The sequence below is a fragment of the Streptomyces yangpuensis genome (assembly GCF_024666385.1).
GTDB lineage: Bacteria > Actinomycetota > Actinomycetes > Streptomycetales > Streptomycetaceae > Streptomyces > Streptomyces yangpuensis.
Genome location: NZ_CP102514.1, coordinates 2,949,263 through 3,006,933, shown reverse-complemented (window position 1 = coordinate 3,006,933; position 57,671 = coordinate 2,949,263). Strand labels below are relative to the sequence as shown.

The following is a 57,671-nucleotide window of genomic DNA, read 5'->3' as shown; positions in this document are numbered from 1 at the left end:
CCATCTCGTTGCGCATGTCCTGCTGGGTGGCGACCTTGATGGCCGGGTTCTTGCCGAGGGCGTCGACGACCTTCTGCTGGGCGGCCTTGGAGGCCCCGCCGTCCACGTTGACGTACACCTCGGGGATGTACATCTCCTCGCTGTGCTCGCTGAGGATCTTGTCGTCGATGATGTAGGGGGAGAGCAGCCCCTCCATGTCCTTGTAGATCGCGCCGACCTTCACCGACGCTTCCCGGCCGTCGTCGTAGGTCAGCTTGAGCGCGCTGCCGACGGTGTACTTCTGCTTCGTGGCGGTCTTCTCGGCGACGGCGACGTCGCCCTTGCCGAGGCTGTCGAGCGAGCCGCTGAGGACCTCGATGTTGAGGAGCCGGCCGATGGCGGCCGGGTTGACGCCGGAGGCGGCCCGGAAGTCGCCGTCGACCAGGAAGTAGCCGGCCGACTGCGGGGAGACCGCCTTGATGCCGGGGGCCTTGGCCAGGGTCTCGGCCACGGACTTGTCGAGGCTGCCCGCGTCGGAGGACATGGAGACCCGGTAGTCGGCCTTGAGCTTCTCGGTGCTCATGCGGTCGACGACCTTGCCGACGGTGATGCCGAGCACGGACAGCGTGGTGACGAGGGTCAGGCCGATCGCGAGGGAGGCGGCCGTGACGGCGGTGCGGCGCGGGTTGCGGACGGCGTTCTGCGCGGCGAGCTTGCCGGGGACGCCGAACACCTTCTGCAGCAGCGGGCGGACCGCGCCGATGACCGGCCGGGAGAGCAGCGGCAGCAGCACGATCATGCCGATCAGCATGAAGAAGGCGCCGCCGCCCATGATCATGCGGCCGGTGTCACCGCCCTTGGACACGCCCAGGAAGACCAGGCCGATGCCACCGAGGCTGATGACCGAACCGAGGATGTTGCGCAGGAGCAGGGACTTCGAGGAGGCCGGCAGGTGGGCGCTGCCCATGGCGGCCACGGGTGCGATCCGGCCGGTGCGCCAGGCCGGCAGCAGGGCGGCGACGGTGGTGACGACGACGCCGATGACGAAAGCGGCGACGACGGTGCCCGGGGCGATCACGGGGGCGCCGCCCGGCAGCTTGGCGCCGAGGGAGCCGATGACGGAGCGGATCCCGAGGGCCAGGCCGATGCCGCCGAGCAGGCCGACGGCGGCCGACAGGAAGCCGACGACGAGAGCCTCGGTGAGGACCGAGCGCATGACCTGGCCGCGGTTGGCGCCGACGGCGCGCAGCAGGGCCAGTTCCTTCGTGCGCTGGGTGACCAGCATGGTGAAGGTGTTGTAGATCAGGAAGATGCCGACGAAGAGCGAGATGCCGGCGAAGACGAGCAGCATCGTGCTGAGGTCGCTGAGGCCCTTCTCGATCTGCTTGGCCTGCTCCGCGGCGAGCGCCGTGCCGGTCTGCGCCTTGGTCGTCCTGCTGTCGAGCAGCGGCTTGATGTCGGCGAGCAGCTTCTCGGGGGAGGTGCCGTTCTTCGCGGCGACCGACAGCTCCTGGAAGTAGCCGGGCTTGAGGTAGAGCTCCTGGGCGACCTTGGTCTCGAAGAGGACCAGGCTGCCGCCGGCCTGCACGGCGCCGTCCTCGGTCGTGAAGACGCCGGCGAGGGTGTACTCCTTGACCGGGCCGTTGGTGGCGACGCGCACCTTGTCGCCGACCTTGTACCTGCCCGTGTCGGCGGTGGCCCTGTCGAGGGCGACCTCGTCGGCCCTGGCCGGGCCGGCGCCCTGGGTGAAGGTGTAGCGCGGGTCCTTGCCGTCCTTGACGGGCGTGAAGTTGCCGCCCTTGTTGGACCAGCCGGAGCCGATCAGCTTGCCGTTCTCGTCGCCGACTCCGGCGAAGCCCGAGACGCTGCCGGAGACGGTGTCGACGCCCGGGAGTGCCTTGATCCTGTCGAGGGTCTGCTGGCCGAGGCCGGGCTCGCCCTCCTTCTGGCCCTCCTCGTTGCGGCCCTGGCCGTAGGAGGTGACCGAGACGGCGACGCCCTCGTAGCTCTTGGCGGACTGGCCGGAGAGGGACTTCTTGAGGGTGTCGGTGAAGACGAGGGTGCCGGATACGAAGGCGACGCCGAGGGTGACGGCGAGCACCGTCATCAACAGCCGGGCCTTGTGCGCGAGGACGTTGCGCAGGGCGGTACGGAACATGGGAGATCTCAGTCCTGGGGCTGGAAGTCTGGGAGAGGGCGGCCTGGGGCGGGGCCCGGGGTCAGCTGGTGCGGCCCTTGGCGTCGAAGGCCTTCATGCGGTCCAGCACGCCGTCGGCGGTGGGGCTGAGCATCTCGTCGACGATCCGGCCGTCGGCGAGGAAGATGACGCGGTCCGCGTAGGAGGCGGCGACCGGGTCGTGGGTGACCATCACGACGGTCTGGCCGAGCTCGCGGACGGAGTTGCGCAGGAAGCCGAGGACCTCGGCGCCGGAGCGGGAGTCCAGGTTTCCGGTCGGCTCGTCACCGAAGATGATCTCGGGGCGGGAGGCCAGGGCGCGGGCGACGGCCACGCGCTGCTGCTGGCCGCCGGAGAGCTGGGTGGGCCGGTGGCCCAGGCGGCCGGAGAGACCGACCATGTTCACGACGGTGTCCAGCCACTGCTGGTCGGGCTTGCGGCCGGCGATGTCCATGGGGAGCGTGATGTTCTCCAGGGCCGTCAGGGTCGGCAGCAGGTTGAACGCCTGGAAGATGAAGCCGATCTTGTCCCGGCGCAGCTGCGTGAGCTGCTTGTCCTTGAGGGAGCCCAGTTCGGTCTCGCCGATGCGGACCGAGCCGGCGGAGAAGGTGTCCAGGCCGGCGACGCAGTGCATCAGGGTGGACTTGCCGGAGCCCGAGGGGCCCATGATCGCGGTGAACTGTCCCTGCCCGAAGTCCACGGAGACGTTGTCCAGGGCGACCACCTGGGTCTCGCCCTGGCCGTACACCTTGGAGAGGCCGGTGGCGCGGGCGGCCACGGCCTGGGCGGTGCGCGGGGCGTGGTTCATGGTGGTCACAGGACTGCTCCTCGGTCTGTTGTGCGGGACTCCTTCATCCTCACCCGGCCCTTACACGCCGCGGATCAGCCGCCGTGCCTGTTCGCGGGCCCACTCGAGACTGACGGCGGGCGGGCGCGCCTCCTCCTCTGGTATGACAGGAGGCCTGCCCGGCGGGCGCCGGCCCGGGGTGGCGGGGAGGGTGGCGCGGGGGGTGGCGCGGGCCATCGAAATCCCGTCATTCCCGTACAGGTGGTGATCGCCGTCCAGAACGGGCCGACCGCGCATTCTGGGGCCTGACGGACCCTCAAGCGCCAATAAAATCAGACAACATCGGATAGACGTCCCGTCGGCGGAGAGTGTCTTCCGGATAGGCTCGGCACAGCGTTCAAGGCTTTTTTCCACGGGGGCCGCCACGCCCTGCCCGGATGGTGGAATGCAGACACGGCGAGCTTAAACCTCGCTGGCCTTCGGGCCGTGCCGGTTCAAGTCCGGCTCCGGGCACTCCGCAGCTCTGGCGAGGCTCCCCTCGTTTATCCCCTGCGCTTCGCCATGCCTTCTCCTAAGATCCTCCTCCAGCAGTAGGGTGCTTTCTTTGCGAGCGCATTACTCTTGTTGCAAGGCCGCGCTCGGTGGCCACGGAGGAGTGAGATGAGGAGCAGTAACCCGGTCTTCTCGCGACGGGGGTTCAGCCGCGACAACGGTGGCTACGCGGGCTTTGACGCGCAGCACCAGCAGGCCGGGACCAACCCGTACGCGACGAACCCTTACGCGATGGACCCGGCCACGGGTATGCCGCAGGCGCCGGCGCGCACCGACGCGATGACCATCGACGACGTCGTGAGCCGTACGGCCATGACGCTCGGCACGCTCATCGTAACGGCGACCCTCTCCTGGGTGCTGCTGCCCGTCGACCCGGCCAACCTGACCAAGTCGTACGCGATCGGCATCGGCGCCGCCCTGGTGGCCTTCGTCTTCGCGATGATCCAGTCGTTCAAGCAGAAGGCCGCCCCGGGCCTGATCCTGGCCTACGCGGCCTTCGAGGGCGTGTTCCTCGGCGTGATCAGCGCGGCCACCAGCACCTACTTCGGCGCCGGCGTGGTCATCCAGGCCGTGCTGGGCACGATGTGCGTCTTCGCCGCCGTGCTCCTCGCCTACAAGATGGGCTGGATCCGCGTCAACCGCCGCTTCGTCGGCTTCGTGATGGCCGCGGCCCTGGGCTTCATGCTGCTCATGCTCGCGAACACCCTGTTCGCGGTCTTCGGCGGCGGTGACGGCCTCGGCTTCCGCAGCGGCGGCCTCGGCCTGCTGTTCGGCGCCATCGGTGTCATCCTCGGCGCCTGCTTCCTCGCCCTCGACTTCAAGCAGGTCGAGGACGGCGTGACGTACGGCGCCCCGCGCGAGGAGGCCTGGCTGGCCGCCTTCGGCCTCACCATGACCCTGGTGTGGATCTACATCGAGATGCTGCGCATCTTCCAGATCCTCTCCGGCGACGACTAGCAGGACCGGCGGGCCGTCAGGCCCGCCCGGTCCTGCACACCGCACGGGAAGGCCCCGCGAGCGACCGCTCGCGGGGCCTTCCCGTGCGTGTAGGGGGCTACGGGGTCGAGGGAGAAGGGTCAGCCGAACCGGCGTGCGGCCCGGCGCAGGTCGTACTCGTGGATGATCGCCTTGGCCTGGCCGTACGACAGCTCGTGCGCGCCGCGCAGCCAGCTGACCTTCTCCTCGAACCGGACGAGGGAGGGGCCGTCGTCGACGGTGCGGAGCCAGTCGGAAACCTCACGACCGGTGGTCTGGGGGATTCTGTCGATCATGTTGCGGTGGGTCTGCTCGGAGAACTCTACGGACATGGGCGCCTCCGGAGGTTTTGCCGTGCTGTTCTCTTCACGCCACCGTGCCGGAGAGTTCGCCCGTTGGCAATGGTGCCCGGACGACACGTAGGGTCGGCCGGGTGCTTGATACCTCGCCCCTGAGCGCCGCCGTGGACCGTTTCGCCGACCGGCTGCGGGCCGCACCGCAGAGCCGCCTCCAGCAGGGGATGGCCGCCGTGGCGCTGGAACTGGCCCGCGAGCTCTCCGTACGGGCGCAGCAGCTGGAGGAGCCCGGACGGGCCCCCCGGGAGATGCCGGACGCCGGGATCTTCGTGGTCGGGGACCAGGTGGCCGTGGCCGGGCGGGACCTCGCCGAGGCCCTGCGCGGCGCCGCCGCCGCCCCGGACACGGCGAAGGCCCCGTCCGAGGTGCTGGACGAGGCCGTATCGCTGGTGGAGCAGGCGGAGATCAGAGCGACGCGATGACCCGGTCCGCCAGGATGTAGACGTTGCTGTCGGGGTCCTCGGAGTCACCGCAGGAGAAGGTCAGCGCGTAGGCGCCGGAGATCCCCGAGCCGCCCAGCAGGACCGGAGCGGTGCCCGAGCGCAGTGCCTCGGCGAGCCGCTCCGCGGTCTCCCGGTGCCCCGGGGTCATGCACAGCGTGGTGCCGTCGGTGAAGACGTACACGTCCAGCGTGCCCAGCGGGCCGGGACGGACGTCCGCGAGGGCCGTACGGGCCTCCGCGAGCTCCTCCAGACGGTTCACGGTGCGCTCGTGGTCGGCGCCGGGGTGCGCGGCCTGCACCGGTACGAAGTCGGGGTGCGAGGGGTGGCGCCGGCGGGCGGCGGCCAGCTCGGCCGAGTCCTCCGGGTACCCGGGGAGCTCGTCGAGCGCCTCCTCGCCCAGGACCGGCTCCAGGCCCACCAGGTCGGCCTGCCGGGGCAGGAAGACCGGGCTGTCCTCGCCGAGCCCGGGCAGGCCGCCCAGTAGCGAAGGGGCGTCGGCGGCGTCGCGGGCCTCCTGCGCGGCCCAGAAGGCGCGCGCCTCGGCCAGCTCCCGCTCGCGCTCCTCGGCCAGGGCCTCGGCCACGGCCGCTCGTATCTCCGCGGCGGGGGACTCGGCGGCGTTGCGGGCGTGCGGGACGGTCGCGGCGCGGGCGTGGACCGGCACCGCCAGCTCGTCGCGCAGGGCGGTGACCTGCTTGCGCAGACCGTGGACGGCGTGCAGAGCAGCAGCGCCCACGGCCGTGGCAGCGGCCGTGGTCAGCAGCAGGGCAAGAGACATGGCGCTCACTGACTAACTCCTGAGGTGATTCGATCCCCCGACTTCCTACATCAGAGTGTCCCGGCCTGGGAATGGCGTGCAGTGCATTACGTCACGAAATGGACAGGGCTTTCGTCACACCTTGCACCCCTGTTCCAGTGCTGACCTGCATAAACACCGATCCCCCAGGACATAGGTCACATCCTGGGGGAGATTCGGTCACAGGTAGGCCGCGACGGGATTAGAACCGGCGTCAGTACGGCCCGCGCCACCAAGGGGCGACTGGCCCCGTTCTTGATCCAGTAGCCGCAGTCCTACTTTCGGCTACGAACGGGCGGGATCTCAGCGGCTGCGAGCACGTGATCGCGCTGCGCGCAGGTGTCGCGCTCGTTCCTCGCACGACCCCTACCCTCCGCTACGGCTCAGCTCAGCCGCTCTCTTTCTTGGTCGCGCTGAGCTTCGCCACCGCTGCGGGCAGGTGCCGGCCTCGTTCCTCGGCCGACCCCTACCCTCCGCTACGGCTCAGCTCAGCCGCTCGATCACCATGGCCATGCCCTGGCCGCCGCCCACGCACATCGTCTCCAGGCCGAACTGCTTGTCGTGGAACTGCAGGCTGTTGATCAGGGTGCCGGTCAGGCGGGCGCCGGTCATCCCGAAGGGGTGACCCACGGCGATGGCCCCGCCGTTGACGTTCAGCTTGTCGAGGGGGATCTCCAGGTCCCGGTACGACGGGATGACCTGGGCCGCGAACGCCTCGTTGATCTCGAACAGGTCGATGTCGCCGACCGTCAGGCCGGCCCGCTTCAGGGCCTGCTTCGACGCCTCGACCGGGCCCAGGCCCATGATCTCCGGGGAGAGGCCGGTGACACCGGTGGAGACGATCCGGGCCAGCGGGGTCAGGCCCAGCTCGCGGGCCTTCGTGTCGCTCATGATGACCAGCGCGGCGGCGCCGTCGTTCAGCGGGCAGCAGTTGCCGGCCGTCACCATGCCGTCGGGGCGGAAGACGGGCTTCAGGCCCTGCACGCCCTCCAGCGTCACGCCGGCGCGCGGGCCGTCGTCGGTGGAGACGACCGTGCCGTCCGGGGTGGTGATCGGGGTGATCTCGCGGGCCCAGAAGCCGTTCTTGATGGCTTCCTCGGCGAGGTTCTGCGAGCGGACGCCGAACTCGTCCATGTCCTGGCGGGTCACGCCCTTCAGGCGGGCCAGGTTCTCGGCGGTCTGACCCATCGAGATGTACGCGTCGGGGACGAGGCCGTCCTCGCGCGGGTCGTGCCAGGACGAGCCCTCGCTCTCGGCGACGGCGGCCGTACGGGCCTCCGCGTCCGCGAAGAGCGGGTTGTGGGTGTCGGGCCAGGAGTCCGAGTTGCCCCTCGCGAACCGCGACACCGTCTCCACACCCGCGGAGATGAACACGTCGCCCTCGCCCGCCTTGATGGCGTGCAGGGCCATCCGGGACGTCTGCAGCGAGGAGGAGCAGTAGCGGGTGATGGTCGTGCCCGGGAGGAAGTCCATGCCCATCTGCACGGCCACGATGCGGGCCAGGTTGTTGCCCTGCTCGCCGCCCGGCAGACCGCAGCCCAGCATCAGGTCGTCGATCTCGCGCGGGTCCAGCTCGGGGATCTTGGCCAGGGCCGTCTGGATGATCGTCGCGGTCAGGTCGTCCGGGCGGACGTCCTTGAGGGATCCCTTGAAGGCGCGCCCGATGGGAGAGCGGGCGGTGGAAACGATGACTGCTTCGGGCATCGGGACTCCAAGGGTGCGTCGTTGCGGGACCGGATGCGAAGTTACCGCCCCGTACGGTCGAGGTCACCGGCCTGGGGGTGTGATGCCGGTCGCTCCCGCCGACCCGGCCGGCCGGGGGCCGCACCCCCAAGGGGCGCCTCCCCGGCCGCGGGCCGCGAAGGAGGGGTTCCCGTGCCCCTACGGGACGAACCCCGCCGCGTCCGGGGCCGCAGGGGCCGGGTCCTCGCCCGGCACCCGCCGCCGCCGGCGGTGCTTGAGCAGGACCCAGGGGCCGCGCCCCGCCGTGACCTCCGTACCCGCCTGGCCCGCGGCGGCCGACGCGGCCTTCGCCACCGGCAGCATGTCCTCGTCCCGCGACACGTCCAGCCGGTCCGACTCCGGCCACAGGCCGAGCGCCGCGCACAGCGTGGGCAGCACGGCCATGGCGGCCGTCGCGTACCCCTCCGCCGACGGGTGGTAGGAATCCGGGCCGAACATCTCGCGCGGGTTCGCGGCGAACTCCGGGCCCAGCAGGTCCCCCATCGAGACCGTACGGGCCCCCAGGGCGACCACCCCTATGGTCTGCGCGGCGGCCAGCTGCCGGGACACGCGGCGGGCCAGCCAGCGCAGCGGCTGGTACACCGGCTCGATCGTGCCGAGGTCCGGGCAGGTGCCCACCACCACCTCGGAGCCCGCCAGCCGCAGCCGGCGCACCGCCGAGGTCAGCAGCCGCACCGACTGGGTCGGGGGCATCCGGCGCGTCACGTCGTTCGCGCCGATCATGATCACGCACACGTCGGGCGGGGGCGCGTCCCGGTCCAGCAGCAGCCCGACCTGCCGGTCCAGATCGTCCGACATGGCACCCGACAGGGCCACGTTGCGCAGCTCGACCGGCCGCTCCGCGACCGCCGCGAGCCCCGAGGCCAGCAGCGCCGCCGGGGTCTGCCGGGCCCGCCGCACGCCGAGCCCGGCGGCCGTCGAATCGCCCAGCATGCCCAGCCGCAGCGGGCCCGGGCTCTGCTCCGGGCCGCCGAACTCGCTCCCGTACAGCCCGTCCGCGCGCGGCGGCTCGCCCAGCCCGGTGCCCACCGTGCGCTTGGCGAACTGCACCTCCGCCAGTACCAGCCCGACCGCGGCGGCCCCGACGAGTCCGATGCCGCCACCGCCGTACGCCGCCCCCGCCGCGATCCGGCGGGCTGTTCTCGCCCTGGACATCCTTCAGGCCACCTCCTCGCGTCTCATTGACCCCTACCTGCCCCGTACACACGGTCGGCCAATCCCTTTCGGCATACCCTGGCGGTGCCTCCCGGAGAACCCGTGGAGTCCCCTCCTTGGAGAACATGGTGCAATTCCACGACTCGATGATCAGCCTCGTCGGCAACACCCCGCTGGTGAAGCTCAACCGTGTGACCGAAGGCCTGCAGGCCACCGTCCTTGCGAAGGTCGAGTACTTCAATCCCGGCGGATCCGTGAAGGACCGGATCGCCGTACGGATGATCGAGGCCGCCGAGCAGAGCGGAGCCCTCAAGCCCGGTGGCACCATCGTGGAGCCGACCAGCGGCAACACGGGTGTAGGACTCGCCATCGTGGCCCAGCAGAAGGGCTACAAGTGCATCTTCGTCTGCCCTGACAAGGTGTCCATGGACAAGATCAACGTGATGCGCGCGTACGGCGCCGAGGTCGTGGTCTGCCCGACCGCCGTCGACCCCGAGCACCCGGACTCGTACTACAACGTGTCCGACCGCCTCGCGCGCGAGCCCGGCGCCTGGAAGCCCGACCAGTACAGCAACCCGAACAACCCCCGTTCGCACTACGAGACCACCGGTCCCGAGCTGTGGGAGCAGACGGACGGGAAGATCACCCACTTCGTCGCGGGCGTCGGCACGGGCGGCACGATCTCCGGCACCGGCAACTACCTGAAGGAGGTCAGCGGCGGGAAGGTCAAGGTCATCGGCGCCGACCCCGAGGGCTCGGTCTACTCCGGCGGATCGGGCCGCCCGTACCTCGTCGAGGGCGTCGGCGAGGACTTCTGGCCGACCGCCTACGACCCGAACGTCACGGACGAGATCATCGCGGTGTCCGACAAGGACTCCTTCCAGATGACCCGCCGCCTCGCCAAGGAGGAGGGCCTGCTCGTCGGCGGCTCCTGCGGCATGGCCGTCGTGGCCGCGCTGAAGGCCGCCGAGGGCCTCGGCCCGGACGACGTGGTCGTCGTCCTGCTGCCGGACAGCGGCCGCGGCTACCTCAGCAAGATCTTCAGCGACGAGTGGATGGCGGGCCACGGCTTCCTGGAGGAGGCCGGCCCCGCCGCGCGCATCGGTGACGTGCTGAACGACAAGGAGGGCGGCATTCCCTCCCTCGTCCACATGCACCCCGAGGAGACCGTCGGCGAGGCCATCGAGGTCCTGCGCGAGTACGGCGTCTCCCAGATGCCGATCGTCAAGCCCGGCGCCGGCCACCCCGACGTCATGGCCGCCGAGGTCATCGGCTCCGTGGTCGAGAAGGAGCTGCTCGCGGCACTGTTCGCGCAGCGCGCCTCGCTCTCCGACCCGCTGGAGAAGCACATGAGCTCGCCGCTGCCGCAGGTCGGCTCCGGCGAGCCGGTGTCCGAGCTGATGTCGGTGCTCGGCGAGGCCGACGCGGCGATCGTGCTGGTCGAGGGCAAGCCCACCGGTGTGGTGAGCCGCCAGGACCTCCTCGCCTTCCTGGCGAAGACCCCGAAGTAGCCGGCGGTCCGCCCGGGGCACGGCGCGCGGGTCCACGCCCGCCGCCCGCCCCGGGCACCGGCGTATTCCGGCCGTCGCGCAAACGGTACGGGCCGGACACGTGACAGCAGCACGTCCTTAACACGGCCCCGGCACAGTGGTGGTTGTCGGCAGGGAGCCCTGGAAACCGGACCCGGCCGGCACCACCGACGGTGTACGCAGACCTCCGGAGCGGCTCCCGGACCAGCGGACACCATGGACGCGGACGGCCCTGACCCGGCCGTGTCCTCCGCGGGGACCGCCGTCGTCCCGCCCCTCGCCCGCGAGGGTGCGGCGGTCCCCGCGCAAACTCCCCCGTCTTTCCGGCCCGGTTCGCCTCCGGGGCACTCTCCCCGGCGCGCCCCTTCGGCTCACTCGCCGGGCGGAGCCCTGAAGCGGTGCCGCACGCACCGGCGGGACAGGGCCTCAGGCCACGTCGTCCGGCCGGGCGCGCCGCAGGCGAGCCGCGTGGATGAAGCTCACCCCCGCGATCCCGGCCCAGGCCACCAGCAGCCCCTTGAAGCCCGCCTGCGTGCCGGCGATGGCCGACAGCGGGATCGCCAGGACCAGGGTGATGATGGCGAAGCCGAAGCGTTCGCCGAAGTTCCCGTCGGCCGGGACGGCGTACGGGCCCTCGCCGCGCGCCGCGGCCAGGCGTTCCTCGGCGAGCCGGCGCCGGACCTGGGTGTCGACCTTCTCGACGAACGATTCCACCAATGCGGCCTCGTACTCCGGGCCCAGCTCCCGCCGGGCCGTCAGCGTCGCGTCGAATTCCTTCTTCAGCTCTTGGGCGTGGGCGTCCATGCCCCCACCGTAGGAAGCGCCGCGAGCCCCGGCACTGGGGCTAGCCCCCGTATCCGCCCCGTCCGCCCGGTATCCGCATCGCGGGCACCGGCTTGCCCCGCTGCATAACCGCATGCAGAGTGCTCCGTGGCTGAATAAATCACCGGGACCGAGGGGGACGGCATGAACGACAGCCCGGCGGCGCGGCTCCAGGCGCTGTTCGAGGGGCACCGGCTGACCCCGACCCAGCGGCGGATCGCCCACTGCATGGTGCGCGGGGCGGCGGAGGTGCCCTTCCTGTCGAGCGTCGAGCTCGCCGAGCTGGCCGGGGTGAGCCAGCCGTCGGTGACCCGGTTCGCCGTGGCGCTCGGTTTCGACGGCTATCCCGCGCTGCGCAAGCACCTGCGCGAGGTGGCTCCGGCCGAGCGGGCCGCCGCCGTCCAGGAGGAGGCGTTCAACGAGTACCAGCAGGCCGTCCTCGGCGAGATCGAGAACCTGCGGCAGCTCGCCGAGATGCTCGCCGACCCCGCGCCGGTCGAGGAGGCGGGGCGGCTGCTCGCCGCCTCCGCCCCGCTGCCGGTGCTCGGGCTGCGGGCGGCGTCCTCGCAGGCGCGCGGCTTCGCGTACTTCGCCGCCAAGGTGCACCCGGACGTCCGGCTCCTGGACGAGGGCGGGTCGATGATGGAGGACCGCATCGACGCGGCCCTCTACGAGGGCGCCACGGCCCTGCTGTGCTTCGCCCTGCCCCGGTACCCCCGCGAGGTCGTGGAGACCCTGGAACGCGCGCGTAAGGCCGGCCTGACCGTGGTGACGGTCGCGGACTCGGCCTTCGCGCCGGTGGCCCGGCACTCGGACCTCCTGATCCCCGCCCCGGTCGGCACCGGCCTGGCCTTCGACACGGCGTGCGCGCCGATGCTGCTGGGGCGGGTCCTGCTGGAGGCGATGGCGGACGCCCTGCCGGACGCCCAGGCCCGCCTGGAGGCCTTCGACACCCGTGCGGCGAACCGCGGCCTGTTCGTGGAGTGAGCCTCAGCGGTAGTTGAGCTCCGCCAGCTCGGTGGCGAGCCGGACGCGCAGGGCCGGGACGCGCGCGAGGACGGGCAGCACGGTGTTGCGCACGGCGCGCAGGGCCCCGTTGCGGGCGGTGGCGACCCGGGTCATCCGGTGGGTCAGGGCCACCACGCGCAGGGCTACGGGACGGCGGGCGGCCTCGTAGCCGTCGAGGTCTCCGGAGGCCAGGGCGCGGCCGAGCGCGTAGCCGTCCTGGATGCCGGTGTTCATGCCCTGCCCGCCGGCCGGGCTGTGCACGTGGGCGGCGTCCCCGGCGAGGAACAGCCGGCCGGCGCGGTAGCGGTCGGCGACGCGGTGGTGGATCCGGAACCGGGAGGACCAGACGATGTCGCGGACGGCCGCCTGGCCGGGGACGCGTTCGTCGAGCAGGCCGCGGACGAAGGCCAGGTCCGGTTCGGCGGGGGCCTCGGCGACGGTGGCGACGACCCGGTAGTGCCCTCCGGGCAGCGGGGCGATCACGGTGAGCCCGGCGGCACCGAAGGCGAGCGACACCTCGCGCGGGCCCGGGGCCCAGTCCATGATCACGTCGGCGAGGACGAAGGACTCCCCGTAGGAGCCGCCCTCGAAGGCCATGCCGGCGGCCGTACGGACCGCGCTGTGCATACCGTCGGCGCCCACGACGTGTGCGGCACGCAGGGTCTCGCCGGTGGCGGTGGTGAGGGTGGCTCCTTCCGCGTCCTGGGCGACGGCGGTCACCTCGTAGGGGCGGTGGACGTCACCGCCGAGCGCCCGCAGGCGGCGCAGGAGGACGGCCTCGGTCTCGTACTGGGGGACCATCAGCGCGTACGGGTGGGCCGTGGGCAGGCGGTCGAAGTCGACGGCCGCGAGGAGCCGGGCGCCGTCGCGGATGCCGAACCGGGTGACGGGGACGCCGCGGCCGACCAGATCGGCGCTCAGCGCGCCGCTCGGGTCGAGCTCGTCGAGGACCTCCAGGGTGCGGGCGTGCACGACGGCGGCACGGGAGGTGTTGGCGCCCTCCGCCTGCCGGTCGAGCAGCACGAAGTCGATTCCGGCCTCCGCCAGGGTCACGGCGAGGGCGAGCCCGGTGGGGCCGGCGCCGACGACGGCGACCTCGGTGCGGGCGGGGAGCGGGAGAGCGGCGGTGCTGGTCATGGCGGCCTCCTCCAAATTGCCAACAGGTGTTGGCCAACGGCTGTTGACATCAGAGTGCGCCACTCCGGCCGTCATGTCAACGGTTGTTGGCACACAGATGTTGGCCTACGCTTGTTGGCGTGACTGAACGACGCTCCTCCGACCGCACCCGGGCCGCGATCCTGCGCGCCGCGCGCGAGCGGTTCGCCGCCCACGGGTACGAACGCACCACCATCCGGGCCGTCGCAGCGGACGCGGAGATCGACCCGTCGATGGTCATGCGGTACTTCGGCAGCAAGGAACAGCTCTTCGACGCCGCGCTCGCGGTGGACCTGCGCCTGCCGGACCTCCGCGCGGTGCCCGCGGCGGAGCTCCCCGCCACCCTCCTGCGCCACTTCGTGGAGCGGTGGGAGGGCGACCCGGCCGATGACGCCCTGCTCGTGCTGCTGCGCTCGGCGGTCACCAACGAGCAGGCCGCCGCCCGGATGCGGGAGGTGTTCGCGACGCAGGTCGCCCCCGCGCTCGCGGCGGCCCTCGGCCCGGAGCGGGCGGCCCGCACGGCCGGCCTGGTCTCCACCCAGCTGTTGGGCCTGGCCCTGACCCGCTACCTGTTGCGCCTGCCCGCGGTCACCGCGCCGGCCGCGGACGACCTGGTCGCGGGCCTGGCCCCGGCGCTGGCGGCCACCCTGGCCGGCTGAGCCACCCGCACCGACCGAGCCGTCCTGGCCGGCCGGGCGGGCGCGGTTCAGAGGAGTGCGTCGGCGTGTGCGGCGCCGGCTTCCGCCACGATGTCGGCGGTGGACTGCGCCGGGCGGGCGAGGCGGAAGCGGACGCGGCCGTCCGGGGTCACCGTGAAGCCGTGGACCGCCGGGCGCGGCAGGCTGTTGTAGCCGTAGTGGGCCGTGAAGAAGTACGCGCCCGTGTCCGGGACGCCGATCAGGTCGCCGGGCCCGAGCAGCGGCAGCTCGCGGGCCGCGGCGAGCAGGTCCCCCGCGAAGCAGGCGGGGCCGGCGACGTCCTGGGCCACCGCGGGGCCGGCCTTCGGGGCGCCCTTGGCGTCGTACGGCAGGATCCGCACCGGCCAGGCCGCCGGGGCGTAAGCGGTACGGGTCGCCAGCTGCACGCCGGCGTGGGTGAGGGCGATGGGCCGGGAGCCGCTGCTCTTGGTGTACTCGACCCGGGCCAGCACCAGGCCGTGCTTGGCCAGCAGGGACCGGCCGAATTCGGTGACCAGGCCGTACGTGCCGTCGAAGAGCGCCGGGACCGCAGCGCGCAGGGCGGACACGTAGCCGGCGTACGTCGGGCCCGCCTCGTCGGAGGTGAAATCGACGGGCAGCCCGCCGCCGATGTCGAGGGTGTCGACCTGGCGGCGGCCGGCCGCCGCGTTGATCTCCTCGGCCAGGGCGTGCAGCTCCCGTACGCCCTGCGCGATCAGCTCCAGCGGGACGCCCTGCGAGCCCGAGTGGATGTGCAGGCGGGTCAGCCACGGCCGGTCCAGGAAGGCCCGTACGAGCCACTCGCGCGCCCCGGGATCGCGCAGGGCGACGCCGAACTTCGAGGTGGACGTCGCCGTGGACAGCGCGTCGATGATGCCCGCACCGGTCTGCGGGTTGATCCGGACGCCGACCGGGGACGCGGTGGGGGCCGCGGCGACCAGGGCGTCCAGGCGCTCCAGCTCCTGGCGGTTGTCGGCGTTGACGGCGATCCCCAGGGCGAGCGCCTCGCGCAGCTCGGCCGTCGTCTTGACGGGGGAGTCCAGGACGGTCCGGGTCGCGGGGACCCCCGCCGCCCGGGCCAGCGCCAGTTCGCCCGGGCTCGCGACCTCGCAGCCGAGCCCGGTGGCCGCCAGCAGCCGCAGCACCGGGACGAGCGGGGCGGCCTTGACGGCGAAGGCGTGCAGGACGGGCGTGCCGGGCGCCAGGGCGGCCTCGAAGGCCGCGGTCAGAGCGGCGGCCGAGGCCCGGATCCCGTCGGTGTCCAGCAGGCAGACCAGGGGCTTCGAGGAGTCGCTCCCGCCCACCAGTGCCTGCTCGACGGCGGCCCGTACGACCAGGTTCCGGCGCTCGGCGATGTCCTCGGTGGCCATGTCCGCCATCCCATCATCCGACAGGGCCGACCGCAGCTGTTGACTGAATCTATTCAGGACGCGAGGATGTGAATGGAATTACCAACATCGGAGGAGGCACCGCCATGTCAGGACCCCGCCCCGTACGCGCCGCGCGCGGCACCGAGCTCAGCGCCCTGGGATGGCAGCAGGAGGCCGCACTGCGGATGCTCCAGAACAACCTCGACCCCGAGGTCGCCGAGCACCCCGACAAGCTCGTCGTCTACGGCGGCACCGGCAAGGCCGCCCGCGACTGGCGCTCGTACGACGCCATGGTCCGCACCCTGCGGACCCTGAAGCAGGACGAAACGATGCTCGTCCAGTCCGGCCGCCCGGTCGGCGTCATGCAGACCCACGAGTGGGCGCCGCGCGTGCTGCTCGCCAACTCCAACCTGGTCGGCGACTGGGCCAACTGGGAGGAGTTCCGCCGCCTGGAGCACCTCGGCCTGACCATGTACGGCCAGATGACCGCCGGTTCGTGGATCTACATCGGCACGCAGGGCATCCTCCAGGGCACCTACGAGACCTTCGCGGCCGTCGCGGCCAAGAAGTTCGGCGGCACCCTCGCCGGCACGATCACCCTCACCGCCGGCCTCGGCGGCATGGGCGGCGCCCAGCCGCTGGCCGTCACCATGAACGACGGCGTCGCGATCTGCATCGACGTCGACCCGCGCGCCATCGAGCGCCGCATCGAGCACCGCTACCTGGACGTCAAGGCCGACAACCCGGCCCACGCCCTCCAGCTGGCGGTCGAGGCCCGCGACGCCCGCAGGCCGCTCTCCATCGGCCTCCTCGGCAACGCCGCCGAGCTGCTCCCGCAGATGCTCGCCGAGGGCGCCCCGATCGACATCGTGACGGACCAGACCTCCGCCCACGACCCGCTCTCGTACCTGCCCGTCGGTGTCGACTTCGACGACATGGCCTCCTACGCCGCCAAGGACCCGGCCGGCTTCACCACCCGGGCCCGCGAGTCCATGGCCAAGCACGTCGAGGCCATGGTCGGCTTCATGGACGCCGGCGCCGAGGTCTTCGACTACGGCAACTCCATCCGCGGCGAGGCCCAGCTGGCCGGCTACGACCGCGCCTTCGCCTTCCCCGGCTTCGTCCCCGCCTACATCCGCCCGCTGTTCTGCGAGGGCAAGGGCCCCTTCCGCTGGGCCGCCCTGTCCGGCGAGGCCTCGGACATCCACAAGACCGACAAGGCGATGCTGGAGCTCTTCCCGGAGAACGAGTCCCTGCACCGCTGGATCAAGATGGCCGGCGAGCGCGTCCACTTCCAGGGCCTGCCCGCGCGTATCTGCTGGCTCGGTTACGGCGAGCGCGACAAGGCCGGTGAGCGCTTCAACGAGATGGTCGCCGACGGCACCCTCGCCGCGCCCCTGGCGATCGGCCGCGACCACCTCGACTGCGGCTCGGTGGCCTCCCCGTACCGCGAGACCGAGGCCATGCTCGACGGCTCCGACGCCATCGCCGACTGGCCGCTGCTCAACGCCATGGTCAACGTCGCCTCCGGCGCCTCCTGGGTCTCCATCCACCACGGCGGCGGCGTCGGCATGGGCCGCTCCATCCACGCCGGCCAGGTCACCGTCGCCGACGGCACCGCCCTGGCCGGCGAGAAGATCCGCCGCGTGCTCACCAACGACCCGGGCATGGGTGTCATCCGCCACGTCGACGCCGGCTACGACATCGCCGAGTCGGTCGCCGACGAGCGCGGCGTCCGCGTCCCGATGCGCGAGGGCGACGACGCGTGAGCGAGGCCGATTTCACGCCCGCGGCCGGACCGGCCGCGGGCTCCGCCGGGGCGCCGTCGTTCCACCGGATGTGGGCCGACCTCGCACCCGTCGGCCGCCACGCGGACACCGGCGGCTACCGCCGCTACGCCTGGAGCGGGGCCGACGCCGACTGCCGCACCTGGTTCCAGGAGCAGGCCGAGGCGCGCGGGCTCACGTACGAGACCGACCGCAACGGCAACCAGTGGGCCTGGCTCGGCGACCCCCTCGCCGGGGACGCCGTGGTCACCGGCTCGCACCTGGACTCCGTCCCCGACGGCGGGGCCTTCGACGGCCCCCTCGGCGTGGTGTCCTCCTTCGCAGCCCTCGACGAACTGCGCAGAAGGGGCGCGGAGTTCTCCCGGCCGCTGGCCATCACCAACTTCGGTGACGAGGAGGGCGCCCGCTTCGGGCTCGCCTGCGTCGGCTCCCGGCTCACCGCCGGCCAGCTGACCAAGGAGAAGGCCCACGAGCTGCGCGACGCCGACGGGGTTTCCCTGCCGCAGGCCATGGAGGCCGCCGGATACGACCCTGACGCCATCGGGGCCGACCCCGAACGCCTGGCCCGTATCGGCGCGTTCGTCGAGCTGCACGTCGAGCAGGGCCGCGCCCTGGACCTGTCCGGGGACCGGGTCGGCATCGCCTCGGCGATCTGGCCGCACGGCCGCTGGCGGTTCGACTTCCGCGGCGAGGCCAACCACGCCGGCACCACCCGCCTCGTGGACCGGCGCGACCCGATGCTGACGTACGCGGCGACCGTACTGGCCGCCCGCACCGAGGCGGCCCTCGCCGGGGCCGTCGCCACCTTCGGCAAGATCTCCGTCGAGCCCAACGGCGTCAACGCCATCCCGTCACTCGTACGCGGCTGGCTCGACTCCCGCGCCGCCGACCAGGCCACCCTCGACACGGTCGTCACCGCCATCGAGAAGGCCGCGCGCGAGCGCGCCGACCAGGACGGCATCGATCTCGGGATCGTCCGGGAGTCCTTCACCCCGGTCGTCGAGTTCGAGCACGCCCTGCGCGACGAGATGAACCGGATCCTGGGCGGGGCCGTCCCCGTCCTCGGCACCGGGGCCGGACACGACGCGGGAATCCTCTCCGCCGCCGTCCCGACCGCGATGCTGTTCGTACGGAACCCGACCGGTGTCTCCCACTCCCCGCGGGAGTTCGCCGCCGAGGACGACTGCGTGGCCGGTGTCCTCGCCCTCGCCGACGTACTGGAAGGCCTGGCATGTCGCTGACGACGTACTGGCTGGAGCACGCCTGGCTCGGCACCCACGTCGAGCCGGGCGTCGCCCTGGAGGTCACCGGAGACGGCCGGATCGGCGGCCTGCGCACCGGCGTCGACGCGCCGCCGCCGGGCGCGGAGATCCTGCGCGGCCTGACCCTGCCCGGCCTCGCCAACGCACACAGCCACGCCTTCCACCGGGCCCTGCGCGGCACCGTCCAGATCGGCTCCGGCACCTTCTGGACCTGGCGCGAGCTCATGTACGAGATCGCCCAGAACCTCACCCCCGACAGCTACTTCACGCTCGCCCGGGCCGTCTACGCCGAAATGGCGCTGGCCGGCATCACGAACGTCGGCGAGTTCCACTACGTCCACCACGCGCCCGGCGGCACCCCGTACGCCGACCCCAACGCCATGGGCGAGGCCCTGATCGAGGCCGCCGCCGCAGCCGGCATCCGCATCACCCTCCTGGACACCGCCTACCTGTCCTCGGGCTTCGGCGAGGCACCCAACACCCACCAGCAGCGCTTCTCGGACGGCACCGCCGACGCCTGGGCCGAACGCGTCAGCTCCCTCAAGCCGCGCGGGCACGCCCTGATCGGCGCGGCCGTCCACTCGGTGCGGGCCGTGCCCGCGGACCAGCTGGCCACCGTCGCCCGCTGGGCCGAGGAACGCCGGACGGCCCTGCACGTCCACCTCTCGGAGCAGACCGCCGAGAACGACGCCTGCCGGGCCGCCCACGGCCGCACCCCGACCCAGCTGCTGGCCGACCACGGCGTGCTCGGCCCGCGCACCACCGGTGTCCACAACACGCACCTCACCGACGCGGACATCGCCCTGCTCGGCGGCACCGGCACCGGCACCTGCATGTGCCCCACCACCGAACGCGACCTCGCCGACGGCATCGGCCCCGCCACCCGGCTCCAGCGGGCGGGCAGCCCGCTCTCCCTGGGCAGCGACAGCCACGCCGTGATCGACCTGCTGGAAGAGGCGCGCGCGATGGAGCTCAACGAGCGCCTGCGCAGCCGTACGCGGGGCCACTGGACGGCGAACGCGCTGCTCACCGCCGCCACCGGCGACGGGCACGCGGCGCTGGGGCTGGCCGACGCGGGCCGCCTGGAGGAGGGCGCGCTCGCGGACTTCACCACCGTCGCCCTGGACTCCGTCCGCACGGCCGGTCCGCTGCCGCGGCTCGGCGCCGAGACGGCCGTCTTCGCCGCCACCGCCGCGGACGTCCGCCACACGGTCGTCGGCGGCCGCCACGTGGTCCGCGACGGCCACCACACCCTGGTCGAGGACGTCCCGTCCGCCCTCGCCGAATCGATCGCAGCCCTGCGTTCCTGACCGTGCCGCCTGCGGCGGGCTTCCCCCACCCCGCCCCAGCCCCGGGAAACGGCGAAAGGGCGGGGCGGGGACAAGCCAGCTCTGAGAGGAACCCAGTGACCACCACCGCCATCACCAACATCGGCAGCCTCGTCACCAACGACCCCGCCGTCGGCGACGGCAGCCCCCTCGGCCTGATCGAGAACGCCGCCGTCGTCATCGACGGCGACCGCATCGCCTGGGTCGGCCCGGCCGCACAGGCCCCGGCCGCCGACGAGCGCTTCGACGCGCAGGGCCGGGCCCTGATCCCCGGCTTCGTCGACAGCCACAGCCACCTCGTCTTCGCCGGCGACCGCACCCAGGAGTTCAACGCCCGGATGTCCGGGCGCGCCTACTCCGCCGGCGGCATCCGCACCACCGTCGCCGCCACCCGCGCCGCCTCCGACGCCGTACTGGAGGCGAACCTCGTCCGCCATCTCGACGAGGCCCGCCGCCAGGGCACCACCACCTTCGAGACCAAGTCCGGCTACGGCCTCACCGTCGCCGACGAGGCCCGCGCCCTGCGCATCGCCGCCGCGCACACCGAAGAGGTCACCTACCTCGGCGCACACATCGTCTCCCCGGACTACGCCGGCGACCCCGCCGGCTACGTCGACCTCGTCACCGGCGAGATGCTGGCGGCCTGCGCCCCGTACGCCCGCTGGGTCGACGTCTTCTGCGAGAAGGGCGCCTTCGACGGCGACCAGGCCCGTGCGATCCTCACCGCCGGTGCCGCCGCCGGACTGATCCCGCGCGTCCACGCCAACCAGCTCTCGTACGGCCCCGGAGTCCAGCTCGCCGTCGAGCTGGAGGCCGCCTCCGCCGACCACTGCACCCACCTCACCGACGCCGACGTCGACGCCCTCGCCCAGGCGGCGGACACCACGGTCGCCACCCTGCTGCCCGGCGCCGAGTTCTCCACCCGCGCCCAGTGGCCCGACGCCCGCCGCCTGATCGACGCGGGCGCGACCGTCGCGCTGTCCACGGACTGCAACCCCGGCTCCTCCTACACGAGCTCCATGCCGTTCTGCATCGCGCTCGCCGTCCGCGACATGCGGATGACCCCCGACGAGGCCCTCTGGTCGGCCACCGCCGGCGGCGCCCGCGCGCTGCGCCGTGCCGACATCGGCGTCCTGGCTCCCGGAGCCCGCGCAGACCTGGCCCTGCTGGACGCCCCCAGCCACGTCCACCTGGCCTACCGGCCGGGCGTGCCGCTGGTTTCCGCGGTGTGGCTGAAGGGCGTCCGCGCGCACTGACGAACGGTCGATCCGGGCCTGTCCTTTGTCTTCCCTCCGTAAGGCCCCGGGCGTACCTTGAGCCACCGATCTGATGTTCCGTCAGTTATCCGTGGCCCGAGGGGAAGACGAAGGTGACCGACCGCAAACGCTCCACCGCGCTCGCGCTGGCCTCCGCGCTGGCCGGATCGGCGGTACTGCTCGCCGCCCCCACGGCCCGCGCCGCGGTCGTCGACGTGGCCTACGACTGCAAGACCCCGATCGGGGACAAGTCGGCGGTTTCGCCCATCGACATCAAGGCCGTCAAGGAGGGCGACGGCTACAAGCTGACCATGTCCTTCCAGAAGGGCGTCTCGTCCAGCCCCATCGAGCTGGGCAAGGGCGCGATGAGCCCCGGCGCCGTCATCGTCGTCGGCGGCGCCGAGAAGGTGTCCGTACCGGTGTCCGGCCCGTCCAACTCAGAGGCGGTGCCCCCGGACACCCCGATCAAGATCACCGACCTCTCGGGCACCTACACGCCGAAGAAGAGCGGCAAGGTCACCTTCACCGCCGGCGTGCTCACCATCAAGGCGATGGGCACCACGACCACCTGCACCCCCGGCAACAACCCCGGGCCCTCCCTGGAGCTGGACGTCACCGCGGCCGGCGGGGCCGGCGGGGCGGGCGCGCAGCCAGGCGGCGGCGACTCCGCGCCCGACACCCTCCCGCAGACCGGACCCACCGACTCCGCCCTCGCCCTCGGCACCCTCGGCGGCACCGTGATGCTCGCCGGCGCGGCCGGCGTGCTCTGGCTGACCCGGCGCGGCCGGCGGGCCCGGTCCTGAACGGAGCACCCCCGGCCATGCCCGTGCTCCACAGCCCCGGGCGCGACGCCCGCCTCCTCCTGGTCCTGCTCGCCGCGGCCGCGCTGCACACGGTCCCCGCCGCCTCCGCGGCCGCCGACGAACCGGGCTGGACCGCCGAGCCCGCCGCCGGTACGGCCGCGGCCCGGCCCGGCGGCGCCCGCCCGTACTTCTACCTGGAGGGCGCCCCCGCGGCCGTGCTGGAGGACCGCCTCGCCCTGACCAACACCACCGATCAGGAGCGCACCGTCACCCTGCGCGGGGCCGACGCCCACAACACCGCCGACGGCGCCCTCGCGGTACGCCCGGCAGCCCCCGCGCCCGGCGGCGTGCCCGCGCCGGGAGCCGTGTCCGCACCCGCACCGGGAGCCGTGCCCGGCGCCGCGTCCGCACCCGTGCCCGGCGCCGGTACCTGGTTCAGCTTCGGCGCCGGAGCCACCGTGAAGATCCCGCCCCGCACCCGCGCCGTGGTCCCCTTCACCGTCACCGTGCCTCCGGCGTCGTCGCCCGGCGACCACCCCGCCGCCGTGATCGCCGCCGAAGCGGGCCGCGAGGTGGGCGTACGGGTCCACCTGCGGGTCAGCGGCCCCACCCTGGCCGCCCTCACCGTCGAGGACGTCGCCGTACGGGGCCGGGGCGCGGCCTCGGTCGTCGCCTACACCCTCGTCAACCGTGGCAACGTCGCCCTCGCCCCCGAGGTGGACATCCGCGCCGAGGGCGCCTTCGGCGAGGTCCCCGGCCGCGGCCCGCGCGCCGTCCCCGTCGAACTGCTCCCCGGGCAGCGGTCCGAGCTGACCGAGCCCTGGCCCGGCGCCCCGGCCCTCGACCGGGTCCGCGTCACGGTCACCGTGACCGCCTCCGGCGGCGCCCGGGCCGCCGGGGCCGCCTCCGCCTGGTTCGTGCCCTGGCGGGCCGCCGGCTGGACGGGCCTCGGGCTGCTCGGGCTCGGCGGGACCGCGCTGGGCGCGCTCTTCCTCGTACGCGGCGGGCGCCCGCGGCGCGGGCCGGCGGACGGCGGGGCCGACGGCGGGCCCGCCGGGACGCCCGGAGCGACGCCCCCTGCACCGCAACACGAACTGACGGGAGCCTCCAGGTGAGTGCCATGGTCGGCGGCAAGGCCGGCGGAACGTCCGGCGGCACGGTCGGCCGCACCGCCCGGTCCCTCCTGCTGGGGCTGGCGGTGTACGCCCTCGCACTCCTCCCCGCGGTCCCGTCCGCCGCGGCCGAGGCACCGCCCACGGTGGCGCTCTCCCTCCAGGAGGCCGCCAAGGGCACCGAACTCACCGTGACGGGCACCGGCTGGCGGGCCAGGACCCTCGTCATGCTGCTGGTCTGCGGGCAGAACATGATCGGCGGCACCAACAGCTGTGCCAACGCCGACGGGGCGGCCGTCTCCGTCGCCGAGGACGGCCGCTTCGCGGCGCAGCTGCCCGTGGTGGCCCCGCCGAAGCCCTGCCCCTGCGTCGTCAACGTCACCTCCGTCAACGGGGACCGGTCCACCGTCGCCGTCCCCCTGAAGATCACCGACCATCCGGTGGCCGAGCTGCCCGCCGAATCCGGTACGGGCCGCCTCGCGATGCTCACGGGGGTCCGGCTGGAGGGCGAGGACGGGGTGCTGACCTGGTTCGGCGCCCCGGCCGCCCGGAAGTTCAAGGTCACCGTCGGCAACCTCGGCACCGCCCCGGTCAAGGACCCCGTCTTCCAGCTCGGCACCGCCCACGGCGTGTTCGCCCCGCTGTGGGAGGAGGCCCGCTGGAAGGGGACCGTCCCGCCCGGCGGCAAGGCGGAGGTGGTGCTCGACGTCACCCTCCCCGCGGGTGCCCACGGCGACTACACGATCTCCCTCAAGTACGGCGAGACCGTCGTGGCCACCCAGCCCTGGGGCGTGGCCCGCCCGTACGGCGTCCTGCTTTTCCGGGGCCTGCTCCTGGTGGTGATCCCGGCCGCGGTCTTCCGTATCGGCATGGCCGTCGTCGACAAGGTCCGGCCGCGCACCGGGCACGGCGCCGGCCGCCACCGGGGCGTACGGGCCGCCGAGGCCGCGGCGGCCGTCACGGCCCGGCTGCCCCGGTTCCCCGCGGCGCGACCGGCCGGGCCGGTCCGGGCCGAGCGGCCGGCGGAGCCCCCAGCGACCACCACGGCGGCCCTGCCGTGGTTCACCCCGGACAGCGCGCCGGAGACAGCACCACAGACGTCCGCACCGTCTGAGAACCGTTCGACGACGAAGGGACCATCGTGAAGAACCGACGGAGGGTGAGCGCGGCCCTGGTCGCGCTGCTGCTCGGCGGCGCGGGCCTCGCCATCACGGCTCCAACCGCCCAGGCCGCGGAGGCCACGTTCAAGGTCAAGTGCGTGCCGCCGGCCGGCGGCGGCTCCCCGGTCGAGGGCGAGACCACCGCCAGGGTCACCGCTCCGGCCACGGCCAAGGTGGGTGACGAGGTCGAGGTGTCCTGGGAGACGGTCAAGCCGGCCTCGAACAACACCGACCTGATGGACATCCCGCAGGACTCCGTCCAGCCCACCGGCTGGATCACCGTCGGCGGTGGCGGCGGGGAGCTGAAGGTCGTCGGGGAGAAGAAGAACCCGCCGATCCCCAAGAAGGCCCCCATGCAGATGTCCACGATGAAGGGCAAGCTGAAGCTCACCAAGGCGGGCAGGATCAGCCTGACGCCCGGCAAGTACGACGTCGCCGTCACCTTCTCCTTCGGCACGTTCGTCACCAAGTGCGCGCCGGTCGGCGAGGTCAAGGGCGGGGCCGTCATCGACGTGTCGGGCGGCTCCAGCGGCGGTACCACCTCGGGCGGCACCACCTCGGGCGGTACGACGACGGGTGGCACCACCAGCGGTGGCACGACGACCGGTGGCACGACGACCGGGGGCACCACCTCGGGCGGCAGCGGCGGCGGAGGCGGCCGGACCGACTTCCCGGGCAAGGCGGTCGAGGTGAGCTTCGACTGCGGGGCGGTCGTCCCGGGCGGCATCAAGACCCCGGTCACGATCAACGCCAAGAAGAACGGCGGCGGCTACGACCTCACCGTCAAGACCGCCAAGGGCGCGATGGCGGCGCCCATGGCACTGCCCGCCGGAGCCCTCAAGCCCTCGATGGACGTGAAGCTCGGCGGCGCGGACAGCGGCACCGTCAAGGTCTCCGGCCCGGCCAACGCCGAGCCCATCCCGGACAAGGCCCCGGTCAGCCTCAGCGACATGACCGGCACCTACAAGCCCGGAAAGTCCGGCAAGGTGACGCTCAGCCCGGACCAGCTGACCATCGACGTCACGATGGCCCCCGGCTCCACGCCGATCAACGTCCCCTGCAAGGCGACCAGCAGCGGCGTCTCGCTGGAACTGGACACCACCGCCCAGCCGGGCGGCTCCGGCTCCTCGACCGGCGGCACCGGCAGCACCGGCGGCGCCGCCTCGGGCGGTCTCGCCGAGACCGGCGCGGAGGACGAGGGCGGCATCAAGGCCCTCGCCCTCGTCGCCGGCACGGTGATCCTGCTCGGCGGGGCGGTGTTCACCTTCACCCCGTGGCGCCGCCTGCGCGGCACCCGCTGACACAAGCGGACGGCCCGGCACACCGGAAGGTGTGCCGGGCGGACGGAGCGGGACGCGTCAGTTCATGTCGCCCATGAGCGCGTTGACCTTCTTGCGGTACATGAAGATCGCGCCACCGGCGGCGACGGCCGCGAACGCCTGGAAGAGGATCACGCCGACGCCGTTCAGCTGGACCTCGGCCAGACCGAGCAGACCGGTGATGCAGTCACCGGCGGTGACGGCCAGGAACCAGACGCCCATCATCTGGGAGGCGTACTTCTGCGGAGCCATCTTGGTGGTGACCGACAGGCCGACCGGGGACAGGCACAGCTCGGCGATGGTGTGCATCAGGAAGATGAGCACCAGCCACCACATGGTGACCTTGGTGTCGTTGCCGGCGGTCTGGCTCAGCGGGATGGCGAAGACGAAGAACGAGGCGCCGACGATGACCAGGGCCACAGAGAACTTCACGATGGTGCTGGGCTCGCGGTTGCGGCGGGCCAGGGCCACCCACATGGCGGCGAAGATCGGGGCCAGGGCCACCACGAACAGCGGGTTCAGCGACTGGAAGATGGTGGTGGGGACTTCCCAGCCGAAGAGGGCGCGCTCGGAGTTCTTGTCACCGAACAGGGAGAGCGTCGAACCGCCCTGGTCGTAGATCATCCAGAAGACGGCGGCGGCCACGAAGAACCAGATGTAGGCGCTCATCCGGGTCTGCTCGACGGGGGACAGGTCCTTGTCCCGCTTGATCCGGGTGAGGACGGCGACCGGGATGATCAGACCGGCGATGGTGATCGGGTACAGCGCCCACTTGATGGTGAACATGTCCGCCGCGACCACGACGCCGTAGAAGACGGCCACGACGCCCAGGACGGCGAGGGCCTTCGTGATCACGGCCTTGCGCTCGGCGGCGCTCAGCGGGTTCGGGACGATGCTGCTCTTCGGGCTCAGCGTGCGGCCCGCGAGCAGGAAGATGGCCAGGCCGATGCCCATGCCGACGGCGGCGAGCGCGAAGCCGAGGTGCCAGTTCACCAGCTCGCCGACCATGCCGATGCCGATCGGGGCGAGGAGGGCACCCACGTTGATGCCGATGTAGAAGATCGTGAAGCCACTGTCACGGCGCGGGTCGTCCGCGTCCTTGTACAGGTGGCCGACCATCGTGGAGATGTTGGCCTTCAGCAGACCCGAGCCCACCGCGACCAGCAGCAGACCGACGAAGAACGCGAGCTGGCCGGGGACGGCCAGCGCCACGTGACCCGCCATGATCACGAAGCTGGCGATGGCGACCGTCTTGCGGGCGCCCCAGACGCGGTCGCCGAACCAGCCGCCGGGCATGGCCATGAGGTAGACCATGGCCACGTAGACGGAGTAGATCGCCGTGGCCGTCGCCGCGGTGAAGCCGAGGCCGCCGCCCTGGCTGCCGGTCGCGGCGTCGACGCCGCCGGAGACCAGGTACAGAACGAGAAGCGCACGCATGCCGTAGTAGGAGAAGCGCTCCCACATCTCGGTCATGAACAGCGTGGCCAGGCCGATCGGGTGGCCGAGGACGGTCCTCTCGTGAGCGGGGCTCGGTGAGGCCGTCGTCAGGCTGGAAGCCATGGTCGATCCTTGCTTGCTCGGGACGCTTCGGCTTCGTGAGCCCATCCGCGCCCGGTGGGGGGTGGGGCCCGGCCCACAGGTCATTCACTGCCGTCGAGGCCGGCCGGTATCAGTCGCCGATAGGACTGCCCGTCCGGTTCCGGACAGAAATAGAGACCTATGTGCTGCTTTTCGGCACAAAGGTCCCTGAGGTATTGCATCAGGCGTCTCGCCACCATACGACACGACAGTGCGGCATATGAAAGGACTTGAGAGATGGATCACAAGGCGAGTCGGGAACCGTTCGGCCATATTCGAAGGCGCTCAGCCGTTCATAAGCCCAGACAGGAAGGGGTCTGCAGGCAGGCCTCTCGATTCAGTCGCCGCGGACTACCATCACCCACATGACGCGTGTACTGCTCGCCGAGGACGACGCATCCATTTCGGAGCCCCTGGCCCGCGCTCTGCGCCGGGAAGGGTACGAGGTCGAGGTCCGGGAGGACGGCCCCACCGCCCTCGACGCCGGACTCCAGGGCGGGGTCGACCTCGTCGTCCTGGACCTGGGCCTGCCGGGCATGGACGGACTGGAAGTCGCCCGCCGGCTGCGCGCCGAGGGACACGGCTTCCCGATCCTGGTCCTCACCGCCCGGGCGGACGAGGTCGACACCGTCGTCGGCCTGGACGCGGGCGCCGACGACTACGTCACCAAGCCCTTCCGCCTCGCCGAACTCCTCGCCCGGGTCCGGGCCCTGCTCCGGCGCGGCTCCACCGAGGCCGCCCAGCCCCCCGCCACCCACGGCGTACGCATCGACGTCGAGTCGCACCGCGCCTGGATGGGCGAGGAGGAGCTCCAGCTCACCGCCAAGGAGTTCGACCTGCTGCGCGTCCTGGTGCGCGACGCCGGCCGCGTCGTCACCCGCGACCAGCTCATGCGCGAGGTCTGGGACACCACCTGGTGGTCCTCCACCAAGACCCTCGACATGCACATCTCCTGGCTGCGCAAGAAGCTGGGCGACGACGCCGCCAACCCCCGCTACATCGCCACCGTCCGCGGCGTCGGCTTCCGCTTCGAGAAGAGCTGACCCCAGGGGATGCGCCGCCGCCTCATCCAGTCCACGCTCGCCGTGGTGCTCGTGGTGATCGCCGTCTTCGGGGTCTCCCTCGTCATCGTGGAGACCCGGACCATCACCAGCAGCGCCCAGGACCGGGTCGAGTCCGAGGCGCTGCGCCTCGTCGGCATCGTCGAGGCGAACGTCCTGGAGAAGAAGCCGAACAACCCCTCCGACCTCGCCGAGCAGCTCGACGCCGGGCACTACGCGCGGATCACGATCCCCGGGCAGCAGACCGTGGAGGTCGGCGCGTCGATCCCCGACAGCGTCGTACGGGGCACCGCACGCGGCGAGCAGGGCGAGATCGTCGTCGTGGAGGAGGCCCGCTCCACCGTGACCCGGGAGGTCGTACGGACCCTGGCCGTGGTCGGCGCGGTGGCCCTGCTGGCCGTCGTGGCGGCCGTACTGCTCGCCGTACGGCAGGCGAACCGGCTGGCCTCCCCGCTCACCGACCTCGCCGAGACCGCCGAACGGCTCGGCTCGGGCGACCCGCGGCCCCGGCACAAGCGGTACGGGGTGCCCGAGCTGGACCGGGTCGCGGACGTGCTGGACTCCAGCGCCGAGCGGATCGGCCGGATGCTCACCGCCGAGCGGCGCCTCGCCGCGGACGCCTCCCACCAGCTGCGCACCCCGCTCACGGCGCTGTCGATGCGCCTGGAGGAGATCACGGTCACCGACGACCTGGAGACCGTACGGGAAGAGGCGACGATCGCCCTGACCCAGGTGGAGCGGCTCACGGACGTGGTGCAGCGGCTGCTCACCAACTCACGGGACCCGCGCACGGGCTCCGCGGTCCCCTTCGACCTCGACGAGGTCGTCAAGCAGCAGGTGGAGGAGTGGCGGCCGGCCTACCGCAGCGCGGGCCGGGCCATCGTGCGCTCCGGGAAGCAGGGCGTACGGGCCGTCGGCACGCCCGGAGCGGTCTCCCAGGTGCTGGCCACCCTCGTGGAGAACGCCCTGATGCACGGCGGCGGCACCGTCGCCCTGCGCACCAGGGTGATCGGCAACCAGGCGGTGCTGGAGGTCACGGACGAGGGACCGGGCGTCCCCCCGGACCTCGGCAACCGGATCTTCGAGCGGGCCATCAGCGGCCGGAACTCCACCGGTATCGGCCTCGCGGTCGCCCGGGACCTCGCGGAGGCGGACGGCGGCCGCCTGGAGCTGCTCCAGACACAGCCCCCGGTGTTCGCGCTGTTCCTCAGCCGGACAGCCCCGGAACCGGCGGATCGGGAGAAAACCGTCCGCTGAGGGCTGTCGTCAAGGTGGCGCCGGGCTGGGCGGGACTTCGACGACGCCGCCCAGCAGGCCCCGGGCGGCCTAGTTGTTCGCGGGCTCCGGCTCCGGCCGGGGTTCGGGCCTGCGCTCCGGCCGGAGCGCGGGCGCCGGGTCCGTCACCGGCTTGCCGGCGCCGCCGGCGGGCGGGGCGACCGGCGGCAGGGCCTTGAAGACCCAGGTCCGGTACGACCAGAAGCGGAAGACGGTGGCCGTGCCGATGCCGATGAACTTGAAGACGTTGCTCGCGAGCGGGCCGTCCCAGCCGAAGCCGTAGGTCGCCGTGTAGAGCACGCCGTTCTCGATGACCAGGCCGATCGCGCTGAAGCCGGCGAAGAGGGCCATCTCCCGGGTGCGGCCGCTCTGGGCGCGGTCCCGGTAGGCGTAGTAGCGGAAGCCGAGGTAGTTCGTGGCGATGGCCACGACGGTGGCTATCACGCTCGCACGGACCACCTGGAGATCGGTGGTGTGCCGGATCAGGTTGAAGACACCCAGGTTGACCAGGACACCCAGGCCCCCGACCGCCCCGAACTTCGCGACCTCCCGCACGAGGCCGCGTACGCGTTCGAGGACCGATCCGCCCTGCGTGGTCATCAGTAGGCCAGTCCCTGTCGGTCACCGCCCCCTCACGGGGCGTCCGGTGTTCTCCGTCAACCCACCCATGCTAAGTCTCCCCCCTGGGGTCCGTCTGTGCCTTCCGGCACCCTGCGACGCACGGCACACAGGGGGATCGCGCCCGGACACCCGCCGGGGTCAGGTCCGGATGGCCGAATACCGGCGGATACCCTGGAGGAGTGACGTTCCCGGTAGTCGGCATGGTCGGCGGCGGTCAGCTCGCCCGCATGACCCACGAGGCGGGTATCCCCCTCGGCATCAGATTCAAGCTCCTCAGTGACACACCACAGGACTCGGCGGCCCAGGTCGTGAGCGACGTCGTCATCGGCGACTATCGCGACCTGGAGACCCTGCGCGCGTTCGCGCGTGGCTGTGACGTGATCACCTTCGACCACGAGCATGTACCCACCGAGCACCTGCGGGCCCTGGAAGCGGACGGCATCCCCGTCCGCCCGGGGCCCGACGCTTTGGTACACGCCCAGGACAAGGGGGTGATGCGCGCCAAGCTCGACGAGATCGGCGCGCCCAGCCCCCGCCACCGGATCGTGAGCGATCCGGACGACGTGGCCGCCTTCGCGGACGAGGCAGGCGGTTTCCCCGTCATCCTCAAGACCGTGCGCGGCGGCTACGACGGCAAGGGGGTGTGGTTCGTCCGCACCCCGCAGGATGCCGAGGCCCCGTTCAAGGCGGGCGTCCCGGTCCTCGCCGAGGAGAAGGTGGACTTCGTCCGCGAACTCGCGGCGAACATCGTCCGCTCCCCGCACGGGCAGGCCGTCGCCTACCCGGTCGTGGAATCCCGCCAGGTGGACGGGGTCTGCGACACGGTGATCGCTCCCGCCCCGGACCTCTCCGAGGAGCTGGCCGGCGAGGCCCAGGCCCTCGCCCTGCGCATCGCGCAGGAACTCGGCGTGACCGGCCACCTGGCCGTGGAGCTGTTCGAGACCACCGACGGCCGCATCCTCGTCAACGAGCTGGCGATGCGTCCGCACAACAGCGGTCACTGGACCCAGGACGGGGCCGTGACCTCCCAGTTCGCCAACCACGTGCGCGCGGTCCTGGACCTCCCGCTGGGCGACCCGCGCCCCCGCGCCAAGTGGACCGTCATGGCGAACGTGCTGGGCGGGGACTACCCCGACATGTACGCGGCCTACCTGCACTGCATGGCCCACGACCCCCAGCTCAAGATCCACATGTACGGCAAGGACGTGAAACACGGTCGCAAGGTCGGCCACGTCAACACCTACGGCGACGACCTGGACGATGTGCTGGAGCGCGCACGCCACGCTGCCGACTACCTCAGAGGAACGGTCACGCAATGAGCACCACCGCCGCAGGCCCTGTCATCGGCATCGTCATGGGGTCCGACTCGGACTGGCCCGTGATGGAGGCCGCCGCCCAGGCCCTCGACGAGTTCGAGATCCCCTACGAGGTCGACGTCGTCTCCGCGCACCGGATGCCGCGCGAGATGATCGAGTACGGGGAGCAGGCCGCCGGGCGCGGCCTGAAGGCGATCATCGCGGGCGCGGGCGGAGCCGCCCACCTGCCCGGCATGCTCGCCTCGGTCACCCCGCTGCCGGTCATCGGCGTGCCGGTGCCGCTGAAGTACCTCGACGGCATGGACTCCCTGCTGTCGATCGTCCAGATGCCGGCCGGGGTCCCCGTCGCCACCGTCTCGGTCGCCGGCGCCCGCAACGCCGGCCTGCTGGCCGTACGGATGCTGGCCGCCCACGACACCGAGCTGCTGGCCCGGATGCGCGACTTCCAGCAGGAGCTCAACGACCAGGCCACCGAGAAGGGCAAGCGGCTGCGGACGAAGGTCGCGAACGCGGAATCCTTCGGGTTCGGCAAGTGAGCGCGGCGCAGCGTCTGGCGGAGGCGCGCGAGCTGCTGGCCGAGCACCCCGTCGTGGACGGTCACAACGACCTGCCCTGGGCGCTGCGCCAGCAGGTGCGCTACGACCTCGCGCAACGGGACATCGCGGGTGACCAGTCCGCCCACCTGCACACCGACATCCCCCGGCTGCGCGCCGGGGGCGTCGGGGCGCAGTTCTGGTCCGTGTACGTGCGCTCGGACTACGCGGGCGACGAGGCGGTCAGCGCCACCCTGGAGCAGATCGACGCCGTCGCCCAGCTGATCGACCGCTACCCCGGCGACCTCGTGCGGGCGCTGACGGCGGACGACATGGAGCAGGCCCGCGCCGAAGGCCGGATCGCCTCGCTGATGGGCGCCGAGGGCGGCCACTCCATCAACAACTCGCTCGCCACGCTGCGCGCCCTGCACCTGCTGGGCGTGCGGTACATGACGCTCACGCACAACGACACCATCGACTGGGCGGACTCGGCCACCGACGAGCCCCGGCACGGCGGTCTGACCGACTTCGGCCGCGAGGTCGTCCGCGAGATGAACCGCGTCGGCATGCTGGTGGACCTCAGCCACGTCGCCGCGACGACGATGCGGGACGCCCTCGCCGTCTCGGTCGCGCCGGTGGTCTTCTCGCACTCCTCGGCGCGCGCGGTCTGCGACCACCCGCGCAACATCCCCGACGACGTGCTGGCGCTGCTGCCCGCCAACGGCGGGGTCGCGATGGCCACCTTCGTCCCCAAGTTCATCCTCCCGGCGGCGGTCGAATGGACCCTGGCCGCGGACGAGAACCTGCGGACGCACGGTTTCCACCACCTCGACACCACCCCCGAGGCGATGGCCCTGCACCGGGCCTTCGAGGCGGAACGGCCCCGGCCGGTGGCCACCGCCGCCACGGTGGCCGACCACCTGGACCACATGCGGGAGGTGGCCGGGGTCGACCACATCGGCATCGGCGGGGACTACGACGGCACAGCCTTCACCCCGACCGGCCTGGACGACGTGGCGGGCTACCCGAACCTGGTCGCGGAGCTCCTGGCACGCGGCTGGTCCAGGGCCGACCTGGCCAAACTGACCTGGTCCAACGCGGTCCGCGCACTGCGTGACGCGGAAGCGGTCGCGCGCGAGGTGTCGGCGACCCGGGGCCCGTCGAACGCGGTGCTCTAGAAGCGGCCGGCGGCCGACGTCCGGCGTCCGGCGGGTGTGGTGACGGGGTGTGACCAGCGGTTCACTCGAACGCCACCCCCGCCGGGCGGCCGCGCGGCCCCGCGTGTCACGGTGGCAGCATCTCTCCCTGCTGCCGCCGAGACCGGAGCGAACGCCATGGCCGACCTGCAGGACGAACCCCACTCCGCGGGCATCGGGGCCGAGGACCTCCCGGCCCCCGCCGGACCCGGGACGCAGGCGAGCGCCCTCGAACGAGCCGCCGCGCTGCTGTCCGTCCACCCCGTCGCCGACGGGTGCAACACGCTGGTCTGGACCTTGCGCCAGAGCCCGTACCACGACATCGAAACCCCCGACGCGGGCGTCGACACCGACATCCCGCGGCTGCGCGCCGGGGGAGTGGGGGCCCAGTTCTGGTCCCTGCTCGTACCGCCGCAGGGCGGGCCGGGCGACGGCGCGGCCGACGACCGGGTGGTCTCCGACACCCTGGAGCAGATCGACGCGGCACTGACCCTGATGCGCCGCTACCCCGACAGCCTCTGCCTCGCGCTCAGCGCCGACGACATGGCGGACGCCCGCAACCGCGGCCGGATCGCCTCGTTCCTCGGGCCCGTGCCGGGCCGCACGCTGACGGACTCCCTGGGCGCGCTGCGCGCCTTCCACGCACTGGGCGTACGGATCCTCGCCCCCGCGGGAGCGCCCTGGGCGCAGGAGACGCTGACGGCCTTCGGTCACGAGGTGGTGCAGGAGGCGAACCGGCTGGCGATCCTGCTGGACCTCACGGGCTGCGAACCGGCGGTCGCCGGCCGGCTCGCGAGCGCCTCGAAAGCCCCGGTGATCATCTCGAACACGGGGGCCGCCGCGCTGAACCCGCATCCGGGGAACGCGACCGACGAGGTGCTCGTCGCGCTGCGTGAGGCGAAGGGCCTGGCGATGGTCACCTTCGACACCGAGCGCACCGGCGACTCCCTGCACGCGGTGGCGGACCACCTCGACCACGTACGGGCGGTCGCGGGCCCGGACTGCGTCGGACTCGGCGCCGCCTTCGGCACCGAACCGCCGGGCCCCCGCCCGACGGGCCTGACCGACCCCTCGGGCTACCCGCGGCTGATCGCGGAACTCCTGGACCGCGGCTGGCCGGAGTCCGACCTGGCCCTCCTGACCTGGGGGAACGCCCTCCGCGTCATCCGCGACACCGAATTCACCGCCCGCCGCCGCCCAAGCACCGCCGCCCCGGTGTAGCCTCGCCGCCCCCGCCAGCCCCGCCAGGGGGTACCTCCCAGCGGTAGCCGGGGGAGTTCGAGGCGCGGGGGCTCGGGGGCAGCGCCCCGCGACGGCGCCGCACCCGGGCACGCAGGCGGCCGGGCCCCCCGCAGGGGTCAGGCCCGGGGCCGCCCCATCGCCCGGTACGTCCAGCCGGCGGCACGCCACCGCACCGGGTCCAGCGCGTTGCGGCCGTCCAGCACGAGCCGGTCGGTGACGACGGAGGCGAGCTCCGCCGGGTCGAGGTCGCGGAACTCGCGCCACTCGGTGAGGTGGAGGACCACCTCCGCGCCCCGGGCCGCCGCGATCGCGGAGTCCGCGTACCCGAGGGTGGGGAAGACCTGCCGGGCGTTTTCCATGCCCTTGGGGTCGTAGACGGTGACCTGTCCGCCCTGCAGGTGGATCTGGCCCGCCACGTTCAGCGCGGGCGAGTCCCGTACGTCGTCCGAGTCCGGCTTGAAGGTGGCGCCGAGCACGGCGACCCGCTTGCCGAGGAAGGACCCGCCCACGGCCTCGCGGGCGAGCTCGACCATGTGCCCGCGCCGCCGCATGTTGATGGAGTCGACCTCGCGCAGGAAGGTCAGGGCCTGGTCGGCGCCCAGCTCGCCGGCGCGCGCCATGAAGGCGCGGATGTCCTTGGGCAGACAGCCGCCGCCGAAGCCGATGCCGGCGCGCAGGAACTTCGCGCCGATCCGCTCGTCGTGGCCGATGGCCTCGGCCAGCTTGGCCACGTCACCGCCGGCGGCCTCGCAGACCTCCGCCATCGCGTTGATGAAGGAGATCTTGGTGGCGAGGAAGGAGTTGGCCGCGGTCTTCACCAGCTCCGCGGTCGGGAAGTCGGTGACGACGAGCGGGCTGCCCTCGGACAGCGGCGTCTCGTAGACCTCGCGCAGCACCTTCTCGCCGCGCTCCCCCTGGACGCCGATCACGATCCGGTCGGGGTGCAGGGTGTCCTGGACGGCGAAGCCCTCGCGCAGGAACTCGGGGTTCCAGGCCAGCTCCACGTCCTCGCCCGCGGGGGCGAGGCCCGTCAGCAGCTCCGCCAGCCGCCGCGCCGAACCGACCGGCACCGTGGACTTGCCGACGACCAGCACCGGGCGGGTCAGGTACGGGGCCAGCGAGGTCATCGCGGAGTCGACGTAGGACATGTCGCAGGCGTACTCGCCGTACTTCTGCGGGGTGTTCACGCAGACGAAGTGGACGTCGCCGAAGGCGCCGACCTCCTCGTAGGAGGTGGTGAAGCGCAGCCGCCCGGTCGAGCCCGGCAGCCCGGCCACGTGCTTGGCCAGCAGTTCCTCCAGCCCGGGCTCGTACATCGGCACCCGGCCCGCGGCCAGCATCTCGATCTTCTCCGGCACCACGTCCAGACCCATCACCTCGAAGCCCAGCTCCGCCATCGCCGCGGCGTGGGTCGCGCCGAGGTAGCCGGTGCCGATCACAGTGATCCTGAGGGGGGCCATGGGTGCTCCAGAGGTGCGGGGCCGTTTGCGGCCACTGAGCATAGTCGGGCCCACCGGCGGGGACGGTCCCCAGGAGCACCGTCTCTGTCATGCAGCTCACGTGGCCCGTCCATATCGCCATCCGTGACCGGGACACTAAACTTGGGTTACTTAACGGTAGTTAGCATCACGTATCGCGTGTCACTGGGGAGTGAGAGATCTTGGCGGGTTCTGCCGACTTCGACCTGTACCGCCCGGCCGAGGAGCACGACATGCTCCGCGAGTCGGTCCGATCGCTCGCCGAGGCGAAGATCCTGCCGTTCGCAGCCGCCGTGGACGAGGAGTCCCGCTTCCCGCAGGAGGCCCTCGACGCGCTGGTCGCCAACGACCTGCACGCCGTCCACGTGCCCGAGACCTACGGCGGTGCCGGCGCCGACGCCCTGGCCACCGTCATCGTGATCGAGGAAGTGGCCCGCGTCTGCGCCTCCTCCTCCCTCATCCCGGCCGTGAACAAGCTCGGCTCCCTCCCGGTGATCCTCTCCGGTTCCGAGGAGCTCAAGGCCAAGTACCTCGGCCCGCTCGCCAAGGGCGACGCGATGTTCTCCTACGCGCTCTCCGAGCCGGACGCGGGCTCCGACGCCGCCGGCATGAAGACCCGCGCCGTGCGCGACGGGGACTTCTGGGTGCTCAACGGCGTCAAGCGCTGGATCACCAACGCGGGCGTCTCCGAGTACTACACGGTCATGGCCGTCACCGACCCGGAGAAGCGCTCCAAGGGCATCAGCGCCTTCGTCGTCGAGAAGGGCGACGAGGGCGTGTCCTTCGGCGCGCCGGAGAAGAAGCTCGGCATCAAGGGCTCCCCGACCCGCGAGGTCTACCTCGACAACGTCCGGATCCCCGCCGACCGCATGATCGGCGCCGAGGGCACCGGCTTCGCCACCGCGATGAAGACCCTCGACCACACCCGCATCACGATCGCCGCCCAGGCGCTCGGCATCGCGCAGGGCGCCCTGGACTACGCCAAGGGCTACGTCCAGGAGCGCAAGCAGTTCGGCAAGCCGATCGGCGACTTCCAGGGCGTGCAGTTCATGCTCGCGGACATGGCCATGAAGATCGAGGCCGCCCGCCAGCTCACGTACTCGGCCGCCGCCAAGTCCGAGCGCGTCGACGGCGACCTGACCTTCTTCGGCGCCGCGGCCAAGTGCTTCGCCTCCGACGTGGCCATGGAGGTCACCACGGACGCCGTCCAGCTCCTCGGCGGTTACGGCTACACCCGTGACTACCCGGTGGAGCGCATGATGCGCGACGCCAAGATCACGCAGATTTATGAAGGCACGAACCAGGTCCAGCGCATCGTCATGGCGAGGAACCTGCCGTAGCCGCAAGCCTGCGACCTGCACCTACCAGGACGACCCCCGGCCACGGCCGGGGGTCGTCCCGGTCCGGGCCCCTGCCCGCGGCGGGCGCCCGCCGACACATCCGGCACCGGCTTCCGGGCGCCCCCGGATGGGCTAAATTTGGACCTTCGTACGCCGGAATCGGTTGGGGAGAACGCAATGACGGAAGCGATCCTGCTGGTCGGCGGACAGGGAACACGGCTGCGCCCCGTGACGGTGAACACGCCCAAGCCCATGGTCCCCACGGCAGGCGTCCCGTTCCTCGCCCACCAGATAGCCAGGGCCGCCGCCGCCGGTGTCACGCACATCGTCATGGCCACCTGCTACCTCGCCGAGGTCTTCGAGCCCTACTTCGGGGACGGTTCCGACTTCGGCCTCAGCCTCGAATACGTGGTGGAGGACGAGCCCCTGGGGACCGGCGGCGCCATCCGCAACGCCGGGCAGCGCCTGACCGGCGGACCCGACTCCTCGGTCCTCGTCTTCAACGGCGACATCCTCACCGGCCTGGACATCCGCGGCCTGGTGGACGCGCACGAGGCGGCCGACGCCGACGTCTCCCTGCACCTGGTCCGGGTCGAGGACCCGCGCGCCTTCGGTCTCGTCCCCACCGACCCCGACGGACGGGTACTCGCCTTCACCGAGAAGCCGCAGACGCCCGAAGAGATCATCACCGACCAGATCAACGCGGGCTGCTACGTCTTCCGCCGCAGCGTGATCGACTCCATCCCGGCCGGTCGCCCGGTCTCGGTCGAGCGCGAGACCTTCCCCGGCCTGCTCGCCTCCGGGGCCACGCTCCACGGGGTCACCGAGAACACCTACTGGATGGACCTCGGCAAGCCCGAGTCCATCATCCAGGCCTCCGCTGACCTCGTCCGCGGCGTCGTCCCCTCCCCGGCCGTACCGGGCCGCCGCGGTGAGTCCCTGGTCCTGCCCGGCGCGCAGGTCGCCGCCGGAGCCAAGCTGTCGGGCGGCACCGTCGTGGGCGCCGGCGCCCGGATCGAGGCCGGCGCGGTCGTCCAGGGCTCCATCGTGCTCGACGACGCCGTCATCGGCCCGGACGCGCAGGTGAACGCCAGCCTGATCGGCGCCCGCGCCGCCGTGGGCGCGCGGACCGTGCTCGACGGCACCGTCGTCGGCGACGGCGCCGTCGTGGGCGCCGACAACGAACTGCGCGCGGGCGCCCGGGTGTGGTGCGAGGCCGAGCTGCCCGCCGCCGCCATCCGCTTCTCGCCGGACGCCTGATTCCCGGTCCGGGGAAGCGGGGCGGCACCCCGTCCGCGGTCAGTTGCCGCGGACGGTGACCTTCTCGTCGTTCTGGATCTGCTTCACCAGCTGCTGCACCTTCGCCTTGTCCCAGACGAGGTTGCCGCCGCGCTGACCGGAGATCGGCATGTTCATCGACACGCCGTTCCCGCCGTTGACGCCCTTCATCGCGAAGAACATCTGACCCATGTCGTACAGGCCCATGTCCTTGTCGACGATGAGGGTGTCCAGGCCGGCACCCAGCATCGGGTAGAGCGCGAACGGGTTCAGGATCGTCGAGGGGGTCGCGGCCTGGTTGGCGAGCGCCGCCAGGAACTTCTGCTGGTTCTTGGTCCGCTGGAGGTCGGACTCGGCGAAGGCGTAGCGGGTACGGACGAAGGCCAGCGACTGCTCGCCGTTCAGCGTCTGCTTGCCCGCCTTGAAGTCGGCGCCCGACTTCTCGTCCTTGAAGCCCTGCTCGATGTCGAGCTCGACACCGCCCAGCGCGTCCACGATGTTCGCGAAGCCGGCGAAGCCGATCTCCGCGTAGTGGTCGATGCGCAGGCCCGTGTTGTGCTCGACCGTGCGCACCAGCAGCTCGGGGCCGTCCTCCGCGTACGCCGCGTTCAGCTTGACCCGCCGCCCCTGCGCGGGGAACTGCTTGCCGGACTGGGAGCCGACGAAGGAGGGGATCTCCACGTCCGAGTCGCGCGGCAGCGAGATCATCGTGTTCCCGCTGGAGCACTTCGCCAGGATCATCATCGAGTCGGTCCGCTTGCCCTCGGCCGAGCCCGTGTGGAGCTTCTTCTTCTCCTCGTCGGACATGCCCTCACGGCTGTCCGAACCCACGATCAGGTACGTCGTGCAGTCGCCCTCCTTCGGCCGTTCGATGACCTTGGAGAGGTCGACCTCGCGGCGCACCTTGGAGTCGGCCCAGAAGTAGGTGGAGATCGACGTCACAAGGAGCGCGGAGACCAGCACGATCGAGCCGACCTTGATCCGCCTGCGCCAGTCCGGGGCCGGACCGGGCGCCCGCCCGGGGCCGTTCGGGCCCGACGGCCCGCCGGGACCCTGCGGCCGCCCCGGGGCGCCGCCGGAGGGGGAGCCGTACACCTGGCCGGTGTTGTAGCCGCTGTCGTAACCGCCGTACGTGTCGTGGCCGCCCGCCTGCTGCGGCGGGACACCGGGCGTGGGCAGGGGCCCCGCCGGGCGCTGCGGCCGCGGGGGCGGCACGGGCTGCGGGGGCCGCGGCGGCTGCTGGGGCTGCCGCTGGATGTGCCGCATCCGCTGCACACCTTCGGGCTGCGGACGCGCGCTGCCGCGTCCGTAGGCGTCGTCACGACCTTCTGGCCAGTCATTCATGCGCCCAAGGATGCCTGCCGGGGCGGCGCCTGCGACAGCCCGGGGGAGGATCCGTACCGGTGCTGTTGCAGAGCTGATGCCTGCGCGCCCCATCTAAGGTGTCCGTATGACACAGATACCGGGCGAGCTGCCCGGGAAGCCGACCGCTGCCTCCCGGACGACCCTCAGCCACATCATGACCGCCAACGACACCAACCTCCTGGGCACGGTGCACGGTGGCGTCATCATGAAGCTGGTCGACGACGCCGCCGGCGCCGTGGCGGGCCGTCACTCCGGTGGTGCGGCGGTCACCGCCTCCATGGACGAGATGGCCTTCCTCGCCCCCGTGCGCGTGGGCGACCTCGTCCACGTGAAGGCCCAGTGCAACTGGACCGGCCGCTCCTCCATGGAGATCGGCGTACGCGTCCTCGCCGAGCGGTGGAACGAGTCCACCCCCGCCACCCAGGTCGGCAGCGCCTACCTTGTGTTCACCGCGGTCGACTCCGACGGCAAGCCCCGCCAGGTCCCGCCGGTGCTCCCGGAGACGGAGCAGGACGAGCGGCGTTACCAGGAGGCCCAGATCCGCCGCACCCACCGGCTCGCCCGCCGACAGGCCATCATGGCGCTGCGCGAGGAGCGCGCCGCCCAGGGCTTCGACGACTGAGAGACGGCCCGCGCGGGGCCCGCACGGCCGCCGTGCCGCCGGCGTACGGGCCCTCGGCTCCCGCGTACGGGCCTACGGCTCCCGCGTACGGGCCTACGGCTCCCGCGTACGGGCCTACGGCTCCCGCGTACGGGCCTACGGCTCCCGCGTACGGGCCTACGGCTCCCGCGTACGGGCCTACGGCTCCCGCGTACGGGTCGTCAGCTCCCGCAGACCACCTGGTCGCCGCTGACGACCCCGAAGGCGCCCTGGTACGGGTCCTCGGCGCGCACCGGCACCACCTTGCGGTAGTCGGCGCCCGCGATCACCGTGACCGTCCGGCCCTGCCGCGCGACCGCCCGCAGCTCACTGCCCGGCAGCGCGGTCGCCACCGACCGCGCCGAGCGGTCCCAGCGCGGGTCGTAGGTGATCACCGTGCGCTTGACGTCGCGGCTCGCGCCGTTGCCCGGGGCCCGCGTGGTGTCGAAACCGGTGGCGCGCAGCGCGGCGTCGACGCGTCCGCCCAGTCCGTCGATCCGTGTCCCGTTCTCCACCTGGACCCGGACCTGCGCCGGGGGCACGTCCACCGGCACGGCGGCGGGCCGGCCGGCGGCGGCCTTCCCGGGCCGGGCCGGGGCCAGCGGCCGGTCCTCGCGCAGCGCCTCGAAGAGCTTGGCCGCCTTCGGCTCGTCCCACTTCACGGTGGAGCCGATGCCCTTGACGCGGAACGAGGGGCTGCCGATGGGCACCGAGGCGAACTCGGAGGAGGAGGGGGTGAAGTCCCGCATCGCCTGCCCGAGGGCCAGCATCTGCTCCGAGCCGAAGCCCCTGTCGGCGCGGACCGAGCCGAGCAGGGTGGAGCTGAGCTCCTTGAACTTGACCGGGTTCAGCAGCACGCCGCCACCGGTCGCCTGCTTGATCAGGGCGGCGACGAACCGCTGCTGGCGCTGCATCCGGCCGAGGTCGGAGGCGCCGTCGACGTGGCGCGAGCGCACGTACTGCAGGGCCTGCCCCCCGGTCAGCCGGTGGGTGCCCGGCAGCAGGTCGAGGCCGGTGTTCGGGTCGCGCATGGTCTTGGCGGTGCAGATCTCCACGCCGCCCATCGCGTCGACCGTCTTCATGAAGCTGGTGAAGTCGACCTCCAGATAGTGGTCGATCTTCACCCGGGTCATGTTCTCGACGGTCCGTACGGTGAGGTTGGGCCCGCCTTCCGCGTACGCCGCGTTCAGCCTCACGGGGTGGGGTTTGTGCGCCTTTCCGGTGACGAGGTCGCGGTGCGCGGGCACCTCGGCGTAGCTGTCGCGGGGCAGGCTGACGACGCTCGCCCGCTTCCTGTCGGCCGACAGGTGCACCAGCATGATCGTGTCGGTGCAGTGGCAGGGCGCCCCGCCCAGGCGGTACTCGCGCTTCTCCTCGGGGCTGACCTTCTCCCGGCCGTCGGTGCCCACCAGCAAGAAGTTGATGCCGTGTCCGGCCTGCGGGCGGTTCTTCATGTCCTTGAACGGGTCCACCCGCTCGATCCCGGTGTCCAGACCGGTCATCACCGCGTGCCCGATGGCCCCGGAGCCCAGCACCGCCACCGACAGCCCGGCCGCGAGCCGCACCCCCCAGCGGGGCCGGCCCTCCCGGTGCCGGGCCGGTCCGCCGCCGCCGCGCCGCACGCGCTGCGGCCGGGGCGGCCCGGCTGGACGGGTGGGACGGTGCGGCTGGGGCACGGTGGACACCTCCGCGGGAGCACAGGGATACCGGTCGAAGGACGGGCCGGCCCTCGGGCAGCTCAGCCGGCTGATTCGACAGAACAGTAGGCCCATACGATCAGCCGCTGTCCCTACCGATCACTCGGCGCGCACCTGGTTCCCCCGTACGCGGTAACGTGACACCGATACCCGACCTTGAAGGACCACATGCCCGCCCAGCAGCCCGCAGTCTCGGTGATCATGCCGGTGCTCAATGAGGAGCACTACCTCCGTGAGTCCGTCCGCCACATCCTGGAACAGGAGTATGCGGGCGAGATGGAGGTGGTGATCGCACTCGGGCCGTCCACGGACCGCACCGACGAGATCGCCGCCGAACTCGTTGCCGAGGATCCCCGAGTCCACACCGTTCCGAATCCGACCGGCCGGACTCCGGCGGCGCTCAATGCCGCCATCAAGGCCTCGCGTCACCCGATCGTGGTACGCGTCGACGGCCACGGCATGCTCTCCCCGAACTACATCGCCACCGCGGTCCGCCTTCTGGAGGAGACCGGGGCGCAGAACGTCGGCGGGATCATGCACGCCGAAGGCGAGAACGCCTGGGAGGAGGCCGTCGCCGCCGCGATGACCTCGAAGATCGGCGTCGGCAACGCGCCCTTCCACACCGGCGGCCAGGCCGGCCCGGCCGAGACCGTCTACCTCGGCGTCTTCCGCCGTGAGGCGCTGGAGCAGCAGGGCGGCTACAACGAGGAGTTCATCCGCGCCCAGGACTGGGAGCTGAACTTCCGCATCCGCGAGGCCGGCGGGCTGATCTGGTTCTCGCCCGAGCTGAAGGTGCAGTACCGCCCGCGGCGCTCGGTGAAGGCCCTGGCCAAGCAATACAAGGACTACGGCCGCTGGCGGCACGTGGTGGCCCGCTACCACTCGGGCTCCATCAACATGCGCTACCTGGCCCCGCCGACCCTCGTCTGCGCGCTCGCCGCGGGCGTGGTCGTGGGCGTGACCCTCACCCCGCTGGGCTTCGCCGTCCCGGCGGGCTACCTCGCGGCGATCGCCGTGGGCTCCGTCCCGGCGGGCCGGGGGCTGTCGCCGAAGGCCCGGGCACAGATCCCCGTCGCCCTGGCGACCATGCACCTGAGCTGGGGCTTCGGCTTCCTGACCAGCCCGCGGGCGCTGGCGGACAAGCTCATCGCGAGCCGCCGCCCGGCCGTGGTGCCCGGCGTCCCGCAGGCCTGAGACGCGACGAAGGGGCCCGGCGCGGGAACTGCGTACGATCGCAGCTCCCGCGCCGGGCCCCTTCCGTGTGCCCGTGTCCGCGTCCGCCGCTACCAGGTGAAGCCGGGCTGGATCGGCATGCAGGCCTGGTCGTTGTCGCCGTTGAGGGCGTGGGCGGAGTCCGGGGCCTTGGTCGGGGCCGGCGGCGGCGCGGCCGGCGAGCCACCGGTCCGCCAGTCGTTGCCGACGAACACGACGATCCCGGCGACCTGGTCGGACTTCTGCACCGAGCCGGCGGGCAGGCCGAGGGCGGTGGCCACGGCGGCCGCGTCGGCCGCCTGGGCGTCGGTGGCGTAGCGGATCACCGAGGTGTCCTCGGCGGCCGTCTGCCTGTCGGCGACGACCTTGGTGAAGCCCTTGCCGGTCAGCAGGGCGGCGACCTCGCTGGCGCGGCCGTTGACCCTGGACTGGGCGCCGTCCTTGCTCCCGGTCGAGTTGCGGACGAGGACCGCGATCTTCGCGGGCGGCGCGGCCGTCGGGGCCGTGCTCGGCTGCTGGGCCGGGGCGGACGGCGAGGCCGGTGCGCCGGTGGCCGCGGGGCTCGCGGAGGCCGACGGGGAGCCGGAGCCCTGGCCGTCGAGGGAGATGTCCTCGCGGACCATCCGGAACAGGTCCTCGGCCTCGCCCGGCTTGGGCTCGACGCGGCCGTCCAGGCCGGGCTTGCTGCTGTAGATCCACGGCATGGTGGTCATGGTGATCCGGCCCGGCGGGACCTTCTTCAGCTCCATGCTGAGGTCGAACAGCTTGTCGATCTTGTTCAGGCCGGTGTCCACGACCATGGCCTCGATCGCCGCCTGGGCCAGGCTGTTGAGCTTGACCGGGTTGCTGAGCTTCGCGTTCTTGCGGAACTCACGGGCCATCGAGTTCATGTACTGGTGCTGGGCGTGGGTGCGGCCTATGTCGGTGCCGTCCTCGAAGCCGTAGCGGGTGCGCAGCCACTGCAGGGCCGTCTCGCCCTGGATGACGCTCGTGCCCTTCGGCAGCTTCAGGCCGGAGCCCTTGCCGTCACGGGTGCGCGAGTGCACGTTCTGCTCGACGCAGACCGGCACGCCCCCGATGGCGTCCGCCATCCGGACCACGCCCTTGAAGTCGATCATCATGAAGTGATCGATGGGGATCTTGGTCAGTTCCGTCCAGGCGGCGACGGTACAGCCCGGTCCGCCGCGCTGGATCGACTCGTTGGTCTGGACGAGGCCCTTGCTGGCCGGGTGCACCTTGCCGCCCGGTTCGGTGCACTTGGGCATCATCAGCATCGTGTCGCGCGGCATGGAGATCACGGACATGTTGGTGCGGTCCGCGGAGAGGTGCAGCAGCATCTGGACGTCCGCGAGCGGCGGGCCGTCGAAGGTGTCCGTGGCGCCGCCGAGGGCCTGGTTCTCCGCGTCGTCGCGTGCGTCGGAGCCGATCAGCAGGATGTTCAGCGGGGTCTGCCCGAAGGCGTTGGGCTTGGAACCGCCCAGTTTGTTCTCACCGAGGTTCAGCGCGTCCGTCTGGATGCTGCCGTTCAGGTGCCGGTAGTACAGGTAGCCGGCCGCCGCGGTCCCGAGTATGAGCAGGGACAGGACGGACGAGATCCAGCGCAGTGCGCGCCGGCGGCCCCGCCCGGCGGGACGGGCACCGGCCCGGCCGGCCGACCTGGAGCCGCCCCTCGGTGGGGGCACCGTGCCGGGCGCGCCCGCCCCGCCGGCGGGTATGTCCCCGTCGGCCTGGGCGCTCGCCCCCTCCTCCCGCACGTCGCTGTGCCTCACGCGTATCCCCCTCAAGGTCCTTCTTGGTCGACATTGCGCCGGTCCGACCGGCCACGTCCCGCTACTTGGCGCAGATCGCCTTGTCGGCCTGCGCCTGCTGGACGTCCTTGGGCAGTTCCTGCGGAACCGGCGGTGCCAGCGGGCTGCCCGCCTTCTGGAAGTCCGGACCCAGTGTCAGCTTCATCGGGGTCTTCGACGCCGCGTCCGCCGTCCCCATCTTCAGTGCGGTGGCCGGCAGCCCGAGGGCGTCCGCGAGCGCCCGGGCCTGGTCGGCCTGGTTGGGCGCGAACTCCAGCTGTGTGGCGTCGACCTTCGCGGGCGCGTTGCCCTGGTTGCCGGCCTTGGAGATCCCCTTGGAGTTCTGCAGCCACTGCGCCGTGGTGGAGGCGGCGCCCTTGGGCCCGCCGCCGTTGTAGACGCTCACCCGTACGTCACCCGCGGGCGCCCGGTTGCCCTGGAGCAGAGCGTCCTGCTTGGCCTTAGCGTCGGCGTCGGCCGCCTCCTTCGCCGCCTGCTCCTTCTTCTCGACCTCCGTGAGCGAGACGTCTCCCCGGATCATCTGCAACAGCGGTTCGGCGAGAGCCTGGTTGACCACGACGGTCGCCTTGACCTTCTCGGCCGGGTTGTCGAGCACGGGCATGGTGGTGAAGGTGATGTTCTTGAGGTCGATGTCCTTCAACTCGCCCGCGAGGTCGGTGAGTTTGTCGATGGAACCCAGCCCCTGGTCCACCGTCAGCGACTTGGTGGCCGCCTCCGCGAGCGAGAAGAACTTCTTCGGACTGGTCAGCGTCTCCTTGGACTTCATCTCGCGCATCATCGAACCGAGGAACTGCTGCTGGGTCTTGATCCGGTCCAGGTCGCTCTCGTTGCCGAAGGCGTGCCGGGTCCGTACGAAGGCCAGCGCCTGCTCGCCCTGGAGCCGGTGCTCGCCCTGCGGCAGTTTGAGTTTGGAGTCCTCGTCGTCGACGGCCTTCTCCAGGCAGACGGGCACGCCGCCGACCGCGGTGCTGAGGGTCTTCACCGCGTTGAAGTCGACCATCATGAAGTTGTCGACCTCTATGCCGGTGAGCTCCTTGACCGTGCGCATCGTGCAGCCCGCGTCACGGCCCTCCTGGCCCAGGCTGTTGTTGAAGCGCACGCCCTTGGTGCCGCGGATCTGCTTCGTGGTGCCGTCCGGCTGCTTCGTCGGGCAGTCCGGGATGTTGGCGATCAGGTCGCGGGGGATGGACAGCGCGGTGGCGTTGGAACGGTCCTTGGCGATGTGGAACAGGATCGTGGTGTCGGCGTGGCCGACGCTGTCCTTGTCGCCGTAGCCCTCGTTGCCCGCACCGCTGCGCTTGTCGGTGCCGATGACCAGGATGTTGATGGCCTGGTCCTTCTTGAAGCCGCCGGTGCCCGCGCCCGCGATGTCGGTGACGCTGAGGTTGCCGTTGAGGTGGTCGTAGTAGAGGTACGCCGCAGCGGCGCCGCCGACCAGCAGCAGCGCCAGCGTCCCGCTGGTGATCAGCAGGGCCTTCTTGCGGCGTCCGCCACCGCCACCGCCGCCCTTGCGTGAGCGGCCGCCCCTGCGGCCCCCCGGCGGGGTGTCGCCGCGGCGCGGCCCCGGCACGCCGGGGGAGGTGGTCTTGGGGGCGGCGGGTGACGACGACGACCTGCGGGGGGCGGCGACCTTGGGCCGCTCTTGCGCTGCGGAGTCGTTCAGTTGCAGCTCGTAGTGGCCGGTGCGGGGATTGAGCACCCACTGGTCTGCGGGGTCGATCTCGTCCGCCCGCCCACGGCTTTGCGCATCCACGGTTGCTCGAATCCTCCGTCGGGTGCCTCGCGACGCGCCTCCCCAAGGCGCACGGTCAACGATCCGGCTGCTGGTACCCGGTCTCCGGTCCGGCCGGGCACCGGATCGCTCACCTTATCCGTCCTGTTCGGCCGCAAACCATGGTGGTGACAAATTCCACTCCCCTTATAACGGGGCGAACTACCCATCCCACTCGGTTCGGTCACCGGCTTTTGAGATTGCTTTACCGGCACTCGGTGTTCTCCGCAGTCGTTCCTGTGAAGGTAGGGATGGGTGCGGAGGGGGTCGGGGTTCCCTCGCCGGTCGAATTCCCTTCCGAAATCGCCTCCGAGGCGGTCGCGGCCGGAGTCGGCGAGGCGGTCGCCGGGGCCGTGGCCTGCGCCGACGCCTTCGGCTGCGGCGCGGTCACCGTCACCGGTTCGTCCTCCCGCAACTGCCGGAACAGCCGCGTCGCGTCCGGTTCCACCAGCTCGTCCCGGTTGGGGTCGGGCGAGTAGGGCCGCCGCGGCACGGTCAGGAACGTGACACGATCGGTCGGTATGCCCCGTACGCCCCGTACGAGTTCGTACATGCTCCGCAGCGAGGCCAGTCCGGGGTCGGTGGTCACCGACGACGTCGCCGCGTCCAGCAGCGGGTACAGCCGGGCCGGATTCAGCAGAACGCCGTTGCTCTGCACCTTCTTGACGAGCGAGCCGAGGAACTGCTGCTGGCGCTCCATCCGTTCGGTGTCGCTGCCGTTGCCCAGGCTGTGCCGGGCGCGGACGAACCCCAGCGCCTGCTCGCCCCGCAGGGTCTGCCGGCCGGCCGGCAGCCTCAGCTTCGCCTGCACGTCGTCGACCGGCGCCTTGAGGCACACCTCGACCCCGCCCACGGCGTCGACCATCCGCTTGAACCCGCGGAAGTCGATGACCATGTGGTGGTTGATCCGGATGCCTGTGAGCTTCTCCACGGTCCGGATCGTGCAGGCGGCCCCGCCCCACTGGAACGCCCAGTTGAACTGCGCGAAGGAGGCGCGCGTGCGGCTCCCGTCCGGCTGCAGGCAGGAGGGGATCTCCGTCATCAGGTCCCGGGGTATCGACACCGCCGTCGCGCTCCTGCGGTCCTTCGGCAGGTGCAGCAGGATCGTCGTGTCCGAGCGCTGCGTGCCCTTGTCCTGCCCGTAGCCGGAGTTGCCCCGGCCCGAGCGCGAGTCGGAGCCGATCAGCAGGATGTTCCGGGCGCCCGTGGCGAGGGGCGCCGGGCGATCGCGCTCGTAGCGCTCCAGCTCGGCCGCGGCCGAGGTGTCCTCGGTGATGTTCCCGTCGAGCTTGTTGTAGAGCCACCAGCCGGTGGCCGCCCCCGCCAGCACCAGCAGGACCAGCCCGAGGCCGATCCAGCGCAGCAGCCGGCGCCTGCGGTTCCGCGGAGGCCGTGGCTCGCCTCCGGCCGCATCGGTGCCGCCCGGTATGCCTGCGCTGTCCGTCACTGGCGTGCTTCCCCTCGCCGCTGCGAGCAGCCGTACGGGTGAGCACGGCCACTGCCGATCCTGCCCCCGGGGCGTCGCGGCAGCCCGGGGGCGGGGTCGTGTCTAGGGCCATGCGGGTGACAGATCGGCCGTTCCCGAGGTTGATCAGTCCGGGTGACGGGCCGCGCCCCGGTTTCAGACCGTGTGGGTGACGCGCTCGCTCTCGGTCCGCTGGGCCAGCGCCTCGGCGGAGAGCCGGTCCAGGTTCCGGCAGAGCACCACGGAGGCCCCCGCGGCCAGTGCGGCGTACAGCCCCGCGGACAGCCCCTCCCAGGTGTCGTAGCCCAGCCCGGTCAGCACCCGCGACCCCTCGCCCAGCCCGAGCTTCGCCGCGTCCTCGCGGGCCCGGTCGACCAGGGCCGTGTGCGAGAGCTCCGCGCCGCCGACGACCAGCGCGGGACCGGCGGGATCCACCGGGACGAAGGGGGCGAAGCGGTCGCCCTGCCCGGGCACCTCCACCGCGTAGTCCGCGAATCCGGCAGGGGGCTGCGGGAAGCGCCCGCCCAGCGGCCGCAGGGCGAGCGCCACCCGCTCGCCGCCGCACTCCCGTGCCTCCTCCAGCGTGTCCGGACCGCTGACCACGAGATCGGCGTCGCCCGGGTCCCCGCCCACCGAGGCCACGACCCCGACGGAGTCGCAGGCGAGCAGCCACACGGCGCTCTGCCAGTGCGCGGGGAGCAGCAGCGCGAGCCGGTCCCCGGGCTCGGCCCCCAGGTCGCCCTGGAGCAGGTTCGCGGTCTTGGCCACCCAATTGGCGAAGGTCGCGACGGACAATTCGACGCGTTCGCCGGTGGCGTCGTCGTAAAAGGTGACGAGCGGGCGGCCCGGATCGGCGGCGAGCGCGGATCGCAGCAGGTCGGCAGGGGTGCGGTCAATGGCGTTCACCCGGCACAGGGTACGCGGGGCCCTCCCCCGGACGGGGGTTCGCGGCTCCTCCGTACGGGGGAGGGGTATCCGCGGTGGAGCGGACGGAGCATCAGATCTCGGATGGCGCCCCGTGGGGAGCGTGCCCACCATCCTTTTCATGCGTGGATTCCTTGCTTCCTCGATCGGCGTCGCGACGGCCGCCGTACTGGCCCTGCCCCTCGCGCTCCCGACTCCAGCACTCGCCGAAACCGTCCCCGTGACCCCGGCCGGGTCCACCCAGTCGCTGCCGCTCGGCCCCATGGCACCCGCGGCGGACCGCACTCCCGGCGTCCCCGGAATGAGCGCCTCGCCCCGCGGCCCCGAGACGCAGGGCCTGGCCGCCCGTGAGGTCAGGACGTTCTCTATGGTCGGCGTCGTCTGGGACGACGCCACCAGCCAGCTCAACGGCCGCGTCCAGGTCCGTACCCGCTCCGTCCGGACCGCCACCTGGTCCGGCTGGCAGGACGTCGAGGTCCACAACAGCGAGCACGCGGCCGACCCCGACGCGGTGGAGCGCGACTCCGGCCGGGTCCGCGGCGCCACCGCCCCGCTGTGGGTCGGCGAGTCCGACGGCGTGGAGGTCCGCGTCGAGGCGGAGCTGGGCGCCCCGGCCACCCGCGCGGGCTCCCGGCTGCCCTCGGGCATGCGCATCGAACTCGTCGACCCGGGCGCGGCCGCGCCCGCCGGGGCCGGCGACGGCAAGAACAGCGGCCCGGCCGACGACAAGGGCGAGATGGTCGCACCCGGCCTCACGATGGAGATGGCCGAGGCCTCCGCGGTCAACGTGCCGCACGCCCCGCTCGGCGCGAACGAGATCACCGAGCTGAACAAGGCCGACTCCACCGCCGACGCCGTCTTCGCCAGCGACGGCGAACTGACCGCGGCGGCCGCCCCGTACATCGGCCCGCGCCCGCGGATCGTCACCCGCAAGGGGTGGGGCGCGGACGAATCCCTGCGAGAGAAGGCCTTCGCCTACACGAACACCGTGAAGGCGGCGTTCGTCCACCACAGCGCCTCCGGCAACAACTACGCCTGCAAGGACGCCCCGGCGGTGCTGCGCAGCCTGTACCGCTACCACGTGGTCAGCAGCGGCTGGCGCGACTTCGGCTACAACTTCGCCGTCGACAAGTGCGGCACGGTGTACGAGGGCCGCGCGGGCGGCGTCTCCCGGCCGGTCCTCGGCGCGCACACCATGGGCTTCAACACGGACAGCATGGGCGTGGCGGTGCTCGGCACCTTCACCTCGTCCGCGCCCCCGGCCGCCGCCGTCGACGCGGTCGCCCGCCTCACCGCCTGGAAGCTCGGCCTCTTCGGCCGGGACCCGCGCGCGAAGACCACCCTGAAGTCGGGCGGCGGCAACCGCTACCCGAAGGGGCGGAACGTCTCGATGAACGTCATCTCGGGCCACCGCGACGGCTTCGCGACGGAATGCCCCGGCAAGAAGCTGTACGGCAAGCTCCCCACGACCCGCACCTCCTCGGCCAGGCTCCAGGGCCGCCCGTAGCCTCCGGCGGTGGGCCGGGAAAGCGTGCCCGCCCGACCCCGCGCCCCCGTGGCCCGGCCCCGGCCCAGGCCTCCGGCCCCTGGCTACCGGCCTTCGCCTTCGGCCCCGGCCTTCGGCCACGGGCCGCGGCCACCGGCCGGGGCTCCTCGCCGGGGGCGGGCGCGGGGTCGGGTTTCGGTGGGCGGGCTACGCTCGGTCCATGGCCGGCCGCTTCGAACCCCTCAACCGGACCGTCGTGCGCGGCGGACGCACCGCCGTACCGCCGGGGGCGGGAAGCAGCGTCGGCGTCGGGGGAGCGGCACGCCGCTGGACCCCCGACGGCCCCGTCGACCTCGGCCTCACCCTCGGCCCGCTCCGCCGCGGCCCCGGCGACCCCACCTTCCGCACCACACCCGACGGCTCCGTCTGGCGCGCCACCCGGACCCCGGACGGGCCCGCCACCCTCCGCGTCTCCCGCTCCGGCACGGACATCGACGCCGAGGCCTGGGGCGCCGGCGCCGCATGGCTCCTCGACCGCCTGCCCGTCCTCCTCGGCGCGGGCGACGACCCGGCCGTCTTCGTCCCCCGCCACCGCCTCGTGCACGCCAGCCACCGCCGCCGCCCCGGCCTGCGCCTGACCCGTACCGGCCTGGTGCTGGAGTCCCTGATCCCCACGGTCCTGGAGCAGAAGGTCACCGCCGACGAGGCCTACCGGGCCTGGCGGCGCCTGGTGCGGCAGTACGGCGAGCCCGCGCCCGGCCCCCACGGGCAGGACCTGTACGTCATGCCCGACCCCCGCACCTGGGCGCTGATCCCGTCCTGGGACTGGCACCGGGCCGGGGTCGACGCGAAGCGCTCCGACACCATCGTCCGGGCCGTCCGCGTCGCGAACCGCCTGGAGGAGGCCGCGGCGATGGACCTGCCCGAGGCCGCGCGGCGCCTGGAGGCCGTTCCCGGCATCGGCCCGTGGACCTCCGCCGAGACCCTCCAGCGCAGCAACGGCCACCCCGACGCCGTCACCACGGGTGACCTGCACCTGCCCGGCATCATCGGCTACGCCCTCGCCGACGACCGCGACGCCGACGACGCCGCCATGCTGGAGCTCCTCGCCCCGTACGAGGGCCAGCGCCACCGCGCGGCCCGCCTCATCCTCCTCGCGGGCCGCACCCCGCCCCGCCGTGCCCCCCGCATGTACCGCAGCGACATCGGCCGCTTCTAGGGCGTGTCCGGCGCGGGCGCCCCGCCCCGGCCGGGCGCCCCGCCCCGCCGGGCTCGCCGCAGGCGGGCCGTCAGCGGACCTCCACGAAGTCCTCCGGCGAGCGGCCCGGCCGCTCGGGCGGGGCCGCCGCCGGGTGGCCGACCGCCACCGTCCCCATCGGGTCCCAGTCCGACGGCAGGTCCAGCACCTCCCGCACCACGTCCCGGCAGAACATCGTCGAGGACACCCACGCCGACCCCAGCCGCTCACCGGCCAGCGCGACCAGCAGGTTCTGCACGCCCGCGCCCATCGCCACCACGAACATCTCCCGCTCCGCGGCGTCCCGCCGGGCGTGCCCGTAGTGGTGCGCCCCGTCCGTCACCAGGCACGGCACCACCAGGTACGGGGCAGCCCTCAGCACGTCCCCGCGCCGCACCCGCATGGCGATGGACTCCTCGGACTTGCCGTCCGAGCGCAGGTCCGCGATCCACGCGTCCCGCATCGCGTCCAGCAGCCGCACCCGCGAGGCCTCGGACTCCAGCAGCACGAACCGCCACGGCGTCGTGTGGTGCGGGGCCGGGGCCGTCACGGCGGCGGCCACCGCCCGCCGCACCGCGCCCGGGTCCACCGGCTCCGCCGTGAAGGCCCGTACGGTGCGGCGCTGCGTGACGGCCTCCCGTACCGCCTCCGAGGTCCCCAGCCGGAACATGTCGTCGGCCGGCGCCCGCACCAGGTCCCGCGCCGAGGCGCCCTCGCCCAGGACATGCGCCAGGCCCCGTACGACGGCCACCGGCAGGCCGGCCGCCTTGCCCTTGACCAGGTCGCCGGCGGCGGCGAGCTCGTCCGCCGTCGCCACCACCGTCGCGCTCAGCGGATTGCCGTGGGCGTCGGCGGCGCCGCGCAGGTCGTCCAGGACCCGTACACCGGCGGAGCCGATGGCCACGTCCGTCAGCCCGTTGCGCCACGGCCGCCCGAAGGTGTCCGTGACGACCACGCCCACGTCCACGGAGAGCGTGTCGCGGACCCCGGTACGGATCGCCGCGGCCGAGGCGTCCGGGTCCTCCGGGAGCAACAGGACCGTGCCGGGCGCGGTGTTGGAGGCGTCCACGCCGGCCGCGGCCATCACCAGGCCCTGCCGGTTCTCGACGATCCGCAGCGGTCCGCGGCGCGCGACCACCCGTACGGTCTCCGCGTCGATGGCGGCCTCGCGCGAGTCCGCCCGCACGATCCGGCCCTCGGCCTTGGAGACGATCTTCGAGGTGACGAGCAGGACGTCACCGTCGCGCAGATCGGGTGCGGCCGCCGTGATCAGCTTCGCCAGGTCGTCGCCCGGCCTGACCTCCGGTATCCCGTCGACGGCCCGCACCTCGTACGAGGGCGCCGCCGTCACCGAGAGGCCTCCGCCAGCTCCAGCGCGGCCCGGGCCATCTCGGCGGTGGCCTCCAGGTCGGTCATCATCAGCGGCACCGCACGGCAGGTGATCCCGGCGGCCTCCACCTCGGCGACGGCGTCCGCGTCGGAGGTGTCGACCAGCCAGCCGTCGAGCAGTTCGGTCCCGTAGTGCAGGGCGACCGCGGCGGCCGTGGACTCGACGCCCACCGCGGCGAGCACCTTGTCCGCCATCCCGCGTACGGGCGCACCGCCGACGATGGGGGACAGGCCCACGACGGGGGCGTCGGCGGCGGCCACGGCGTCCCGGATGCCAGGCACGGCGAGGATCGTGCCGACCGACACGACCGGGTTGGACGGCGGGAGGACGATCACGTCGGCCGCGGCGATGGCCTCCAGCACGCCGGGCGCGGGCTTGGCCTGTTCGGCCCCCACGGGTACGACGGCCTCCGCGTCCACCGAGGCGCGCAGCCGGACCCAGTACTCCTGGAAGTGGATGACCCGGCGCTCGCCGGTCCCGGCCTCGGTGATCGCGACGTGGGTCTCGACCCGGTCGTCGGACATGGGCAGCAGCCGGACGCCGGGCTGCCAGCGGTCGCAGAGGGCCTCGGTGACGGCGCTCAGCGGGTATCCGGCGCCGAGCATCTGCGTGCGGACGATGTGGGTGGCGAAGTCGCGGTCGCCGAGGCCGAACCAGGTGGGTCCGACCCCGTAGGCGGCGAGTTCCTCCTTGACGGTGAAGGACTCGTCGGCTCGGCCCCAGCCCTGGTCCTCGTCGATGCCACCGCCGAGGGTGTACATCACCGTGTCCAGGTCCGGGCAGACCTTGAGCCCGAAGAGGTGAATGTCGTCACCGGTGTTGCCGATGACCGTGATGTCCGCGTCGGGCACCGCCGACTTGAGTCCGGACAGGAACCGGGCGCCGCCTATACCGCCGGCCAGAACAACAATGCGCATGCGGACAGTCTGTCAGCCGGGCGACGGGCGGGACCGGCAGGCCGCGCGGCCTCAGGCCGGTACGGACTCGGTTTCGGCCGGGGAGCAGCTGTGCATCGGCATCTCGGTCAGCCCGGGGAAGTAGACGTGCAGGCTGACCGCGCCGTCGAGGGTGTCGTTGACGACCTCGTGGGCGTAGCCGGGGGCGAAGACGCGCTGGCCGCCGGCGCGGTGGGTGAGGCGTCCGCGCGAGGTGTGCTCGGTGAGCTCGCCCTCCAGGACGGTCAGGACGCCGGAGGAGGCACCGTGGTCGTGCAGGCCGCTTCCCTGGCCGGGGACCCAGCTGAGCAGCCAGACCTCGTAGCCGGGTCCGGTGCGCAGCCGGTGGTACCAGCGGGTGGTGGCGTCGTACTGGACGAGGTGCTCCCAGGAGGCGCGGTCCTCGGCGATGGAGCGGGCCAGGCCGACGAACTCGGCGACGGTGGCCGGGTGTTCGCGGGCGGGCTGGAGGAGGTGCTGGACGGCGAGGATGTCGCCGGCGATCTGGAGGTCGCTCTCGACGGCGGCAGGAACGGCGGCGGCGTTGGGGGTGCTGTTCATCGGGGTGTACCTCGACGGATGTCAGTCGTGCTGGCGGTCGCTGTGGGGTGGGGCCGGAGCTCTGGGGAGCCGAGGCTCCACGGGCATCAACAGCAGCAACAGCAACAGCGAACCTGGGCAGCGCACAGGAACCCACGAATGGGGGTCCGGGTGGTGGCTGCGGGCGCTGACATGCGAACAAGGAGAACGGGTCCGGGGTCCGGCTGTCAACCCAATGTCCGCTTTGAGGCAAAAGTTTCACCTCATCCGGTTACTGTGTGCGGAGAAAGGTTTGTGCAGTCCGCGGCAGGGGAGGTGGCGCTGCGCCGGGACTCAAACCGATTCAGCCATGTCGTGACCTGAATGTGATCTACGCCGCTCTTCGACGTTGATCGCAACCCCGTTTCCGGGGCATGCGTGGATAACGGGTGAAGGTGACATCTCGTGACGCCGGTGGCATGTGTCACGATTTTTGGCGATATGAACACTTTCTGCATAGGCTTGGTTCCGCAGAGTGAATAAGGGGCCCAATAGCAGATCTCGGCTTGACTGCCCCGGAGCCACGCACTTGTAATTTCACTCGTGTCGTTACGTAGCTATGAGTGACGACGTGACCACGGGGACGCACCAACAGAGCGAGGGGCGCACATGACCGAGCTGTTTCAGGAACTGCTGGTCGAGGAAGCGGACGAGGAGCTCGGATGGCAGGAGCGCGCCCTGTGCGCCCAGACCGACCCCGAATCCTTCTTTCCCGAGAAGGGCGGCTCCACCCGCGAGGCCAAGAAGGTCTGCCTCGCCTGTGAGGTCCGCTCCGAATGCCTCGAGTACGCCCTCGCCAACGACGAGCGATTCGGCATCTGGGGCGGCCTGTCCGAGCGCGAACGCCGCCGCCTGAAAAAGGCAGCCGTCTGACACCGCCGGAGCGCCACCCGCCCGGCACCCGCAGCACCCCGCACGACATATCCGATATCCGAGCAAGGCGTCGAGCGCGACGCACAGCCGAACGAAGAGCACCACACACGGTCCGCCTCCTGCACCTTCCCCGCAGGAGGCGGACCGCTGCTTTGGCAGCCGTTAGGGTAAGGCGCTGTCCAGCAGCCTCCGAGGGCACACCACCCCCGGACCCCCGGCCGGAGGGCCCGTACCGCGATGTCCCTGTACAGCCAGACGACGGCCTCCCACCAGGCCCCCGTCACACCCGAGTTCCCCCGGCACGTCGTCACCGCGGTCCTCGTCGCCCACGACGGCGCCCGCTGGCTGCCCCGGACGCTCGCCGGCCTCCTCGGTCAGGAACGCCCCGCGCAGCACCACGTCGCCGCCGACACCGGCAGCGCCGACGAGTCCGCACGGCTGCTCACCGAAGCCCTCGGTGACGACCACGTCCTGCACCTCGCCCGCCGCACCGGATTCGGCACCGCCGTCGACGAATCCGCCCGCACCGCCGGCACCCTCACCCCCGAGGACCTCCCGTACCTCAAGCGCCCCAGCGGCTGGGACCCCGTCAGCCGTACCTGGCGCGACGACGCCTACGACCTCCCCGACCTCCCGCACGGCGAACCCGTCCAGTGGCTCTGGCTGCTCCACGACGACAGCGCCCCCGAACCGGACGCCCTCGCCGAACTGCTCCGCGTCGCCGACGAGAACCCCGACGCCGCGATCATCGGCCCCAAACTCCGCGGCTGGTACGACAAGAAGCAGCTCCTCGAAGCCGGCGTCACCATCGCCCGCAGCGGCCGCCGCTGGACCGGCCTCGACCGCCGCGAACAGGACCAGGGCCAGCACGACCAGGTCCGCCCCGTCCTGTCCGTCTCCACCGCCGGCATGCTCGTGCGCCGCGACGTCTACGACGACCTCGGCGGCTTCGACCGGCGCCTGCCCCTCATGCGCGACGACGTCGACCTGTGCTGGCGCGCCCAGAGCGCCGGCCACACCGTCCTCGTCGCCCCCGACGCCGTCATGCGCCACGCCGAGGCCGCCGCCCGCGAACGCCGCACCGTCGACTGCGCCGGCCGCACCACCGCGAGCCCGCACCGCGTCGACAAGGCCGGCGCCGTCTACACGATCCTCGCCAACAGCTCCGGCCGCGCCCTGCCCTACGTACTGCTGCGCGTCCTCCTCGGCACCGTCCTGCGCACCCTCGCCTACCTCATCGGCAAGGCCCCCGGCCAGGCCGTCGACGAGATCACCGGCCTCCTCGCCACCCTGCTGAGACCCGGCCGCCTCCTCGCCGCCCGCAGGGCCCGCCGCCGGCCCGCCGTCCCCGCCTCCGAACTGCGCCCCCTCTTCCCCCCGCCGGGAGCCTCCCTGCGGGCCAACGCCGACCAGCTCGCCGGCTACTTCGGCGGCGACCGCCACACCGACTCCGCCCCCGCCGGCCGGCACGGCGGCGGCAGCATCCTGAGCGCCCCCGCCGAGGACGGCGACTACCAGGAGACCGAGCGCTTCGCACGCCTGAAGCGGATCGCGCGCAACCCCGCACCCTTCCTCTTCGGACTCCTCCTTCTGGTCTCCCTCGCCGCCTGCCGCGCCCTGATCGGCGGCGGCTCCCTGATGGGCGGCGCCCTGCTGCCCGCCCCCGGCAGCGGCCTCGACCTCTGGAGCGTCCACACCGAGAGCTGGCACCCCGTCGGCACCGGCTCCACCGCCGCCGCACCGCCCTACCTGGCCGCCCTCGGCGCCTTCTCCACCCTGCTGTTCGGCTCCACCCGGGCCGCCCTGACCCTCCTGCTCGTC

The 57,671-nt window shown here is 72.4% G+C and carries 48 protein-coding genes and 1 tRNA gene (2 of these 49 running past the window's edge); 28 read left to right on the top strand and 21 right to left on the bottom strand.

Annotated elements, in window-relative coordinates:
- Positions 1-2,137: the 5' portion of an ABC transporter permease gene (locus NRK68_RS13655; RefSeq protein ID WP_257855877.1), read on the bottom strand. It extends 416 nt beyond the left edge of the window; the window shows 2,137 of its 2,553 coding nt (coding positions 1-2,137); the start codon lies at positions 2,135-2,137; its stop codon lies off the left edge, out of view.
- A gap of 61 nt (positions 2,138-2,198) precedes the next feature.
- Positions 2,199-2,972: an ABC transporter ATP-binding protein gene (locus tag NRK68_RS13650; protein ID WP_046778925.1), complete on the bottom strand. Its 774-nt coding sequence runs from the start codon at positions 2,970-2,972 to the stop codon at positions 2,199-2,201.
- A gap of 401 nt (positions 2,973-3,373) precedes the next feature.
- On the opposite strand from NRK68_RS13650, the gene NRK68_RS13645 reads away from it, so the two are divergent.
- A tRNA-Leu gene (locus NRK68_RS13645) sits at positions 3,374-3,455 on the top strand.
- 147 nt (positions 3,456-3,602) lie between these two features.
- On the top strand, positions 3,603-4,451 hold the full coding sequence (locus tag NRK68_RS13640; protein ID WP_183069161.1) for a Bax inhibitor-1/YccA family protein: 849 nt from the start codon (positions 3,603-3,605) through the stop codon (positions 4,449-4,451).
- 119 nt (positions 4,452-4,570) lie between these two features.
- Here the strand turns inward: NRK68_RS13640 and NRK68_RS13635 are convergent, their stop codons facing one another.
- On the bottom strand, positions 4,571-4,801 hold the full coding sequence (locus NRK68_RS13635) for a DUF4287 domain-containing protein (RefSeq protein WP_030010339.1): 231 nt from the start codon (positions 4,799-4,801) through the stop codon (positions 4,571-4,573).
- A gap of 101 nt (positions 4,802-4,902) precedes the next feature.
- Here NRK68_RS13635 and NRK68_RS13630 point away from each other — a divergent pair, with 101 nt between their 5' ends.
- Positions 4,903-5,247 carry a hypothetical protein gene (locus NRK68_RS13630; RefSeq protein ID WP_257855876.1) on the top strand — a complete coding sequence of 115 codons (345 nt, stop codon included), beginning with the start codon at positions 4,903-4,905 and terminating at the stop codon, positions 5,245-5,247.
- Here NRK68_RS13630 and NRK68_RS13625 read toward each other — a convergent pair.
- The 3 genes from NRK68_RS13625 to NRK68_RS13615 all read right to left on the bottom strand — a co-directional run bounded on the left by NRK68_RS13625 (position 5,231) and on the right by NRK68_RS13615 (position 8,962).
- Positions 5,231-6,046, bottom strand: a complete 816-nt coding sequence (locus tag NRK68_RS13625) for a hypothetical protein (RefSeq protein ID WP_257857841.1) — start codon at positions 6,044-6,046, stop codon at positions 5,231-5,233. The two genes, NRK68_RS13630 and NRK68_RS13625, sit on opposite strands and share 17 nt — an antisense overlap.
- A gap of 501 nt (positions 6,047-6,547) precedes the next feature.
- On the bottom strand, positions 6,548-7,768 hold the full coding sequence (locus NRK68_RS13620) for an acetyl-CoA C-acetyltransferase (RefSeq protein WP_257855875.1): 1,221 nt from the start codon (positions 7,766-7,768) through the stop codon (positions 6,548-6,550).
- A 177-nt stretch (positions 7,769-7,945) separates the two neighbouring features.
- Positions 7,946-8,962 carry an SGNH/GDSL hydrolase family protein gene (locus NRK68_RS13615; RefSeq protein WP_183069164.1) on the bottom strand — a complete coding sequence of 339 codons (1,017 nt, stop codon included), beginning with the start codon at positions 8,960-8,962 and terminating at the stop codon, positions 7,946-7,948.
- A 128-nt stretch (positions 8,963-9,090) separates the two neighbouring features.
- Here NRK68_RS13615 and NRK68_RS13610 point away from each other — a divergent pair, with 128 nt between their 5' ends.
- Positions 9,091-10,473, top strand: a complete 1,383-nt coding sequence (locus NRK68_RS13610; RefSeq protein WP_183069206.1) for a cystathionine beta-synthase — start codon at positions 9,091-9,093, stop codon at positions 10,471-10,473.
- A 444-nt stretch (positions 10,474-10,917) separates the two neighbouring features.
- Here the strand turns inward: NRK68_RS13610 and NRK68_RS13605 are convergent, their stop codons facing one another.
- A complete protein-coding gene (locus NRK68_RS13605) occupies positions 10,918-11,295 on the bottom strand; it encodes a hypothetical protein (protein WP_183069165.1) in 378 nt (125 codons plus the stop codon).
- A 162-nt stretch (positions 11,296-11,457) separates the two neighbouring features.
- On the opposite strand from NRK68_RS13605, the gene NRK68_RS13600 reads away from it, so the two are divergent.
- The gene (locus tag NRK68_RS13600; RefSeq protein ID WP_183069166.1) at positions 11,458-12,300 is read left to right on the top strand and encodes a MurR/RpiR family transcriptional regulator; all 843 of its coding nucleotides are present in this window, start codon (positions 11,458-11,460) and stop codon (positions 12,298-12,300) included.
- Positions 12,301-12,303: 3 nt separating this feature from the next.
- On the opposite strand, the gene NRK68_RS13595 is transcribed toward NRK68_RS13600, so the two are convergent.
- Positions 12,304-13,458 carry an FAD-dependent oxidoreductase gene (locus NRK68_RS13595; RefSeq protein WP_257855874.1) on the bottom strand — a complete coding sequence of 385 codons (1,155 nt, stop codon included), beginning with the start codon at positions 13,456-13,458 and terminating at the stop codon, positions 12,304-12,306.
- Positions 13,459-13,577: 119 nt separating this feature from the next.
- On the opposite strand from NRK68_RS13595, the gene NRK68_RS13590 reads away from it, so the two are divergent.
- Complete coding sequence (locus tag NRK68_RS13590; protein WP_183069168.1) at positions 13,578-14,135, top strand: TetR/AcrR family transcriptional regulator; 558 nt, start codon at positions 13,578-13,580, stop codon at positions 14,133-14,135.
- A 47-nt stretch (positions 14,136-14,182) separates the two neighbouring features.
- Here the strand turns inward: NRK68_RS13590 and NRK68_RS13585 are convergent, their stop codons facing one another.
- Positions 14,183-15,523 (bottom strand): type III PLP-dependent enzyme domain-containing protein, encoded by a 1,341-nt coding sequence (locus NRK68_RS13585; RefSeq protein WP_257855873.1) that lies wholly within the window; start codon positions 15,521-15,523, stop codon positions 14,183-14,185.
- 104 nt (positions 15,524-15,627) lie between these two features.
- On the opposite strand from NRK68_RS13585, the gene hutU reads away from it, so the two are divergent.
- The 8 genes from hutU to NRK68_RS13545 all read left to right on the top strand — a co-directional run bounded on the left by hutU (position 15,628) and on the right by NRK68_RS13545 (position 25,532).
- Positions 15,628-17,292, top strand: coding sequence for a urocanate hydratase (hutU, locus tag NRK68_RS13580; RefSeq protein WP_183069170.1), 1,665 nt, complete (start codon positions 15,628-15,630; stop codon positions 17,290-17,292).
- Between the two features lie 68 nt (positions 17,293-17,360).
- Positions 17,361-18,551: an allantoate amidohydrolase gene (locus NRK68_RS13575; RefSeq protein ID WP_183069207.1), complete on the top strand. Its 1,191-nt coding sequence runs from the start codon at positions 17,361-17,363 to the stop codon at positions 18,549-18,551.
- Entirely contained in the window at positions 18,542-19,882 is a 1,341-nt protein-coding gene (locus NRK68_RS13570) for a formimidoylglutamate deiminase (RefSeq protein ID WP_257855872.1), read from the top strand. Before NRK68_RS13575 ends, NRK68_RS13570 begins: the two co-directional genes overlap by 10 nt.
- Before the next feature lie 95 nt (positions 19,883-19,977).
- Positions 19,978-21,156, top strand: a complete 1,179-nt coding sequence (gene hutI, locus NRK68_RS13565; protein ID WP_183069172.1) for an imidazolonepropionase — start codon at positions 19,978-19,980, stop codon at positions 21,154-21,156.
- A gap of 113 nt (positions 21,157-21,269) precedes the next feature.
- Positions 21,270-21,959, top strand: a complete 690-nt coding sequence (locus NRK68_RS13560) for an LPXTG cell wall anchor domain-containing protein (protein ID WP_183069173.1) — start codon at positions 21,270-21,272, stop codon at positions 21,957-21,959.
- A 17-nt stretch (positions 21,960-21,976) separates the two neighbouring features.
- Positions 21,977-23,074, top strand: coding sequence for a hypothetical protein (locus NRK68_RS13555; RefSeq protein WP_257855871.1), 1,098 nt, complete (start codon positions 21,977-21,979; stop codon positions 23,072-23,074).
- Between the two features lie 5 nt (positions 23,075-23,079).
- Complete coding sequence (locus NRK68_RS13550; protein WP_257857840.1) at positions 23,080-24,216, top strand: hypothetical protein; 1,137 nt, start codon at positions 23,080-23,082, stop codon at positions 24,214-24,216.
- Positions 24,213-25,532, top strand: a complete 1,320-nt coding sequence (locus NRK68_RS13545) for a hypothetical protein (protein ID WP_257855870.1) — start codon at positions 24,213-24,215, stop codon at positions 25,530-25,532. The genes NRK68_RS13550 and NRK68_RS13545 overlap by 4 nt, the downstream gene beginning before the upstream one ends.
- A gap of 57 nt (positions 25,533-25,589) precedes the next feature.
- Here NRK68_RS13545 and NRK68_RS13540 read toward each other — a convergent pair whose 3' ends face one another.
- A complete protein-coding gene (locus tag NRK68_RS13540) occupies positions 25,590-27,110 on the bottom strand; it encodes a peptide MFS transporter (RefSeq protein WP_183069175.1) in 1,521 nt (506 codons plus the stop codon).
- A gap of 383 nt (positions 27,111-27,493) precedes the next feature.
- Here NRK68_RS13540 and NRK68_RS13535 point away from each other — a divergent pair, with 383 nt between their 5' ends.
- Both NRK68_RS13535 and NRK68_RS13530 read left to right on the top strand, forming a co-directional pair.
- Entirely contained in the window at positions 27,494-28,171 is a 678-nt protein-coding gene (locus tag NRK68_RS13535; RefSeq protein WP_183069176.1) for a response regulator transcription factor, read from the top strand.
- 9 nt (positions 28,172-28,180) lie between these two features.
- Positions 28,181-29,446 carry a sensor histidine kinase gene (locus tag NRK68_RS13530; protein WP_183069177.1) on the top strand — a complete coding sequence of 422 codons (1,266 nt, stop codon included), beginning with the start codon at positions 28,181-28,183 and terminating at the stop codon, positions 29,444-29,446.
- Between the two features lie 69 nt (positions 29,447-29,515).
- Here the strand turns inward: NRK68_RS13530 and NRK68_RS13525 are convergent, their stop codons facing one another.
- Positions 29,516-30,064, bottom strand: coding sequence for a GtrA family protein (locus tag NRK68_RS13525; RefSeq protein ID WP_257855869.1), 549 nt, complete (start codon positions 30,062-30,064; stop codon positions 29,516-29,518).
- Positions 30,065-30,285: 221 nt separating this feature from the next.
- Between NRK68_RS13525 and NRK68_RS13520 the strand changes: the two genes are divergently transcribed.
- From NRK68_RS13520 to NRK68_RS13505, 4 genes are all read left to right on the top strand, one after another.
- Positions 30,286-31,404 carry a 5-(carboxyamino)imidazole ribonucleotide synthase gene (locus tag NRK68_RS13520; RefSeq protein WP_220819554.1) on the top strand — a complete coding sequence of 373 codons (1,119 nt, stop codon included), beginning with the start codon at positions 30,286-30,288 and terminating at the stop codon, positions 31,402-31,404.
- Positions 31,401-31,937, top strand: a complete 537-nt coding sequence (gene purE / locus NRK68_RS13515; RefSeq protein ID WP_183069179.1) for a 5-(carboxyamino)imidazole ribonucleotide mutase — start codon at positions 31,401-31,403, stop codon at positions 31,935-31,937. Before NRK68_RS13520 ends, purE begins: the two co-directional genes overlap by 4 nt.
- Positions 31,934-33,112 carry a dipeptidase gene (locus tag NRK68_RS13510; protein WP_257855868.1) on the top strand — a complete coding sequence of 393 codons (1,179 nt, stop codon included), beginning with the start codon at positions 31,934-31,936 and terminating at the stop codon, positions 33,110-33,112. The genes purE and NRK68_RS13510 overlap by 4 nt, the downstream gene beginning before the upstream one ends.
- Before the next feature lie 156 nt (positions 33,113-33,268).
- Complete coding sequence (locus NRK68_RS13505; protein WP_257855867.1) at positions 33,269-34,351, top strand: membrane dipeptidase; 1,083 nt, start codon at positions 33,269-33,271, stop codon at positions 34,349-34,351.
- A 137-nt stretch (positions 34,352-34,488) separates the two neighbouring features.
- Here the strand turns inward: NRK68_RS13505 and NRK68_RS13500 are convergent, their stop codons facing one another.
- Positions 34,489-35,832: a UDP-glucose dehydrogenase family protein gene (locus tag NRK68_RS13500; protein ID WP_183069182.1), complete on the bottom strand. Its 1,344-nt coding sequence runs from the start codon at positions 35,830-35,832 to the stop codon at positions 34,489-34,491.
- Between the two features lie 200 nt (positions 35,833-36,032).
- Between NRK68_RS13500 and NRK68_RS13495 the strand changes: the two genes are divergently transcribed.
- Positions 36,033-37,190 carry an acyl-CoA dehydrogenase family protein gene (locus NRK68_RS13495; RefSeq protein ID WP_030659849.1) on the top strand — a complete coding sequence of 386 codons (1,158 nt, stop codon included), beginning with the start codon at positions 36,033-36,035 and terminating at the stop codon, positions 37,188-37,190.
- A gap of 177 nt (positions 37,191-37,367) precedes the next feature.
- On the top strand, positions 37,368-38,450 hold the full coding sequence (manB, locus tag NRK68_RS13490; RefSeq protein ID WP_183069183.1) for a mannose-1-phosphate guanylyltransferase: 1,083 nt from the start codon (positions 37,368-37,370) through the stop codon (positions 38,448-38,450).
- Positions 38,451-38,489: 39 nt separating this feature from the next.
- Here manB and NRK68_RS13485 read toward each other — a convergent pair whose 3' ends face one another.
- Positions 38,490-39,812, bottom strand: a complete 1,323-nt coding sequence (locus NRK68_RS13485; RefSeq protein ID WP_183069184.1) for an LCP family protein — start codon at positions 39,810-39,812, stop codon at positions 38,490-38,492.
- A gap of 106 nt (positions 39,813-39,918) precedes the next feature.
- On the opposite strand from NRK68_RS13485, the gene NRK68_RS13480 reads away from it, so the two are divergent.
- Positions 39,919-40,455 carry an acyl-CoA thioesterase gene (locus NRK68_RS13480; RefSeq protein WP_030034027.1) on the top strand — a complete coding sequence of 179 codons (537 nt, stop codon included), beginning with the start codon at positions 39,919-39,921 and terminating at the stop codon, positions 40,453-40,455.
- Between the two features lie 200 nt (positions 40,456-40,655).
- On the opposite strand, the gene NRK68_RS13475 is transcribed toward NRK68_RS13480, so the two are convergent.
- Entirely contained in the window at positions 40,656-42,149 is a 1,494-nt protein-coding gene (locus NRK68_RS13475) for an LCP family protein (protein ID WP_444465698.1), read from the bottom strand.
- Positions 42,150-42,338: 189 nt separating this feature from the next.
- On the opposite strand from NRK68_RS13475, the gene NRK68_RS13470 reads away from it, so the two are divergent.
- Positions 42,339-43,364: a glycosyltransferase family 2 protein gene (locus NRK68_RS13470; protein ID WP_183069185.1), complete on the top strand. Its 1,026-nt coding sequence runs from the start codon at positions 42,339-42,341 to the stop codon at positions 43,362-43,364.
- Positions 43,365-43,453: 89 nt separating this feature from the next.
- Here the strand turns inward: NRK68_RS13470 and NRK68_RS13465 are convergent, their stop codons facing one another.
- From NRK68_RS13465 to NRK68_RS13450, 4 genes are all read right to left on the bottom strand, one after another.
- Positions 43,454-45,151, bottom strand: coding sequence for an LCP family protein (locus NRK68_RS13465; protein ID WP_257855865.1), 1,698 nt, complete (start codon positions 45,149-45,151; stop codon positions 43,454-43,456).
- Positions 45,152-45,212: 61 nt separating this feature from the next.
- Positions 45,213-46,943: an LCP family protein gene (locus NRK68_RS13460; protein ID WP_183069186.1), complete on the bottom strand. Its 1,731-nt coding sequence runs from the start codon at positions 46,941-46,943 to the stop codon at positions 45,213-45,215.
- Positions 46,944-47,166: 223 nt separating this feature from the next.
- Positions 47,167-48,408 (bottom strand): LCP family protein, encoded by a 1,242-nt coding sequence (locus tag NRK68_RS13455; protein WP_257855864.1) that lies wholly within the window; start codon positions 48,406-48,408, stop codon positions 47,167-47,169.
- A 174-nt stretch (positions 48,409-48,582) separates the two neighbouring features.
- The gene (locus NRK68_RS13450; protein ID WP_183069188.1) at positions 48,583-49,332 is read right to left on the bottom strand and encodes a TIGR03089 family protein; all 750 of its coding nucleotides are present in this window, start codon (positions 49,330-49,332) and stop codon (positions 48,583-48,585) included.
- Between the two features lie 139 nt (positions 49,333-49,471).
- Between NRK68_RS13450 and NRK68_RS13445 the strand changes: the two genes are divergently transcribed.
- The gene (locus tag NRK68_RS13445) at positions 49,472-50,857 is read left to right on the top strand and encodes a peptidoglycan recognition protein family protein (protein WP_183069189.1); all 1,386 of its coding nucleotides are present in this window, start codon (positions 49,472-49,474) and stop codon (positions 50,855-50,857) included.
- A gap of 199 nt (positions 50,858-51,056) precedes the next feature.
- Positions 51,057-52,055, top strand: a complete 999-nt coding sequence (locus tag NRK68_RS13440; protein ID WP_183069190.1) for a DNA-3-methyladenine glycosylase family protein — start codon at positions 51,057-51,059, stop codon at positions 52,053-52,055.
- 70 nt (positions 52,056-52,125) lie between these two features.
- Here the strand turns inward: NRK68_RS13440 and NRK68_RS13435 are convergent, their stop codons facing one another.
- Genes NRK68_RS13435 through NRK68_RS13425 form a run of 3 tightly spaced genes read right to left on the bottom strand, consistent with a single transcriptional unit; the run spans position 52,126 to position 54,959 of the window.
- Complete coding sequence (locus NRK68_RS13435; protein WP_183069191.1) at positions 52,126-53,424, bottom strand: coenzyme F420-0:L-glutamate ligase; 1,299 nt, start codon at positions 53,422-53,424, stop codon at positions 52,126-52,128.
- A complete protein-coding gene (cofD, locus tag NRK68_RS13430) occupies positions 53,421-54,380 on the bottom strand; it encodes a 2-phospho-L-lactate transferase (protein WP_046778966.1) in 960 nt (319 codons plus the stop codon). The genes NRK68_RS13435 and cofD overlap by 4 nt, the downstream gene beginning before the upstream one ends.
- A 51-nt stretch (positions 54,381-54,431) precedes the next feature.
- Positions 54,432-54,959 (bottom strand): cysteine dioxygenase, encoded by a 528-nt coding sequence (locus NRK68_RS13425; RefSeq protein ID WP_257855863.1) that lies wholly within the window; start codon positions 54,957-54,959, stop codon positions 54,432-54,434.
- A gap of 627 nt (positions 54,960-55,586) precedes the next feature.
- Here NRK68_RS13425 and NRK68_RS13420 point away from each other — a divergent pair.
- Together NRK68_RS13420 and NRK68_RS13415 are read left to right on the top strand one after the other, a co-directional pair.
- On the top strand, positions 55,587-55,850 hold the full coding sequence (locus NRK68_RS13420) for a WhiB family transcriptional regulator (protein WP_003983763.1): 264 nt from the start codon (positions 55,587-55,589) through the stop codon (positions 55,848-55,850).
- Between the two features lie 237 nt (positions 55,851-56,087).
- Positions 56,088-57,671 carry the start of a glycosyltransferase gene (locus NRK68_RS13415; protein ID WP_257855862.1) on the top strand. 2,088 nt of this gene lie beyond the right edge of the window, so 1,584 of the gene's 3,672 nt are visible here — the first part of the coding sequence; the start codon lies at positions 56,088-56,090; the stop codon falls past the right edge of the window.

Coding starts and splice junctions, on each gene's coding strand:
- NRK68_RS13640 (WP_183069161.1), top strand. CDS start 3,603: ATGAGGAGCAGTAACCCGGTCTTCTCGCGACGGGGGTTCAGCCGCGAC.
- NRK68_RS13635 (WP_030010339.1), bottom strand. CDS start 4,801: ATGTCCGTAGAGTTCTCCGAGCAGACCCACCGCAACATGATCGACAGA.
- NRK68_RS13625 (WP_257857841.1), bottom strand. CDS start 6,046: ATGTCTCTTGCCCTGCTGCTGACCACGGCCGCTGCCACGGCCGTGGGC.
- NRK68_RS13620 (WP_257855875.1), bottom strand. CDS start 7,768: ATGCCCGAAGCAGTCATCGTTTCCACCGCCCGCTCTCCCATCGGGCGC.
- NRK68_RS13615 (WP_183069164.1), bottom strand. CDS start 8,962: ATGTCCAGGGCGAGAACAGCCCGCCGGATCGCGGCGGGGGCGGCGTAC.
- NRK68_RS13605 (WP_183069165.1), bottom strand. CDS start 11,295: ATGGACGCCCACGCCCAAGAGCTGAAGAAGGAATTCGACGCGACGCTG.
- NRK68_RS13600 (WP_183069166.1), top strand. CDS start 11,458: ATGAACGACAGCCCGGCGGCGCGGCTCCAGGCGCTGTTCGAGGGGCAC.
- NRK68_RS13595 (WP_257855874.1), bottom strand. CDS start 13,458: ATGACCAGCACCGCCGCTCTCCCGCTCCCCGCCCGCACCGAGGTCGCC.
- NRK68_RS13585 (WP_257855873.1), bottom strand. CDS start 15,523: ATGGCCACCGAGGACATCGCCGAGCGCCGGAACCTGGTCGTACGGGCC.
- hutU (WP_183069170.1), top strand. CDS start 15,628: ATGTCAGGACCCCGCCCCGTACGCGCCGCGCGCGGCACCGAGCTCAGC.
- NRK68_RS13575 (WP_183069207.1), top strand. CDS start 17,361: ATGTGGGCCGACCTCGCACCCGTCGGCCGCCACGCGGACACCGGCGGC.
- NRK68_RS13570 (WP_257855872.1), top strand. CDS start 18,542: ATGTCGCTGACGACGTACTGGCTGGAGCACGCCTGGCTCGGCACCCAC.
- NRK68_RS13555 (WP_257855871.1), top strand. CDS start 21,977: ATGCCCGTGCTCCACAGCCCCGGGCGCGACGCCCGCCTCCTCCTGGTC.
- NRK68_RS13550 (WP_257857840.1), top strand. CDS start 23,080: ATGGTCGGCGGCAAGGCCGGCGGAACGTCCGGCGGCACGGTCGGCCGC.
- NRK68_RS13540 (WP_183069175.1), bottom strand. CDS start 27,110: ATGGCTTCCAGCCTGACGACGGCCTCACCGAGCCCCGCTCACGAGAGG.
- NRK68_RS13535 (WP_183069176.1), top strand. CDS start 27,494: ATGACGCGTGTACTGCTCGCCGAGGACGACGCATCCATTTCGGAGCCC.
- NRK68_RS13530 (WP_183069177.1), top strand. CDS start 28,181: ATGCGCCGCCGCCTCATCCAGTCCACGCTCGCCGTGGTGCTCGTGGTG.
- NRK68_RS13525 (WP_257855869.1), bottom strand. CDS start 30,064: ATGACCACGCAGGGCGGATCGGTCCTCGAACGCGTACGCGGCCTCGTG.
- NRK68_RS13520 (WP_220819554.1), top strand. CDS start 30,286: ATGGTCGGCGGCGGTCAGCTCGCCCGCATGACCCACGAGGCGGGTATC.
- purE (WP_183069179.1), top strand. CDS start 31,401: ATGAGCACCACCGCCGCAGGCCCTGTCATCGGCATCGTCATGGGGTCC.
- NRK68_RS13505 (WP_257855867.1), top strand. CDS start 33,269: ATGGCCGACCTGCAGGACGAACCCCACTCCGCGGGCATCGGGGCCGAG.
- NRK68_RS13500 (WP_183069182.1), bottom strand. CDS start 35,832: ATGGCCCCCCTCAGGATCACTGTGATCGGCACCGGCTACCTCGGCGCG.
- manB (WP_183069183.1), top strand. CDS start 37,368: ATGACGGAAGCGATCCTGCTGGTCGGCGGACAGGGAACACGGCTGCGC.
- NRK68_RS13485 (WP_183069184.1), bottom strand. CDS start 39,812: ATGAATGACTGGCCAGAAGGTCGTGACGACGCCTACGGACGCGGCAGC.
- NRK68_RS13480 (WP_030034027.1), top strand. CDS start 39,919: ATGACACAGATACCGGGCGAGCTGCCCGGGAAGCCGACCGCTGCCTCC.
- NRK68_RS13470 (WP_183069185.1), top strand. CDS start 42,339: ATGCCCGCCCAGCAGCCCGCAGTCTCGGTGATCATGCCGGTGCTCAAT.
- NRK68_RS13445 (WP_183069189.1), top strand. CDS start 49,472: ATGCGTGGATTCCTTGCTTCCTCGATCGGCGTCGCGACGGCCGCCGTA.
- NRK68_RS13440 (WP_183069190.1), top strand. CDS start 51,057: ATGGCCGGCCGCTTCGAACCCCTCAACCGGACCGTCGTGCGCGGCGGA.
- cofD (WP_046778966.1), bottom strand. CDS start 54,380: ATGCGCATTGTTGTTCTGGCCGGCGGTATAGGCGGCGCCCGGTTCCTG.
- NRK68_RS13425 (WP_257855863.1), bottom strand. CDS start 54,959: ATGAACAGCACCCCCAACGCCGCCGCCGTTCCTGCCGCCGTCGAGAGC.
- NRK68_RS13420 (WP_003983763.1), top strand. CDS start 55,587: ATGACCGAGCTGTTTCAGGAACTGCTGGTCGAGGAAGCGGACGAGGAG.